At 72.3% G+C, this 56,462-nt stretch carries 50 protein-coding genes (2 of these 50 only partly in view); 12 read left to right on the top strand and 38 right to left on the bottom strand.

Features of this window, described 5'->3' with window-relative positions:
- Nucleotides 1-220: the start of a sigma-70 family RNA polymerase sigma factor gene (locus IEY30_RS12715; RefSeq protein ID WP_052358440.1), read on the bottom strand. Its footprint begins 350 nt before the window's first position; only the first 220 of its 570 coding nucleotides appear in the window; the start codon lies at nt 218-220; its stop codon lies off the left edge, out of view.
- A gap of 371 nt (nt 221-591) precedes the next feature.
- On the opposite strand from IEY30_RS12715, the gene IEY30_RS12710 reads away from it, so the two are divergent.
- On the top strand, nt 592-879 hold the full coding sequence (locus tag IEY30_RS12710; protein WP_030196692.1) for a WhiB family transcriptional regulator: 288 nt from the start codon (nt 592-594) through the stop codon (nt 877-879).
- 190 nt (nt 880-1,069) lie between these two features.
- On the opposite strand, the gene groL is transcribed toward IEY30_RS12710, so the two are convergent.
- Together groL and groES are read right to left on the bottom strand one after the other, a co-directional pair.
- The gene (gene groL / locus IEY30_RS12705) at nt 1,070-2,683 is read right to left on the bottom strand and encodes a chaperonin GroEL (protein WP_030196690.1); all 1,614 of its coding nucleotides are present in this window, start codon (nt 2,681-2,683) and stop codon (nt 1,070-1,072) included.
- Between the two features lie 127 nt (nt 2,684-2,810).
- Nucleotides 2,811-3,107, bottom strand: a complete 297-nt coding sequence (gene groES, locus IEY30_RS12700; protein WP_030196684.1) for a co-chaperone GroES — start codon at nt 3,105-3,107, stop codon at nt 2,811-2,813.
- Between the two features lie 205 nt (nt 3,108-3,312).
- On the opposite strand from groES, the gene IEY30_RS12695 reads away from it, so the two are divergent.
- Nucleotides 3,313-4,554, top strand: coding sequence for a class I SAM-dependent methyltransferase (locus IEY30_RS12695; protein ID WP_030196678.1), 1,242 nt, complete (start codon nt 3,313-3,315; stop codon nt 4,552-4,554).
- A gap of 186 nt (nt 4,555-4,740) precedes the next feature.
- Here the strand turns inward: IEY30_RS12695 and IEY30_RS12690 are convergent, their stop codons facing one another.
- From IEY30_RS12690 to IEY30_RS12680, 3 genes are all read right to left on the bottom strand, one after another.
- Nucleotides 4,741-5,238 carry an SRPBCC family protein gene (locus tag IEY30_RS12690; RefSeq protein WP_052358439.1) on the bottom strand — a complete coding sequence of 166 codons (498 nt, stop codon included), beginning with the start codon at nt 5,236-5,238 and terminating at the stop codon, nt 4,741-4,743.
- Nucleotides 5,239-5,329: 91 nt separating this feature from the next.
- The gene (locus IEY30_RS12685) at nt 5,330-6,163 is read right to left on the bottom strand and encodes a PfkB family carbohydrate kinase (RefSeq protein WP_030196671.1); all 834 of its coding nucleotides are present in this window, start codon (nt 6,161-6,163) and stop codon (nt 5,330-5,332) included.
- Nucleotides 6,163-7,152 (bottom strand): nucleoside hydrolase, encoded by a 990-nt coding sequence (locus IEY30_RS12680; RefSeq protein ID WP_030196670.1) that lies wholly within the window; start codon nt 7,150-7,152, stop codon nt 6,163-6,165. Before IEY30_RS12680 ends, IEY30_RS12685 begins: the two co-directional genes overlap by 1 nt.
- Before the next feature lie 85 nt (nt 7,153-7,237).
- On the opposite strand from IEY30_RS12680, the gene IEY30_RS12675 reads away from it, so the two are divergent.
- Nucleotides 7,238-8,554 carry a glycoside hydrolase family 3 N-terminal domain-containing protein gene (locus IEY30_RS12675; protein WP_030196669.1) on the top strand — a complete coding sequence of 439 codons (1,317 nt, stop codon included), beginning with the start codon at nt 7,238-7,240 and terminating at the stop codon, nt 8,552-8,554.
- A gap of 302 nt (nt 8,555-8,856) precedes the next feature.
- Here the strand turns inward: IEY30_RS12675 and tsaD are convergent, their stop codons facing one another.
- The 9 genes from tsaD to glmS form a co-directional block, all read right to left on the bottom strand.
- A complete protein-coding gene (tsaD, locus tag IEY30_RS12670) occupies nt 8,857-9,903 on the bottom strand; it encodes a tRNA (adenosine(37)-N6)-threonylcarbamoyltransferase complex transferase subunit TsaD (protein ID WP_030196666.1) in 1,047 nt (348 codons plus the stop codon).
- Nucleotides 9,900-10,397: a ribosomal protein S18-alanine N-acetyltransferase gene (gene rimI / locus IEY30_RS12665; protein WP_030196664.1), complete on the bottom strand. Its 498-nt coding sequence runs from the start codon at nt 10,395-10,397 to the stop codon at nt 9,900-9,902. The genes tsaD and rimI overlap by 4 nt, the downstream gene beginning before the upstream one ends.
- The gene (tsaB, locus tag IEY30_RS12660; protein WP_030196657.1) at nt 10,394-11,107 is read right to left on the bottom strand and encodes a tRNA (adenosine(37)-N6)-threonylcarbamoyltransferase complex dimerization subunit type 1 TsaB; all 714 of its coding nucleotides are present in this window, start codon (nt 11,105-11,107) and stop codon (nt 10,394-10,396) included. Before tsaB ends, rimI begins: the two co-directional genes overlap by 4 nt.
- 136 nt (nt 11,108-11,243) lie before the next feature.
- Nucleotides 11,244-11,708, bottom strand: coding sequence for a tRNA (adenosine(37)-N6)-threonylcarbamoyltransferase complex ATPase subunit type 1 TsaE (gene tsaE / locus IEY30_RS12655; protein WP_030196655.1), 465 nt, complete (start codon nt 11,706-11,708; stop codon nt 11,244-11,246).
- A 3-nt stretch (nt 11,709-11,711) separates the two neighbouring features.
- Complete coding sequence (locus IEY30_RS12650) at nt 11,712-12,962, bottom strand: alpha/beta fold hydrolase (RefSeq protein ID WP_043416509.1); 1,251 nt, start codon at nt 12,960-12,962, stop codon at nt 11,712-11,714.
- Nucleotides 12,959-14,182, bottom strand: coding sequence for an alanine racemase (gene alr, locus IEY30_RS12645; protein ID WP_030196649.1), 1,224 nt, complete (start codon nt 14,180-14,182; stop codon nt 12,959-12,961). The genes IEY30_RS12650 and alr overlap by 4 nt, the downstream gene beginning before the upstream one ends.
- Before the next feature lie 71 nt (nt 14,183-14,253).
- On the bottom strand, nt 14,254-15,831 hold the full coding sequence (locus IEY30_RS12640; RefSeq protein WP_030196647.1) for a bifunctional ADP-dependent NAD(P)H-hydrate dehydratase/NAD(P)H-hydrate epimerase: 1,578 nt from the start codon (nt 15,829-15,831) through the stop codon (nt 14,254-14,256).
- The gene (locus IEY30_RS12635; RefSeq protein WP_030196644.1) at nt 15,831-16,181 is read right to left on the bottom strand and encodes a holo-ACP synthase; all 351 of its coding nucleotides are present in this window, start codon (nt 16,179-16,181) and stop codon (nt 15,831-15,833) included. The genes IEY30_RS12640 and IEY30_RS12635 overlap by 1 nt, the downstream gene beginning before the upstream one ends.
- 1 nt (nt 16,182) lies before the next feature.
- On the bottom strand, nt 16,183-18,042 hold the full coding sequence (glmS, locus tag IEY30_RS12630) for a glutamine--fructose-6-phosphate transaminase (isomerizing) (RefSeq protein ID WP_030196641.1): 1,860 nt from the start codon (nt 18,040-18,042) through the stop codon (nt 16,183-16,185).
- Nucleotides 18,043-18,105: 63 nt separating this feature from the next.
- On the opposite strand from glmS, the gene coaA reads away from it, so the two are divergent.
- The gene (coaA, locus tag IEY30_RS12625) at nt 18,106-19,116 is read left to right on the top strand and encodes a type I pantothenate kinase (protein ID WP_081920415.1); all 1,011 of its coding nucleotides are present in this window, start codon (nt 18,106-18,108) and stop codon (nt 19,114-19,116) included.
- 180 nt (nt 19,117-19,296) lie between these two features.
- Here coaA and IEY30_RS12620 read toward each other — a convergent pair whose 3' ends face one another.
- The 7 genes from IEY30_RS12620 to IEY30_RS12590 form a co-directional block, all read right to left on the bottom strand.
- Entirely contained in the window at nt 19,297-20,343 is a 1,047-nt protein-coding gene (locus IEY30_RS12620; RefSeq protein WP_030196632.1) for an aggregation-promoting factor C-terminal-like domain-containing protein, read from the bottom strand.
- 289 nt (nt 20,344-20,632) lie between these two features.
- The gene (gene phoH2, locus IEY30_RS12615) at nt 20,633-21,871 is read right to left on the bottom strand and encodes an RNA 5'-3' helicase PhoH2 (protein WP_229674993.1); all 1,239 of its coding nucleotides are present in this window, start codon (nt 21,869-21,871) and stop codon (nt 20,633-20,635) included.
- Between the two features lie 472 nt (nt 21,872-22,343).
- On the bottom strand, nt 22,344-22,784 hold the full coding sequence (locus IEY30_RS12610; protein ID WP_156035198.1) for a hypothetical protein: 441 nt from the start codon (nt 22,782-22,784) through the stop codon (nt 22,344-22,346).
- 75 nt (nt 22,785-22,859) lie between these two features.
- A complete protein-coding gene (locus IEY30_RS12605) occupies nt 22,860-23,198 on the bottom strand; it encodes a hypothetical protein (RefSeq protein WP_030196613.1) in 339 nt (112 codons plus the stop codon).
- A complete protein-coding gene (locus IEY30_RS12600; RefSeq protein ID WP_156035196.1) occupies nt 23,195-23,866 on the bottom strand; it encodes a hypothetical protein in 672 nt (223 codons plus the stop codon). Before IEY30_RS12600 ends, IEY30_RS12605 begins: the two co-directional genes overlap by 4 nt.
- 172 nt (nt 23,867-24,038) lie before the next feature.
- On the bottom strand, nt 24,039-25,007 hold the full coding sequence (locus tag IEY30_RS12595) for a WXG100 family type VII secretion target (protein ID WP_030196604.1): 969 nt from the start codon (nt 25,005-25,007) through the stop codon (nt 24,039-24,041).
- Between the two features lie 234 nt (nt 25,008-25,241).
- Nucleotides 25,242-26,033 carry an isoprenyl transferase gene (locus IEY30_RS12590; RefSeq protein ID WP_052358438.1) on the bottom strand — a complete coding sequence of 264 codons (792 nt, stop codon included), beginning with the start codon at nt 26,031-26,033 and terminating at the stop codon, nt 25,242-25,244.
- Nucleotides 26,034-26,200: 167 nt separating this feature from the next.
- On the opposite strand from IEY30_RS12590, the gene trhA reads away from it, so the two are divergent.
- Nucleotides 26,201-26,911, top strand: a complete 711-nt coding sequence (gene trhA / locus IEY30_RS12585) for a PAQR family membrane homeostasis protein TrhA (protein WP_030196597.1) — start codon at nt 26,201-26,203, stop codon at nt 26,909-26,911.
- Between the two features lie 84 nt (nt 26,912-26,995).
- On the opposite strand, the gene IEY30_RS12580 is transcribed toward trhA, so the two are convergent.
- Nucleotides 26,996-27,304, bottom strand: a complete 309-nt coding sequence (locus IEY30_RS12580) for a hypothetical protein (RefSeq protein WP_043416505.1) — start codon at nt 27,302-27,304, stop codon at nt 26,996-26,998.
- Nucleotides 27,301-28,353, bottom strand: coding sequence for a mycothiol conjugate amidase Mca (mca, locus tag IEY30_RS12575; RefSeq protein ID WP_188960137.1), 1,053 nt, complete (start codon nt 28,351-28,353; stop codon nt 27,301-27,303). The genes IEY30_RS12580 and mca overlap by 4 nt, the downstream gene beginning before the upstream one ends.
- A gap of 192 nt (nt 28,354-28,545) precedes the next feature.
- Between mca and IEY30_RS12570 the strand changes: the two genes are divergently transcribed.
- A complete protein-coding gene (locus IEY30_RS12570; protein ID WP_030196591.1) occupies nt 28,546-28,917 on the top strand; it encodes a DUF4307 domain-containing protein in 372 nt (123 codons plus the stop codon).
- Nucleotides 28,918-29,113: 196 nt separating this feature from the next.
- Nucleotides 29,114-29,599, top strand: a complete 486-nt coding sequence (greA, locus tag IEY30_RS12565) for a transcription elongation factor GreA (RefSeq protein WP_030196589.1) — start codon at nt 29,114-29,116, stop codon at nt 29,597-29,599.
- Between the two features lie 177 nt (nt 29,600-29,776).
- On the opposite strand, the gene IEY30_RS12560 is transcribed toward greA, so the two are convergent.
- From IEY30_RS12560 to IEY30_RS12550, 3 genes are all read right to left on the bottom strand, one after another.
- On the bottom strand, nt 29,777-30,622 hold the full coding sequence (locus IEY30_RS12560) for a hypothetical protein (RefSeq protein ID WP_156035194.1): 846 nt from the start codon (nt 30,620-30,622) through the stop codon (nt 29,777-29,779).
- A 333-nt stretch (nt 30,623-30,955) separates the two neighbouring features.
- Nucleotides 30,956-32,302, bottom strand: a complete 1,347-nt coding sequence (locus IEY30_RS12555) for a glutamate mutase L (protein ID WP_030196583.1) — start codon at nt 32,300-32,302, stop codon at nt 30,956-30,958.
- A gap of 20 nt (nt 32,303-32,322) precedes the next feature.
- Nucleotides 32,323-33,501 carry a cystathionine gamma-synthase gene (locus IEY30_RS12550; RefSeq protein WP_030196579.1) on the bottom strand — a complete coding sequence of 393 codons (1,179 nt, stop codon included), beginning with the start codon at nt 33,499-33,501 and terminating at the stop codon, nt 32,323-32,325.
- A gap of 80 nt (nt 33,502-33,581) precedes the next feature.
- Between IEY30_RS12550 and IEY30_RS12545 the strand changes: the two genes are divergently transcribed.
- Nucleotides 33,582-34,322, top strand: a complete 741-nt coding sequence (locus IEY30_RS12545; RefSeq protein WP_052358436.1) for an SGNH/GDSL hydrolase family protein — start codon at nt 33,582-33,584, stop codon at nt 34,320-34,322.
- Nucleotides 34,323-34,364: 42 nt separating this feature from the next.
- On the opposite strand, the gene IEY30_RS12540 is transcribed toward IEY30_RS12545, so the two are convergent.
- The 9 genes from IEY30_RS12540 to IEY30_RS12500 all read right to left on the bottom strand — a co-directional run bounded on the left by IEY30_RS12540 (nt 34,365) and on the right by IEY30_RS12500 (nt 42,396).
- The gene (locus tag IEY30_RS12540) at nt 34,365-35,156 is read right to left on the bottom strand and encodes an amino acid ABC transporter ATP-binding protein (protein WP_030196570.1); all 792 of its coding nucleotides are present in this window, start codon (nt 35,154-35,156) and stop codon (nt 34,365-34,367) included.
- Complete coding sequence (locus IEY30_RS12535; RefSeq protein ID WP_030196566.1) at nt 35,153-35,821, bottom strand: amino acid ABC transporter permease; 669 nt, start codon at nt 35,819-35,821, stop codon at nt 35,153-35,155. The genes IEY30_RS12540 and IEY30_RS12535 overlap by 4 nt, the downstream gene beginning before the upstream one ends.
- Nucleotides 35,818-36,633: an amino acid ABC transporter substrate-binding protein gene (locus IEY30_RS12530; RefSeq protein ID WP_030196563.1), complete on the bottom strand. Its 816-nt coding sequence runs from the start codon at nt 36,631-36,633 to the stop codon at nt 35,818-35,820. Before IEY30_RS12530 ends, IEY30_RS12535 begins: the two co-directional genes overlap by 4 nt.
- A 184-nt stretch (nt 36,634-36,817) precedes the next feature.
- The gene (locus tag IEY30_RS12525; protein WP_030196560.1) at nt 36,818-37,324 is read right to left on the bottom strand and encodes a DUF4825 domain-containing protein; all 507 of its coding nucleotides are present in this window, start codon (nt 37,322-37,324) and stop codon (nt 36,818-36,820) included.
- A 109-nt stretch (nt 37,325-37,433) separates the two neighbouring features.
- Complete coding sequence (locus IEY30_RS12520; RefSeq protein ID WP_030196556.1) at nt 37,434-38,054, bottom strand: response regulator; 621 nt, start codon at nt 38,052-38,054, stop codon at nt 37,434-37,436.
- A complete protein-coding gene (locus IEY30_RS12515; RefSeq protein WP_081920413.1) occupies nt 38,051-39,607 on the bottom strand; it encodes a sensor histidine kinase in 1,557 nt (518 codons plus the stop codon). The genes IEY30_RS12520 and IEY30_RS12515 overlap by 4 nt, the downstream gene beginning before the upstream one ends.
- 44 nt (nt 39,608-39,651) lie before the next feature.
- Nucleotides 39,652-40,170: a hypothetical protein gene (locus tag IEY30_RS12510; protein WP_030196549.1), complete on the bottom strand. Its 519-nt coding sequence runs from the start codon at nt 40,168-40,170 to the stop codon at nt 39,652-39,654.
- A 199-nt stretch (nt 40,171-40,369) separates the two neighbouring features.
- Complete coding sequence (locus IEY30_RS12505; protein ID WP_081920412.1) at nt 40,370-41,377, bottom strand: GNAT family N-acetyltransferase; 1,008 nt, start codon at nt 41,375-41,377, stop codon at nt 40,370-40,372.
- A complete protein-coding gene (locus IEY30_RS12500) occupies nt 41,374-42,396 on the bottom strand; it encodes a GNAT family N-acetyltransferase (protein WP_052358435.1) in 1,023 nt (340 codons plus the stop codon). Before IEY30_RS12500 ends, IEY30_RS12505 begins: the two co-directional genes overlap by 4 nt.
- Before the next feature lie 182 nt (nt 42,397-42,578).
- On the opposite strand from IEY30_RS12500, the gene msrA reads away from it, so the two are divergent.
- The gene (gene msrA / locus IEY30_RS12495; protein ID WP_043416642.1) at nt 42,579-43,253 is read left to right on the top strand and encodes a peptide-methionine (S)-S-oxide reductase MsrA; all 675 of its coding nucleotides are present in this window, start codon (nt 42,579-42,581) and stop codon (nt 43,251-43,253) included.
- Nucleotides 43,254-43,392: 139 nt separating this feature from the next.
- Nucleotides 43,393-43,797: a hypothetical protein gene (locus IEY30_RS12490; protein ID WP_030196529.1), complete on the top strand. Its 405-nt coding sequence runs from the start codon at nt 43,393-43,395 to the stop codon at nt 43,795-43,797.
- A 101-nt stretch (nt 43,798-43,898) separates the two neighbouring features.
- On the opposite strand, the gene IEY30_RS12485 is transcribed toward IEY30_RS12490, so the two are convergent.
- Complete coding sequence (locus tag IEY30_RS12485) at nt 43,899-54,470, bottom strand: calcium-binding protein (protein WP_229674973.1); 10,572 nt, start codon at nt 54,468-54,470, stop codon at nt 43,899-43,901.
- Between the two features lie 220 nt (nt 54,471-54,690).
- On the opposite strand from IEY30_RS12485, the gene IEY30_RS12480 reads away from it, so the two are divergent.
- Both IEY30_RS12480 and IEY30_RS12475 read left to right on the top strand, forming a co-directional pair.
- Nucleotides 54,691-55,155: an SRPBCC family protein gene (locus tag IEY30_RS12480; protein WP_030196521.1), complete on the top strand. Its 465-nt coding sequence runs from the start codon at nt 54,691-54,693 to the stop codon at nt 55,153-55,155.
- Nucleotides 55,152-55,610 carry a GNAT family N-acetyltransferase gene (locus IEY30_RS12475; protein ID WP_030196517.1) on the top strand — a complete coding sequence of 153 codons (459 nt, stop codon included), beginning with the start codon at nt 55,152-55,154 and terminating at the stop codon, nt 55,608-55,610. Before IEY30_RS12480 ends, IEY30_RS12475 begins: the two co-directional genes overlap by 4 nt.
- A gap of 45 nt (nt 55,611-55,655) precedes the next feature.
- Here IEY30_RS12475 and IEY30_RS12470 read toward each other — a convergent pair whose 3' ends face one another.
- A protein-coding gene (locus IEY30_RS12470) for a M13 family metallopeptidase (RefSeq protein WP_030196515.1) crosses the window boundary here: on the bottom strand, nt 55,656-56,462 show its 3' portion. The gene runs 1,158 nt beyond the window's last position; the window shows 807 of its 1,965 coding nt (coding positions 1,159-1,965); its start codon lies beyond the right edge, outside the window — the gene reads right to left on this strand; the stop codon is at nt 55,656-55,658.

Raw genomic sequence — 56,462 nt, 5'->3', positions numbered from 1 at the left:
CGAAGGGCAGGCCGCGCTCCTCGTAGGTCGGCAGAGCCGTCACGACAGCCATGCACACCTCCTGAGCGACGTCCTGGGCAGTGTCCTCGGCTCCGAAGCGGCCGAGGCGGACGCGGGAGTACCGCAGAGCCATGTCCCTGACACGGGCGAGGAGCACGTCGCGCGCGTTGGAGTCACGCGCGGCGAGCGCCGCAAGCTCACGAAGCGATGGAGCGTCCATCCGCTCCATCGCGCCAACACCACCCGGCGTTACGCCGGTGTGTGTGGACCACCCAAGACCCATGAGAGTCGTCGTCCCCCCGAACTGTCGAATGTGCTGGCGACGCCGTCGTCTGCGCCCCGGTCAACCCTCGCCGGAGCGCACCCATGCTAGTGCGACGTCTACCTCGGGGACGAGTGCGATGGTCCGAATGTCCCTTCGGGAACGAGCATGCCATCCGGATGGCAATTCTTGAACAAGTCCTTAAGATTCCGCTCTTTATCCGTGATCGCGCGCCCGGTTAGCGTCAATTCCGCGGTCCCGCACTCATGTCGTGCACCGAGGGGCCGGTACGACACGGCGGCAACCCCGCCCCACCGAGAGACGAGTTCATGGCCGAGATCACCCGCCTGCCCGGACCGGTTGCCGACCTGTGGGACTGGCAGCTGGACGGGGCCTGCCGAGGCGTCAGCCCCGAGGTCTTCTTCCACCCCGAGGGCGAGCGTGGACCTCGCCGCCGCAACCGTGACGCGCAGGCCAAGGCCGTCTGCGCCGCCTGCCCGGTGCTGACCCAGTGCCGCTCCCACGCCCTCGAGGTCCGTGAGCCCTACGGCGTCTGGGGCGGCTTGACCGAGGCCGAGCGCGAGGTTCTCTACGACGGCATCCAGCAGGCGTCCTGACCCCCTGACGTCCGCCGGCACACGTCGCCGGCGGCACGAGCCACTCGGCCCACCCGCGAGACACGACGGGGTCGCGGAGGCCGAGCGCAGCAAGGGCCGCTCCCCACCGGGGAGCGGCCCTTGCTGCTGTTGCCGTGGCCGACGCGGCGCCCGTCAGGACGCCGTGCCGTATGCCGCGTGGCGGCGTCGGTCAGTGACCGTGGCCGTGACCGTGGCCGCCGGCCTCCGGCTCGTCCTCGGGCTTGTCGACGACGAGCGTGTCGGTCGTGAGGATCATCGACGCGATGGACTCGGCGTTGCGCAGCGCGGAACGGGTGACCTTGACCGGGTCGATGACGCCGGCGGCGATGAGGTCGCCGTACTCGCCCGTGGCCGCGTTGAGGCCCTGGCCGAGGGGCAGCTCGGCCACCCTGGAGGTGACGACGTAGCCCTGCAGACCGGCGTTCTCGGCGATCCAGCGCAGCGGCTCGGCGACGGCCTTGCGCACGATGGCAGCGCCCGTGGCCTCGTCACCGGTGAGCTCGAGGGTGTCGATCGCGGAGGCGGCGTGGATGAGGGCGGTGCCGCCACCGGCGACGATGCCCTCCTCGATCGCGGCGCGCGTCGCGGAGATCGCGTCCTCGATGCGGTGCTTCTTCTCCTTGAGCTCGACCTCGGTGTGCGCGCCGACCTTGATGACGCAGACGCCACCGGCGAGCTTGGCGAGGCGCTCCTGGAGCTTCTCGCGGTCCCAGTCGGAGTCGGTGCGCTCGATCTCGGCCTTGATCTGGTGGACGCGGCCGGAGACCTCGCCCTCCTCGCCGTTGCCGTCGATGATCGTCGTGTTGTCCTTGGTGAGGACGACGCGGCGGGCCTGTCCGAGGACGGTCAGGTCGGCCTGGTCGAGGCTGAGCCCGACCTCGGGCGCGATGACCTGGCCACCGGTGAGGATGGCGATGTCCTGGAGCATGGCCTTGCGGCGGTCGCCGAAGCCGGGGGCCTTGACGGCCGCGACGTTGAACGTGCCGCGGATCTTGTTGACGACGAGAGTCGAGAGGGCCTCGCCGTCGACGTCCTCGGCGATGATGAGCAGCGGCTTGCCGGACTGCACGACCTTCTCGAGGACCGGGAGCACCTCGGCGACCGAGGAGATCTTGCCCTGGTTGATGAGGATGTAGGCGTCCTCGAGGACGGTCTCCATGCGCTCGGTGTCGGTGACGAAGTAGGCCGAGAGGTAGCCCTTGTCGAACTGCATGCCCTCGGTGAACTCGAGCTCGGTCGCCGTCGTCGAGGACTCCTCGACGGTGATGACGCCGTCCTTGCCGACCTTGTCGAACGCCTCGCCGATGAGGCCACCGAGGGTGGCGTCCTGGGCGGAGAGGGTGGCGACGGAGGCGATCTCGTCCTTGCCGTCGACCTCGCGGGCGTTGGCGAGGAGCTGGTCGTTGACCGCGGTGACGGCCTTGTCCATGCCGCGCTTGAGCGCGGCCGGGGCGGCGCCGGCGGCGACGTTGCGCAGGCCCTCCTTGACCATGGCCTGGGCGAGCACGGTCGCGGTCGTCGTGCCGTCACCGGCGACGTCGTTGGTCTTGGTCGCGACCTCCTTGGCGAGCTGGGCGCCGAGGTTCTCGTACGGGTCCTCGAGCTCGATCTCACGGGCGATGGTCACGCCGTCGTTCGTGATCGTGGGGGCGCCCCACTTCTTGTCGATGACGACGTTGCGGCCCTTGGGGCCGAGCGTCACCTTGACGGCGTTGGCGAGCGCGTTGACGCCGCGCTCGAGCGACTTGCGGGCGGAGTCGTCAAACTCCAGCTGCTTGGCCATGGTGTTCCTTTGGCTCGGATTGCGTAGCGGTGCTTAGGGATTCCGGGCAGACCCGGGTCAAACGAGACGCACCCCGGCGAGACCCCGATGGGGCTCACCGGGGTGCGGTCACGGCATACGGCTTGGGTCAGCCGACGATGGCGAGGACGTCGCGCGCGGAGAGGATGAGGTACTCCTCGCCGCCGTACTTGACCTCGGTGCCGCCGTACTTGCTGTAGATGACCTTGTCGCCGACCTTGACGTCGAGCGGGACGCGCTCGGTGCCGGTGTCGTTGAAGCGGCCGGGGCCGACAGCGAGGACCTCGCCCTCCTGCGGCTTCTCCTTGGCCGTGTCCGGGATGACGAGGCCGGACGCAGTGGTCTGCTCGGCCTCGAGGGACTTGACGACGATGCGGTCTTCGAGCGGCTTGATGGAAACCGACACGGTGGTGACCTTCCCTTCGGGACAGTCGGAAACTGACTACGGACTGTGGGCTCTTCGAGGCTGGCCGCCGTCGCGGGGGTCGACCTCCCTCGATGAGGGCGCTGGCACTTTCAGGTCGAGAGTGCCAACAAGAAGAAATCTAGGTATGCCGTTAGCACTCGGTCAAGTCGAGTGCCAACACTCGTCGGCTGCGAGGATGGCTTCCATGGACGCTGCCATGGTCGATCGCCTCTCCGCAGGTGAGGGCTGGGCGCTGCTCCAGTCGCTGCCGCCCTACGACGAGGGCGAGTCGCTGCACCTGCAGGGACGCCTGCGCGAGGCGGGCTTCGCGCCCGACCTCGTCGCCGCGGCCATGACCCAGTCGCGGCTGCGCGCCAGGGGCGCCGACAAGTTCGGGGACTTCGCCGCCGGGATGCTCTTCACCCCCGACGGGCTCGAGCAGGCGAGCCGGCTCGCGATCGCCGCCCGCCACGCGCACCGGTATGCCGCGGCCGGCGTCCGCGACGTCTACGACCTCGGCTGCGGGCTGGGCGCCGACGCGATGGCCTTCGCGGGCCTCGACCTCACGGTCCACGCCGTCGACGCCGACGACACGACGGCCCGCGTCGCCGCCGTGAACCTGCGCCACTGGCCGTCCGCCCGGGTGACGCACGGGCTCGCCGAGGACGTACGCCTGCCGCATGGTGAGGGCCGTCGCCACCTCGGCCTGTGGCTCGACCCGGCCCGCCGCGTCACGGGGGTCGCCGACATCACCGGCCGCACCAAGCGCGTCTTCTCGCTCGACGCGATCTCGCCGTCCTGGTCGCAGGTGCTCGCCTTCGCCGAGCAGGTCCCGGCGACCGGGGCCAAGCTCTCCCCCGCCTTCCCGCACGGCTCGGTCCCCCGCGGCGCCGAGGCGCAGTGGACCTCGTGGCACGGCGAGGTGCTCGAGTGCGCCGTGTGGTGGGGACCGCTCGTGGCGACCGTCGGCCGCACCGCCGCCGTGTGCACCGAGAGCTCGACGTCCGTCGTCACCGAGGCCGACGCCGCGGACGGCAGCGGACAGCCGGGACTGACGTCGGTGGCCGAGCTCGGCGAGTGGCTCTACGAGCCGGACCGCGCCGTCATCCGGGCCGGGCTGACCGGCGCGCTCGTCGCCGCCGTCGACGGCGCCGAGCTGGCGGCCGGGGTCGGCTACGTCACGAGCGCGCGGTCCCGGGAGCTGCCGTGGGCGCGGCGTTTCCGCGTGGACGAGGCCATGCCGCTGTCGACCAAGCGCCTCGCCCGCTGGCTGCGCGACCACGGCCACGACCGCGTGACGATCAAGAAGCGCGGCGTCACCCTCGACGCCGACCTGCTGCGTCGCCAGCTGAAGATGACCGGACGCGGCAAGGGCGGCTCCGAGGCGACGCTCGTGCTGACCCGGATCGGCGGCAGCCAGGTCGCCCTCGTCGTCACTCCCGCCTGACTCGGTCACTGCTCGCTCCTGTGACCGCGGTGACCGCCGCGCCCGCCGCCGCTCGCGGCGTGGAGCGTCGGCGGGCGGTAACCGGGCGACGTGACCTTCCAGCGCACGCTGCCCGCCGCCGATGCCGCTCCCGGCGCCGGACGCCACGGCCCTCGGGCCCAGTGGCCGGCCAGGTACCGCGCCGGCTCAGCGGGCTGCGGCGTACAGCGCGTGCAGAGCACTCCAGGTGTCGCCCCAGTCGGGCAGGGCGTTGCCGGCAACGTCGGCCTCGAGGCGGCGGACGTAGGTGTCCCAGCCGGCGGCATACCCGGCGACCTGCGCGGACGTCAGCCGCTCGTGGCGCAGGAGGAGCCGCGCGCCCTCGCCGTCGGCCGCCACCTCGGCGGTGACGACGGACGCGACCCCACCGACGGGCCACTCCCACACCAGTCGCGTCGGCGCCTTGCAGGTGAGGACGCGGCACTGCGGGGTGTCGGCGTCGTCGAAGTGGATGGTGAAGCGACCGCCGGGCCGCAGGTCCCCCGACACGGGAGCGAACCAGCGGGCCAGCCGGTCGGGGTCGGTGCATGCCTGCCACAGGTCCTCGGGCGTCGTGGCGTAGTGCCGGTCGAAGACCACCGCCACGGTCTCGTCACCGTCACTGCCGCGCTCGATCCGGCCCAGCACCTGCATCAGCTCGCCCATCCCCTGCTCCTGTCCTCGACCCGCGGGTGCCGGGTGCGTCCGCTCAGGGTAACCCTACGGTTACGTAACACACAAGGTACACAACGCGGCCTCAGAGGGCGGCGTCCGGCTGGGCCCCGACCCAGCGCACGGCGGCCGCGCCCGCCTCGTTGGCTGCCTCGAGCGCTCGCTGCGCGTCAGCGCCGTCGGCGAGCGCCGCCGCGAGCGCGCCGCAGAAGGCGTCACCCGCACCGACCGTGTCGCCGATCTCGCCTGCAGGCACCTGTATGCCGTCGACCCCGTCGGTCCCCCACCGCGCCCCGGCTGCCCCGAAGGTGACGAGCAGCGAGCCGGGCAGCAGATCCGAGTCCGCGAGCTGGCGCATCTCGTACTCGTTGACCACGACCGGGTCGGCGAGCGCGATGACGTCGGGCGGCAGGCCGGCATACGGGGCGAGGTTGATGACGACGCGGGCACCGGCCGCACGGGCCGCGCGCGCCGCGTCGGCGACCGTGCCGAGGTCGACCTCGAGCGAGCAGAGCAGGACGTCGCCGGGCCCGAGGCGACCGGCCTCTTGGGTCAGCGACGGGTCCGCCTCCGCGTTGGCGCCGGCGACGACGATGATCGAGTTCTCGCCGGCCTCGTCGACGGTGATGAGGGCCGTGCCGGTCGGTGCGGTGTGGCTTGTCGACACCGCAGACGGGTCGACGCCGAGCGCTCCGAGCCGCTCCATGTAGGCGGCACCCGCCTCGTCGTCCCCCACCCGGGCGAGCATCTGCACGTGGCTCGCGCCGGCGCGGGCCGCGGCCGCGGCCTGGTTGCCGCCCTTGCCCCCGGCGTAGCGTCCGCCGGCCCGGCCGAGGACGGTCTCCCCCGGGACGGGGTGCCGCTCGACGAGCGTCACGACGTCGACGTTGAGCGAGCCGAGCACGGCCACGCGACCCATCAGCGCTCCCCGCGTCCGAGCAAGGTGTCGCGCCAGAGACGGGAGTAGCGCTCACCGTCCACCCCGAGCGCGACGTCGACACGGACCGGCGCCTCCCCGTGCGGGTCGTGCGCGATGGCCCCGCTCCAGTCGCGCCGGTCGACGATGGTCCGGCCGCGCGACCAGGAGCCGGCGAGCTCGATGCGTAGCGGCAGCGTCTCGGTGCGCAGTGCGGCGCGGTCGATGACGGCGCAGACCGCGCCGGCGTCGCCGATCGTGGCGTGCTCGCCGCCGAGACGCTCACGCTGGAAGTCCATGAGGCGCCCGCCGAGCTCGGCGGGTCCACGACCACCCACGGCCACGAGCTCGGCTGCGGCGGCCCGGTCGACGACCGGCTCGTAGAAGACGTCGAGCCCGTACATCGTGACCGGGATCCCGAGGTCGGCGGCGGCATCGAGCGTGATGGCTGCCGCCTCCGGGTCGTGGAAGACGTTGAACTCGGCCGAGGCCGTCGCGTTGCCCACGTTGGCGGCGCCGCCCATGAAGACGATCTCCGAGATGCCTCGCGCCGCGTCGGGGTGGGTGCGCAGCAGCAGCGCGATGTTGGTCAGGGGTGCGAGCGGCACGAGGGTCACCGGCCGGCCCGCCTCGGCGGCCTCGCGACAGACGTCGCGGAGCAGCTCGACCGCGTGTCGGGGGTCGACGGTCGCCGTGGTGGCCGCGCCCCATCCGAGGTCGGCCATGCCGTCGTCGCCGTGCACGTGTCGGGCATCGACAGGAGTCTCGAGCAGGGGGCGTTCGGCGCCGCGCGCGACGGGCACGTCGGTGCGGCCAGCCGTTTCGAGGACGAGGAGGGTGTTGCGCACGACGTCGTCGACGGGCGCGTTGCCCCCGACACAGGAGACGGCACGCAGGTCGAGTGAGGGGTGCAGGGCGGCGAGGAGCAGCGCGCACGCGTCGTCGACACCGGTGTCGACGTCGAGCACGACGGGAGTGGGTTCAGTCGTCACAGCGGCAACGTACCGGCTCGCCCCGCGCGCACCGGCTCGCACCACGGCGCAGGGCGCTCGGACCCGTCGGGGATAGGCTCGAACGATGCGCCAGAGCCCGACCCGACGCCGCCGCCCGTCCACGCCGAGCTGGACGGTGCTCGCGGCTGCCGTGACGGCACTCGCCGCGTGCTCGACGACCCCACCGGCCGCCGGGCCCTCGGCCCCCGGGACCACGGCGCAACCCCCGACAGCCACCTCCACCGTCCCCACCACCGGGGCGAGCACCTCGACGAGCACCTCGACGAGCAGCGGCACCCCTTCGACCCCGAGCTCGGCCACCACGACGAAGCCGCCGACGACACCCTCCTCGTGCGCGCCGGACCTCGTCGCGCGCATGGACGCCGGCGAGCGCGCCGGGCAGCTGCTCATGGTCGGGCTCGACAACGGCGCGAGCCGTACCAGCCTCGACGCCCTCGTGGCGCGACGCCACCTCGGCGGCGTCATCCTGCTCGGCGGCTGGACCGGCGGCTCCGACAGCGTCCGCCGGACGACGCGGCACCTGTCCTCCCTCGCGTCGGCCGAGGACACCGCGGGCCTCGGGCTGCTCGTCGCCGCCGACCAGGAGGGTGGGGCCGTGCAGCAGCTGCGCGGCGACGGCTTCAGCCGTATGCCGTCGGCCCGCGTCCAGGACCAGAGCTCGCCGGGTGCGCTGACCGCCGACGCGACACGGTGGGCCAACCAGCTGCGCACGGCGGGCATCAACGTCAACCTCGCGCCGGTCGCCGACACCGTCCCGACCTCGATCGGTCGCGCCAACGGACCGATCGGCCAGTACGACCGCCAGTTCTCCAGCGACCCCGAGCGCGTCTCCCGGATGGTGGGCGCCTTCCTCGCCGGCATGCGCGCCGGCGGGGTGGCCGCCACGGTCAAGCACTTCCCCGGCATCGGCCGGATCACCGGCAACACGGACGTCACTGCGCGCGGCATCACCGACCGCACGACGACCGTCGACGACCCGTACCTCGAGCCGTTCCGCACCGGCATCCAGGACGGGGTGGAGCTCGTCATGGTGGGCTCGGCGATCTACAGCCGCATCGACCCGGGCACCAACGCGGTCTTCTCCAAGCCCATCGTCACCGACCTGCTCCGCGACCGGCTCTCCTACGACGGCGTCGTCATCACCGACGACGTGGGCGCGGCCAAGGCCGTGGCCGCCGTGCCCGTCGGCGAGCGCGCCACCCGCTTCATCCAGGCCGGCGGCGACATCACCCTGACCGCCCGCCCGAGCACCGTCCCCGCCATGCACGACGCCATCACCAGCAAGATGAAGTCGAACCCCGCCTTCGCCCAGCAGGTGGAGACCGCCGCCATCCGAGTCGTCGACCTCAAGCTACGCATGGGCCTCGCCCACTGCCGCTGACCACCGGCAGGGTTGCACTCGGCAACCGGACACATGACAGTCACCAGCCCCCACCGACGCCCCGACCTCCCAGGCGCCACCAGACGATCGCGGGGGCCTGCTCATACGTCGTGGCCGGGACTCACCCAGCCAGGACGAGAGCCGCGCGTGGGGTCGAGAACGAGGGTGACCGGCCGTCCGCGCGGCATCGGCAGCCGGCCGCCGGCATACGGACGTGGGCGTGGGCAGGGACGGCCGGCTGAGGCTCCACGCCGCGCGGGCGGCCGGTCGCCCGAAGGGCGCCCAGCCAAGCAGGTGTGGAACTAAGCCTGAACGAGAGTGACCGGCATCGACGAGTCCGTGGGAAGTCCGAGGTCGCTCGGCTCGCGCCCCTTGGCCACCATCTGCGCCCCGAGCGCCGCCACCATGGCCCCGTTGTCGGTGCACAGGCCCGGCCGGGGCACGCGGAGGTTCACGCCGGCCTTGTCGCACCGCTCCTGGGCGAGCGCGCGCAGGCGGGAGTTGGCCGCGACGCCGCCGCCGATGAGCAGGTGCTCGACGTCGTGCTCCTTGCAGGCGAGCAGGGCCTTGCGGGTCAGCACGTCGACGACGGCCTCCTGGAAGCTCGCCGCGACGTCGGCGACGGGCACGGTCTCGCCGGCGCGCTGACGGGTCTCGACCCACCGGGCGACGGCGGTCTTGAGGCCGGAGAAGGAGAAGTCGAAGCGGTGCCGCTCCATGTCGCGGCCGGTCGTGAGGCCGCGGGGGAAGTCGATGGCGATCCGGTTGCCCTCTCGCGCAGCGCGATCCACGTGCGGGCCACCGGGGAACGGCAGTCCGAGGACGCGCGCGACCTTGTCGAAGGCCTCGCCGGCGGCGTCGTCCATCGTCGAGCCGAGCGAGCGCACGTCGTTGGTGACGTCGGGCACGAGCAGGAGCGAGGAGTGACCGCCCGAGACGAGCATCGCCATCGTCGGCTCGGGCAGCGGGCCGTGCTCGACGATGTCGACGGCGACGTGCGAGGCGAGGTGGTTGACGCCGTAGATCGGCTTGCCGAGGGCGAGCGCGAGCGCCTTCGCCGAGGCGACGCCGACGAGGAGCGCGCCGGCCAGGCCGGGGCCGGACGTCACGGAGATGGCGTCGAGGTCGCGCAGCTGCACGCCGGCCTCCCGGCAGGCGCGCTCGATGGTGGGGACCATCGCCTCGAGGTGGGCGCGGCTCGCGACCTCGGGCACGACGCCGCCGAAGCGTGCGTGCTCCTCGACGCTGCTCGCGACCGTGTCGACGAGGAGCGTCTGCCCGCGGACGATGCCGACCCCGGTCTCGTCGCAGGACGTCTCGATGCCGAGGACGAGGGGCTCGTCGCTCATGCGTCTCCCTTCGTGACGAGCAGGCGCATCACGAGCGCGTCCACGTCGCCGGGTTGGTAGTAGCGCCGGCGGACCGAGATGACCTCGAAGCCGGCGCGGTCGTAGAGGCGCCGGGCGGCGTCGTTGTCGGCCCGCACCTCGAGGAGCACCGCCTCGACACCTCGCGCGGCGGCGCGGCGCACGAGCTCGGTGAGGAGCACGCGACCGGTGCCGCGTCCCTGGTGCCCGGGTGCGGTGGCGATGGTCATGACGTCGGCCACGTCGCCCGCGACGTCGAGACCGGCATACCCGGCGATGGTCCCGTCGGGCGTCGTCGCGACGACGTAGTCGCGGCGCGGTCGCCCGGCGAGCTCGGTCCACCACGTCGCCTCGGACCACGCGTCGTCGGCGAAGAGCTGCTGCTCGAGCTCGGCGAGGTGCGCGAGGTCGGTCCACTGGAGGTCGCGCAGCACGACCTCTCCGGGAGCGGCGGCCTCTGGCTGTGCCACGGTCATCCGAGCGTCGACTTCTTCGACGGCGGGGCGGGCGCCGCATCCGGCCGTCGGAGGTAGAGCGGCTCGAGCCCGTCGAAGCCGTGGCCGGGGTCGACCAGCTGCAGCTCGTCCGCAGGACCGGCCGGCGACTCCCGCAGCCGACGTGCCGCGAGGTCGGCGAGGACTCCCCCGCTGACGTCGCGCGGGCCGACCGCGTCGGGCAGTACGTCGGCGTAGAGCGTCGGACCGCGCCCCGCCGTGGGCAGCCCGCGCACCTCGTCAGGCAGGTCGGCGGCACGCGACACGACGGGCTCGCCGACGCGGCAGGCGCGCTCGTCCCCCAGGCTGTAGGTCGCGGCATACACCTCCTTGCGGCGGGCGTCGGTGGCGACGAGCAGGTCGCCGCGGCGCCCCTCCAGCCAGGCCTCGTGGGCGAGGGCGTCGAGGCTCGCCAGGCCGCGCACCGGCAGGCCGAGCGCGAAGGCGAAGGTGCGGCCGGTGACGATGCCGACGCGCAGGCCGGTGAAGGGTCCGGGACCGATGCCGACGACGACGTCCGTGACGTCGCCGGGCTCGGCTCCGGCCGAGGCCAGGGCCGCGCGGATGTTCGGCGCGAGGTGCTCGGCGTGCGCGCGGGCGTCGAGGGTCGTGGCCTCCGCGACGACCGAGGCGCCGTCGTGCAGGCCGACGGTGATGGCGGTCGTGGAGGTGTCGATCGCGAGCAGGAGCACGACGGTCAGGCTATCCGAGCACGAGCGGGGTCCCCGAACCCGAGGTCGTATGCCGCGTGCCCCGCCGCGAGCCGAAGCGACGTCCGCGCGTGGCCGGGTGCGTGGCCACACGGGTGGCCGAGCGTGCCGGGTGGCGTCAGCTCTCGGGCGCGACGGCGTCGAGGACGGCGTCCCAGCGCTCCCCGACCCCGACGAGGTGGGCCGTGCGGACGTCCTCGCCGGTGATGGTGAGCTCGAGGCGCTCGTCGCTCAGCTGCTCGGCGAGCCCGGCGCCCCACTCGACGACGGTCACGCTGGCGTCGAGGTCGGCGTCGAGGTCGAGGTCGTCGAGCTCGAGCGCGGAGCCGAGCCGGTAGGCGTCGACGTGGACGAGCGCCGGGCCGCCGACGAGCGACGGGTGCACGCGCGCGATGACGAACGTCGGCGAGGTGATCGGGCCGCGCACCCCGAGCCCCTCGGCGATGCCCTGGGTCAGCGTCGTCTTGCCGGCGCCGAGGTCGCCGGTGAGGACGAGCACGTCGCCGCCGCGGAGCAGGGCGCCGAGCCGGCGGCCGAAGTCCTGGGTGTCCTCGGTGGTCGCCCACCGCAGCTGCCGCTCCACGGGTCAGGCTCCCTTGGGCCGGCTGCGCTTGCCGCGGCGCGCCCGGGCGAGCTCGGCGGCCTTCGTCTGCAGGCGGCGCTGGCGGCGGTTCTTGGCGACGTCGGTGACGATGCGGCGCACGCGCGGCTGGTTGTCGACCTCGATCTGCTCGGCCCGGGCGCGGGCCGCCTGGTCGACGAGCTGGACGAGGTGGGCGTTGAGCAGGTCGGGGTGCTCGAGCATGATGACGTGCCCGGCGTCGTTGACGACGATGTGCTCGGCGCCCGGGATGCCCTCGACGATGAGCTCGCTGTGCGACGGCGGCGTCAGGATGTCGTCGCGACCGTTGAAGACGAGCACGACGGCGTGGCGGAACTCGAGCAGGGCAGGCCGCTTGTCGAAGCCGTCGAACGTCTGCAGGTAGTCGTTGACGACGTCGAGCGGCGTGCTGAGCAGGATGTCGGCGGTGTAGCGGACGACGGAGCGCGGCACCGGCGAGGCGAACGAGTTCTGCTCCACCATGAAGTGCTCGAGGTCCCGCGCCACCCGTCGGACCCGGGTGAACAGCTCGGGCCGGTGGGCCAGAGAGCCGAGCACCCCCGGGCCGAGTCGCTCGAGCATGAGGCGACCGAGGGTCGCCACCCGGCCACCGTTGGCCAGCATGAGGCCCCCCGCGCTCGTCGCGACGAAGGCGGCGCCGACGACGCGGGCGACGACGAACGCCGGGTCGTGCTCGCCGAGGGCGAGCATCGTCATGCCGCCCATGGAGTGCCCGACGAGCACGATGTCACCCTCGGGCACGACCTGGTCGATGACGGTGTGCAGGTCGTGGCCCAGACGGTCGATCGTGTAGCTGTCCTTCTCGCCGCGGCCCGAGCGACCGTGGCCGCGCTGGTCCCAGCTGACGACGCGGTAGCCGGCGTCCTTGAGGGCCCGCCGCTGGTAGACCCAGCAGCGCAGGCTGAGGCAGTAGCCGTGCGTCAGCACGACGGTGGGCAGCTCCTCCGGACGATCGTGCTGGGTCGCGCCGTCGGCGGCCTCGCGCGCGGCCGCCTGGGCAGGCCGGTCGACCTCGACGTGGAGCAGGACGCCGTCGTCGGTGACGACGACACGCTCCTCGTCGGGCGTGATGTCGAGCAGCTCGGGGGTCTCGAGGGCCTCCATGGCAGCCCGGTGCTTGCCGGCCCGGTCCGCGGCGATGCCCGCGGCGACACCGGCGGCCACGCCGAGGGTCGCTGCGGCGATGCCGATGACGGGGTTGCGACGCGGGCTCATGCGTCCTCCCCCGGCCCGCCCACGTAGAGCCGGGGCACGCGGGCGCCGAGCCTCGTGACGATCTCGTAGCTGATGGTGTCGGTGGCGTCGGCCCAGTCCTGCGCCGTGGGCTCGCCGGGCGCCCCGCCGAAGAGCGTGACGACGTCGCCTGCGCGCGCCTGCGAGCCGGGCCCGAGGTCGACGACGAACTGGTCCATGCAGACCCGTCCGGCGATCGTGGTGCGGCGGCCCTCGACGAGGAGCGGTCCGACGTTGGTCGCGTTGCGCGGCACGCCGTCGGCATATCCCGCCGGCACGAGCCCGACGACGGTGTCGACGTCGGGGACATAGGCATGGCCGTAGCTGATGCCCTGACCGGCCGGGAGCGCCTTGACGAGGGCGAGGCGGGCCCGGAGCGTCATGACGGGCCGCAGCCCGAAGTCGTCCTCGACCTGCGGCACCGGGGTCAGGCCGTACATCGCGATGCCGGGGCGCACGAGGTCGGCGTGCGCCGAGGGGTGGACGAGGGTGGCGGCGGAGTTGGCGAGGTGGCGCACCTCGGGCCGGATGCCGGCCTGCTCGGCCTCGGCGACGGCCTCGAAGAAGCGCTCCTGCTGGGCCAGCACGGTGGGGTGCTCGGGAGAGTCGGCGTGCGCGAAGTGGGTCCAGAGGCCCACCACGGTGACCGAACCGCCCTCCTCGAGCCGCCGGGCGTGCTGCACGAGCGTGGTCCAGTCGGCGCCGTAGGCACCCCCACGGCCCAGGCCCGTGTCGGCCTTGAGGTGCACTCTCGCCGTGCGCCCCAGCGAGGACGCCGCCGCGGCGATCTCGTCGAGCACCCAGGGCGCCGACGCGGAGAGGTCGATGTCGCGCTCGACGGCGCCGGCGAAGTCGGCGCCGGGGACGCTGAGCCAGGTCAGCAGCCGTGTCGTCAGGCCCGCGTCGCGCAGCGCGAAGGCCTCGCCGAACTGGGCGACGCCGACCCAGGTGGCTCCGCCGCGCACCGCGGCGCGCGCGACCTGCAGCAGCCCGTGGCCGTAGGCGTCGGCCTTGACCACGGCCATGAGCTCCGACGACGGGGCGAGGGCGCGCAGGGTACGCACGTTGGACTCCAGCGCGGCGAGGTCGATCTCGGCCCACACGGTCAGGCCGTGGGTCTGCGGCGCGGCGCTGCCCGCGGCAGCGTCACCGGACGGGTCCGTCACGGTCCGGTCGGCGTCAGAGGCGTCGATCTCGCTCATGCGTGCAGTCTCGCAGTTCGTCAGGGCTGTCCGGGAACGGGGCGTGGCGGCGGGCTTCGCCGCGGGCCGGGTCAGCTCGGGGCGGACCGTCCGCGGGCCAGCAGGTCCCGCACCGTGGGGCGTATGCCGTGTGCCACCGCGAGTGCCCGCAGCGGACCGCCGCCGGACACCCGGTCGGCCGTGACGCCGTGGACCATGGCTCCGAGGGACGCGGCGTCATGAGGCGTCAGGCCGGCCGCGAGCAGGGCTCCGATGACGCCGGAGAGCACGTCGCCGGCCCCGGCCGTGGCGAGCCACGGCGGCGCGTCGGCCTGCGAGCGCACGGGCTCACCATCGGTGACGACGAGCGTCGTCGCGCCCTTGAGGAGCACCGTGGCGCCGGTCAGGGCGACGAGGCGCCGGGCGTGCCCGAGCCGGTCGGCCTTGACGTCGTCGGCGGTGACTTCGGCGGGACGGTTGACGGAGCTTCGGGCGTCATCTGTGCTCGGGCCGGGCTCGGGAGCAGCCGAAGTTGCGTCATCGGTCCCCTGCGCAGCGGCTTCGAGGCGGGTCAGCAGGCGCGCGAGCTCACCGGCGTGCGGCGTCAGGACGGTCGGCACGTCGCGCCGGCCCTCGACGAGCGCCAGTCCCCCGGCGTCGACGACGACGGGCAGGTCGCTCGCCAGGGCTGCGCGCGCCGCGTCGAGCTGGGTGCGGGCGTCGGAGTCGTCGGCGTCCGTGTCGAGACCGGGCCCGACGACCCAGGCCTGGACGCGGCCGTCACCGACGACCGCCTCGGGGACGGCCTGGTGCACGAGCCCGACCGGGGTCGGCGTGCCGACGTAGCGGAGCATCCCGACCCCGGCCTCGGCGGCCGAGGTGGTGGTGAGCACTGCGGCGCCGGGATAGGCCTCGCTGCCGGCCACGACGCCGAGGACGCCGCGGGAGTACTTGTCGTCGCCGCTGCCGGGCACGGGCCAGAGGCCTGCGACGTCGTCCCACGTCAGGCGCTCGACAGCTGGGGGCACGTCGTCCACGTCGATGCCGATGTCGACGACGGTCAGGCGGCCGGTGGCGGCCTCGCCCGCCGGGAGCAGGTGCACGGGCTTCGGCGTGCCGAACGTGACGGTCTCGTTGGCCCAGACGGCGTCGTCCTCGCCCTCCTCGCCGGCCGGGTCGAGCCCGCTGGCAAGGTCGACCGCGATGACCCACGCGTCGTCGTCGACGGCGTCGACGAGTCGCGCGGCATCCGGACGCAGCCCGGGACGACCACCGATTCCGACGATGCCGTCGAGCACGACGTCGGCCTCCGCCACGACCTCGGCGGCGGCCGCAGCGGCGCCGGCGGCCTCGTGGACCATGACCCCGGCAGCCTCGGCGGCAGCCAGGCCGGCGGCGTGCACGCCCTCCCGACCCGACGCGGGGACCAGCACCACGGCGCAGGCGAAACCCGACTCGGCGAGGTGGGCGACGGCATACAACGTGTCACCGCCGTTGTCGCCGGCGCCGATGAGACCGACGACGGTGGTGCCGTCGGTGTCGGCGAGGCGCGCGGCGGCCACCTCGGCGAGGCCGAGCGCGGCCCGCGACATGAGCTCACCCTCGGGCAGCTGCGCCATGGCGGCTGCTTCAGCGGCCCGGACGGACTCGACGGAGTGTGCGCGGATCATCAGCCCTCCGCGATGACGACGGCCGACGCGACACCCGCGTCGTGCGACAGGGACAGGTGGAAGGAGTCGACGCCGAGGTCGTTGGCCCGGGCCAGCACCGTGCCGCCGATCTCGAGCGATGGGCGCCCGTCGTCGTTGGTCACGACCTGGGCGTCGGTCCAGTGCAGCCCGACCGGGGCGCCGAGCGACTTGGCGAGCGCCTCCTTGGCGGCGAACCGCGCCGCGAGGGAGGCGATGCCGAGGTGGCGCTCGTCGGCGGTGAAGAGACGCTCGCGCAGCGCCGGGGTGCGCTCGAGGGTCGCCTCGAAACGCTCGATGTCCACGACGTCGATCCCGACCCCGACGATCACGTCACTCGACCGTGACCGACTTGGCGAGGTTGCGCGGCTGGTCGACGTCGAGGCCCTTGGCCGTCGAGAGCCACAGGGCGAACACCTGCAGCGGCACGACCGTGAGCAGCGGCGCGAGCAGCGGCGAGGTCGCGGGCACCCGGATGACCTCGTCGGCGAACGGCACCACGGCCTCGTCGCCCTCCTCGGCGATGACGAGGGTGCGGGCGCCGCGGGCGCGGATCTCCTGGATGTTGCTGACGACCTTGCCGTGCAGGCCGTGCTCGCTCATCGGCGACGGCACGACGACGAAGACCGGCTGGCCCGGCTCGATGAGCGCGATCGGGCCGTGCTTGAGCTCGCCGGCGGCGAAGCCCTCGGCGTGGATGTAGGCGAGCTCCTTGAGCTTGAGCGCGCCCTCCATGGCGATCGGGTAGCCGACGTGGCGACCGAGGAAGAGGACCGAGCGGGTGTCGGCCATGAACTTCGCGATCTCCTTGACCCGGCCCATCTGGCCGAGGAGGGTCTCGATCTTGGCCGGGACGCCGCCCAGCTCCTTCATGACCGACTGGGCGTCGTCGGCGTAGGAGCCGCCGCGCAGCTGCGCGAGGTAGAGCCCGAGCACGTAGCAGGCGGTGATCTGGGCGAGGAACGCCTTGGTCGAGGCGACGGCGATCTCGGGGCCTGCGTGCGTGTAGAGCACGGCGTCGGACTCGCGCGGGATCGTCGAGCCGTGCGTGTTGCACACCGACACCGTGATGGCCCCGAGCTCGCGGGCGTGCTTGACGGCCATCAGGGTGTCCATCGTCTCGCCGGACTGGCTGATCGAGACGACGAGCGTGCGCTCGTTGACGATCGGGTCGCAGTAGCGGAACTCGTGCGCGAGCGCGACCTCGACGGGGATGCGCGTCCAGTGCTCGATGGCGTACTTCGCGACCATGCCGGCGTAGGCGGCCGTGCCGCAGGCGACGATGGTGATGCGGTCGACGGCATTGAGCTGCTCCTCGGAGATGCTCATCTCGTCGAGGACGAGCCGGCCCTCGGCGTCGGTGCGCCCGAGGAGCGTGTCGGCCACGGCGTGCGGCTGGTCGTGGATCTCCTTCTCCATGAACGTCGCGTAGCCGCCCTTCTCGGCGGCTGCGGCGTCCCAGGTGACCTCGTAGGCCTTGCCCTCGGCGGGCGTGCCGTCGAAGTTGATGACGGAGGCGCCGTCAGGCGTGATCGTGACGATCTGGTCCTGGGCGAGCTCGAGCGCGTGGCGGGTGTGTCCGATGAAGGCCGCGACGTCGGAGCCGAGGTAGTTGGCGTCGTCACCGAGGCCGACGACGAGCGGGCTGTTGCGTCGGGCGCCGACGACGACGCCGGGCTGGTCGGCGTGGATCGCGAGGAGCGTGAAGGCACCCTCGAGGTCGGCGACGACGGCCCGCATTGCGGCCGTCAGGTCGTGCTTGCGGTCGTAGGCCGCCGCGACGAGGTGCGCGACGACCTCGGTGTCGGTCTCGCTCGTGAACTCGACGCCGTCGGCGAGCAGGCCCTGCTTCAGGGCGTGGAAGTTCTCGATGATCCCGTTGTGGATGAGGGCGAGCTTGCCGTCCTTGCCGCCGCGGTGCGGGTGGGCGTTCTGGTCGGTCGGTCCTCCGTGGGTGGCCCAACGGGTGTGGCCGATGCCGGTCGTCGACGACGGCAGCGGGTCGGACTCGAGCTCGGCCACGAGGTTGGCGAGCTTGCCCGACTTCTTGCGGGTCTCGACGTGGTCCCCGTCGAGCAGGGCCACTCCGGCCGAGTCGTAGCCGCGGTACTCCAGGCGCGCCAGGCCCTCCATGACGACGTCGAGCGCCGTCCCGTCATCGGTCCGCCCGACGTACCCCACGATTCCACACATGAGGACCAGCCTAGGGGAACGCCTGAGGGCCCGACGCCACCCCCGGCCGTGGTGTCCGCAAGAATGTCCAGCGTGTCGCAGGCATCCAGCGAGATCGACGAGAACGGCTCCGACGGGAGCAGTGCCACCAACGGCACGGTGATCCCGTCGCCCTACGTCGAGTTCGACCGGGCCGCGTGGTCCCGGTTGCGCGAGAACCACCCGCTCAACCTCGACGACGCCGACCTCGCGCGCCTGCGCGGGCTCGGCGACCGGGTCGACCTCACCGAGGTCGAGGAGGTCTACCTCCCGCTGTCGCGCCTGCTCAACTTCTACGTCGGGGCCACGCGGCAGCTGCACCAGGTGACGAGCGACTTCCTCGGCGAGCGTCCCGCCAAGACGCCCTTCGTCATCGGCGTGGCGGGGTCGGTGGCCGTCGGCAAGTCGACGACCGCCCGCATCCTGCGCGAGATGCTGGCGCGCTGGCCCGACACCCCGCGGGTCGCGCTCGTGACGACCGACGGCTTCCTCTTCCCCAACGCCGAGCTCGAGAGCCGGGGACTGTTGCAGCGCAAGGGCTTCCCCGAGTCCTACGACCGGCGCGCGTTGCTGCGCTTCGTCGCCGAGATCAAGTCGGGGCGCGAGGAGGTCACGGCCCCCGTTTACTCCCACCTGACGTACGACATCGTCCCCGGCGAGCGCATCGTCGTGCGGCAGCCCGACGTGCTCATCGTCGAGGGCCTCAACGTGCTGCAGGCTCCCCAGGTGCACCCCGTGCGCGGCACGGGGCTCGCCGTCAGCGACTTCTTCGACTTCTCCGTCTACGTCGACGCATGGGTCGACGACGTGCGCAAGTGGTACGTCGAGCGCTTCCTGCGCCTGCGCGAGACCGCCTTCTCCGACCCGGACTCGTACTTCCACCGCTACGCCGTGCTCTCCGACGAGGAGGCGGTCGCGACCGCCAACCGGATCTGGCGCGAGATCAACGGCCCGAACCTCGTCGAGAACATCCTGCCGACGCGCTCGCGCGCGAGCCTCGTGCTGTCCAAGGGCGACAACCACGAGGTGCGCCGGGTGCGCCTGCGCAAGATCTGAACGAAGAATCCGGCCGCCAGGCCGCATTCTTCTTTCACAACCCCGTACGAGGGGGTCATAGCCTTTCGTGGGCCAGCCCGACGCATACGAAACGGCGGGCTGCGAGCCCGACAAACCGAGCGGGTGGTTTCGGGGGAACTCGGGGGCGCAGGCCGTCCACGGCCGTGAGCCCCCGAGGGTCTAGTACCAGTGCGGCGAGCGCGCCTGCCACGTCGACCAGGCGTTGCACGGGTTGCCGTAGGACATCTCGATGTACCAGAGCCCCCACTTGATCTGGGTCAGCGGGTTGGTGCGGTAGTCGGCACCGAACTGCGACATCTTGCTCGCCGGCAGGGACTGCGGGATGCCGTAGGCGCCCGAGCTCGCGTTCTCGGCGAACCATCGCCAGTCGCTCTCACCGGTCCACAGGTTGACGAGGCAGTTGTACTGCGCGTCGCTCGTCCAGCCGTGGTCGGCCATGAGGACGCGGGCGGCCGACTTGGGGTCGTCCTTGGCGTTGTCGATGGCGCGCTGGCGCTCCTTGGCGAGGGCTGCCTTGGCGGCGGCCTTGCGAGCCAGCTCGGCCTGCTTGGCGGCCTCCTGCTTCTTCTTCGCCTCGAGCTCCTTGGCCGTGCGCAGCCCGGTGGCGGCAATGGCGGTGCGGCGCTCGTTGCGCGAGACGGAGGCGGCGGCGCGGTAGGTCGTGTCGACCGTCGAGGCGCGGGCCAGCTCGTCGGTCTGGGCGACGACACCGCTGCCGACGACGAACGCGGCCGCGTCGGCGCCGATGAGGTTGGTGGCCTTGGCGTAGGCGAAGCCCGACGCGCCGAGACCCAGGGCGAGGGCGCCGGCGAGGATCGGCCGACCGACGTGTCGCTTGCGGGAGGTCTGCTTGGTGTGGCGGCTGCTGCGGCTGGGGTGCGCCGGCGCGGAGGCGGGCGTCCGGTCTGCGGAGTGCGTCCGATCGGTGCGCGGCGCCGGCTCAGCGGGCGTGGCGGCCTCAGCGGGCTCGGCGCGGTGGGCGGCCGATGGGACGACCGGTATGGCGCGGGTCGGGTCGAACGCACGCCGCGCGCCCGGGGTGACCGGACGGGCCTGCGGACGCGTCGCCGGACGGGGGCTGCGAGGGACTGCGGGGACCTCCTCGCGCCGGGCCGAGCCGGACCGCGCCGGAGAGGTGGCGGGGTTCGGGCGCGGAGCGGTCGAGGGGGCCGGAGCGTTGCGGTGCCGGCCTTCATACCGTGCCATGAACAGACGTCACGCCTTCCTGGGGTCGGGAGCTGCCCGGCGCAGAGTGTACGGGCGACCGCCCGTCGACGGCTGCGCCCGACGTGAGAACACGGTCCCGGCCGATCGCGCTCACACCCCACGGTGAGCGTTATCGTTCCGAGACCTTTCAACCTGACACAGTGCCAGCCGATCGGATCAGGAGCAAATCGGTGTCCACCGCCCAGACGCATCTCGGACGACCGGGCACGTGGCCCAGCGCACAGCGTCCCCGAGAACCGTGCTCGGGGACGCCGGTGCGCTGTGTGACTCAGGTCACATCGATCCCTTCGAGCATGTCGGTGACCAGGGCCGCGATGGGGCTGCGCTCGCTCCGGGTCAGCGTCACGTGCGCGAAGAGGGGGTGGCCCTTGAGCTTCTCGATGACCGCCGCGACGCCGTCGTGCCGGCCGACGCGGAGGTTGTCACGCTGCGCGACGTCGTGGGTGAGCACGACCTTGCTGTTCTGTCCGATACGGCTCAGCACCGTGAGGAGCACGTTGCGCTCGAGGGACTGGGCCTCGTCGACGATGACGAACGCGTCGTGCAGGGACCGGCCGCGGATGTGCGTCAGGGGAAGGACCTCGAGGAGGCCGCGGTCCATGATCTCCTCGACGACCTCGGTCGAGACGAGCGCGCTCAGGGTGTCGAAGACCGCCTGGCCCCACGGATTCATCTTCTCCGCCTCGGTGCCGGGCAGGTAGCCGAGCTCCTGGCCGCCGACGGCGAAGAGCGGCCGGAAGACGAGCACCTTGCGCTGGATCCGGCGCTCCATGACGGACTCGAGGCCCGCGCACAGGGCCAACGCGGACTTGCCCGTGCCGGCCCGGCCACCGAGGCTGAGGATGCCGACGTCGGGGTCGAGCAGCAGGTCGAGGGCGATGCGCTGCTCGGCGCTGCGACCGTGCAGGCCGAACGCGTCGCGGTCGCCGCGGACGAGCCGGATCTGCTTGTCGGCCCCGACCCGCCCCAGACCGCTTCCCCGCGGCGAGAGCAGGACGAGACCGGTGTGGCACGGCAGCTCGGCGGCGCCGGCGTGCTCGATGCGTCCGCGGTCGTAGAGCTGGTCGAGCTCCTCGCTGCTGACCTCGAGCTCCTGCATGCCGGTCCAGCCGGAGTCGATGCCCTGCTCGTGGCGGTACTCCTCCGCCTCGAGACCGCACGCCGAGGCCTTGACGCGCATCGGCAGGTCCTTGCTGACGATCGTCACGTCGGCGCCCTCGTTGGCGAGGTTGCGGGCCACGGCGAGGATCCGGGTGTCGTTGTCACCGAGCCGGAAGCCGGCCGGCAGCGAGGACGGGTCGGTGTGGTTGAGCTCGACGCGCAGGGTGCCGCCGTCGGTGCCGACGGCCACGGGCTTGTCGAGCCGACCCTCGCTGACGCGCAGGTCGTCGAGCAGGCGCAGGGCCTGGCGGGCGAAGTAGCCGAGCTCCGGGTGGTGACGCTTGCCCTCGAGCTCGGTGACGACGACGACCGGAAGGACGACCTCGTGCTCGGCGAACCGCAGCATGGCTCGCGGGTCGGACAGCAGCACCGACGTGTCGAGGACGTACGTCTTGTGCTCGGGCTCGCGCTGACGAGCCGTCGTGCGTGTGGTGGCGCGTGTGGAGGCCGCGGCCGGCTTGGTGGTGCTGGCAGTCGTGCTGGCGGGGTCCGACGTGACCTGACGGGTCGTACGTGCCATGTGCCACTCCCTACGCGGCGCGCTCAGCGCGCCTCATCGCTCCCGAGATGCCGGGCGGCCACCAGAGGGTGGCGTCGTGCCCGGCCCTCCGTCCTGAGCGATCGCTCCATGGGTAGGCCTCCTGGCAACGTCCGACGGGTGTCGGCCGTTGGATCGACGGTACGACTCGGGGGTGACAGCGGCGGGGATTGAACGCCGTCGTGTCGTCGTGTCGTCCGAGTGTTCACACGGGCGTAACGCTCCGGTCGCCGCACGGCCCCGGGCCGGCGCCGGGCCAGCCCTATCAGTGCCGTCGGGCTCAGCGCCGTCGCGACCCCGCCGCGAGCGCAGCCACGCCGACCAGCGCGGGGAAGGCGCCGAGCAGCACGATGACGACCATGGCGCCGGCATCCGTCGGGGTCTCCCCCGTGACCGCGCGCCGCAGCGCCAGCACCATGACGAGCGTGACGGCGGCGCAGACGACCACGAGCACCCAGCGCCCGACCTGCGCCGCCCGCGAGTCGTTGCCGAACGCGTCGCCGACGTTGCCACCGGCGGCCGTCGCGGCCTCGAGCGGGTCCACGCCGGGGTGACGCCGCCGCCACGCCCGCCGCGCCACGCCCATGCGGACGACCACGGCCCCGATGACGACGAACGCGAAGCCGGCCACCGACCGGGCCACCCTCGCGTCCGGACCGCCGAACACGGCATACGCCAGCGAGAACAGGCCGACGCCGCCGAGCACGGCGCCCAGCACCACGGTCGTGCGGACCCCCCACCGGGCCGAACGGCCGGGTGGGGTCTTCGAGCCAGGCGTACGGCGGCAGGTCGCTGCTCACGCCCAGGGCGAGCGACCCATGACGCGGACGTACTCGCGCTTCCAGCGCCAGCGGACGGCCGCGATGGCCATCCCGACGACGCCCAGCCCCGCGAAGATGGCGAGGATGAGGTAGGCCACGCCCATGGCTCCCTCGGCGCCCTGGTCGGCGCCCTTCTTGACCATGAAGAAGAAGACGACGCCGAGGACGGCGAAGGCGAGGAAGAAGACGAACATGAGCACCGGTTCGCGGATCTTCAGCGTCAGCAGCCCGCGCTGCTGGCTGACGTAGGAGAAGGGCTCCTTGGGCGGCGTGGCGCCGGCCGGTCCGGTGGCGCGGGGAGTCGGGGTGCTCATGCGCTGACCACCTCGGTGTAGAGAGCCGAGACCGCGGCCTGCAGGCCCTCGGCGTCGACGATCCCGCCGGTGCCGGTGCCGGGGCCGGCCACGTCGGCCAGGGCCTCGAAGCCCGAACCCGACCGCCGCACAGCGAGGTTGGAGCTGCCCTCGAGCGTCTGCACCTCGAGGAAGACGCCGGACTCGGGGTTGGCGGCGAACCGCTCCTTCACGAGCCCGGTCACGAGGGCGCCGGTCTCGCCGTTGCGCTCGCCGAGGCGGATGAACCACGAGGCGAGCTGGCGCGGCTGCATGAGCGCGATGACGGTGTCGGACTCGACGAGGATCGCGAAGTCCATCTGGCTGGCGTTCTCACCGACGAGCCCGACGCGGGTCCAGCGGGTGGCCGCGCCCACGGCGTACTCGACGAGGGCGGCGTTGGACCGGGTCTGCGCCTCGCCGTCGTCGGTCACGGTGAGCCAGCCGCGGGACGCGAGGCTGGAGGCCCCGGCGAGCAGCGCGGCGTCGTCGGCCGACCGCGGGTCGAGCATGAGCAGGCGGCGCGAGCGCTCGCCGGCGGGCGTCTCGTGGCGGGCCATCAGGTAGGCGAGCTCGGCGGCCCCCAGCCCGAAGACGTCGTCGGGCAGCTCGAAGCCCTCGAGCGGGGTGCCCTTCATCGGGTCAGCCATGGTTCTCCTCGGTCGTTCACGGTCGGTCGTTCACGGTCGGTCGTTCGCGGTCGGCGGTGTTGCGGTTGGGCGGTTCACGGTCTCAGGTCCTGGTTCCAACGATGCCGGGCGGCGCGGGATCTCGCCTCCCGGGCAGCCGGCGCCCGTCAGGATCCTGGGTCGACGGTCCGGGTCAGAAGGGCCACGCGGCGTCGGCGACGTCGCCCAGGGTGTCAGCGGCGCCGGAGGCGAAGTCACCGACCGCGTCGACCGCGTCGGACGTGAAGTCACCGACGGCGTCGGCGGCGTCCGAGGTGAAGTCGGTGATCGTGTCCCAGTTGTCGTAGACGAGCTGCCCCACGGCCATGCCGCCGGCGGCGATGCCGCACACGACGTCGACCGGAGGCGGCGTCAGCAGGGCCGCGGCTCCCAGGCCGGTCATCACCGAGTCGTAGCCGGCCCGCCCGTAGTTGCCCTCCGAGATGTCGTTGGCGACCGTGAAGCCACCGAACGCGACGCCGATCGGGCCGAGCGCCTTGCCCACGGTGCCCAGGCTGCGGGCCAGCGCCCCACCCTCCGCCAGGGACGGCAGGAAGCGGGACAGCGAGCCCCAGTTCTTCGGCGCCAGCGCCTCGCCGAACTCGGCCAGCCGGCCGGTCTTCCACGCGTTCTTGAGGTTGGCGAACACCCCGGTCGCGCTGTCCCAGCTGCCGAGGTTGGACAGGAAGTTCCTGATCTTCATGCTCGTGCCGAGCAAGCCCACGGCGGTGCCGAGCCCCTTGATCGGGCTCCAGATCGACTTGAGGAGGTCGTAGCCGGGGATGCCGTTGCCCCCACCGGGACCACCGTTGCCGCCGGCTCCCCCGGGGCCACCGCTGCCGCCGGCGCCCTGACCGCTCGTCGTGTCCTGGGCGCCCGCATTGCGGCGCAGCGCCTCGGCCAGCTTGCCGAGGTCGGTCCCGAACTGCGTCAGCTGGGCCTCCACCGGGGGCCAGCGGTTCATCAGGTGGTCGAGGTCGGCGCCGCCCCACTGGCCCTTCAGGGCGTGGACCGCACGGCTCGCGTCACTCTTGACGGTCTCGCACTCGCGCGCGTGGCCCGTGATCCGCTCCGCCGAGGCCCGCAGGGCCACCGGATCGGCACCCTTCTTGTAGATCGCCATCTGTCGTACTCCCCTGATGTCGTCGCCGCTGTCGAAAGTCCGGCCCGGTCGATGCTGGTTCCGTGCTGGTCGGGTCCTGGTCGGTGCTGGTCGGGCCGGTGCGGGCCCGGGCGTCTCGGCCCACCCGCAACCTACGCAACCGGGCCAAGCCGGACAATGGGGAGCACTCCCCTGTGTCCGCTCGGCCCGCTCGGGCCGCTCAGCCCGCTGGGTTCACTCAGCCCTCGTCCACGGTCACCCGCCGAACCGACGGTGCCGGCCGGCATACGCCCTCAGCGCGCGTAGGAAGTCGACGTGACGGAAGTCCGGCCAGTACGCCTCGCAGAAGTAGAACTCCGACGTCGCGCTCTGCCAGAGCAGGAAGCCGCCGAGCCGCTGCTCGCCCGACGTGCGGATGACGAGGTCGGGGTCGGGCTGGCCCTTGGTGTAGAGGTGCTCGGCGATGTCCTCGACGGTGAGCTCGGCGGCGATCTGCTCGATGGTCTCGCCTTCCGCGGCGCGGGCGAGCAGCAGGTCACGCACGGCGTCGGCGATCTCGCGCCGTCCGCCGTAGCCGACGGCGACGTTGACCGTCATGCCGTCGACGTCCTTGGTGCGCTCCGCGGAGGCGCTCAGGCTCGCGGCCGTCTCGGGCGGCAGCAGGTCGAGCGCGCCGACGATCTTCAGCTGCCAGTTGCCGGACTCGGCGAGGTCGGCGACCGCGGTCTCGATGATCTTCAGGAGCGGGGCGAGCTCCTCCTCGGCGCGGCGCAGGTTGTCGGTGGAGAGCAGCCAGAGCGTGACGTACTCGACGCCCGCGTCACGGCACCACTCGAGCAGCTCCTCGATCTTGTCGGCGCCGGCCTGGTGGCCACTCGCCGTGCCCGCCCCGCGGGCGCGCGCCCAGCGGCGGTTGCCGTCGAGCATAACGGCCACGTGGCGCGGAAGCGCCTCCTTGGGGAGGTCCTTGAGGACTCGACGCTCGTACGCGCCGTAGACCACATCGCGCCACCCCACGGGGCCTCCTCGTCGACTCGCTCGTGTCATCGCCGGTCAGGTCTGGGCAGCCCGGGAGAGCCGCGGTCCCACCGTACCCCCCGCCCCTCGCGCGTCCGCGGAGGTCGGCCGGAGGTCGGCCCGAGGTCGGCCGCAGGTCGACCCGACGGCTACCTACGCTTCCGTAACCTACGGTCGCGTAGGTTACACTCGCCGACATGAGCACCACTCCCGAGCCAGCCCCGCAGGCCACGTCGAGCGCTCCGGTCTCCGACCTCGTCGCGGTCGTCAAGCCCCGCCTCCGCGGCTGGCTGCACCTCGCGATGTTCCCCGTCGCCGTCATCGGCGGCCTGGTCCTCGTGCTCCTGTCCGACCCTGGAGCCGTCCGCACCGCGTCGATCGTCTTCACGATCAGCGCGGCCCTGCTCTTCGGCGTCTCGGCGGTCTACCACCGCGGCACGTGGGGCCCGAGGATGTCGGTCCTGCTCAAGCGCTTCGACCACTCGAACATCTACCTCATCATCGCCGGCACCTACACGCCGTTCGCGGTGACGCTGCTGCCCACAGACCAGGCGCGGGTGCTCCTCTCGGTCATCTGGGGCGCTGCCGTTGCGGGCGTGCTGTTCCGGGTCTTCTGGGTCAGCGCGCCGCGCTGGCTCTACACGGCGCTCTACCTCGCGCTCGGCTGGGCCGCGGTCTTCTACGTCGTGCCGTTCTGGCGGCAGGGCGGTCCGCTCATCGGCTCGCTCATCGGGCTCGGCGGCCTGCTCTACACCGCCGGCGGCATCGTCTACGGCACGAAGCGGCCCAACCCGTGGCCGCGCTGGTTCGGCTTCCACGAGGTCTTCCACGCCTTCACGCTCGGCGGCTTCCTGACGCACTTCACCGCGGTGATGCTCGCCGTGATCGGCTACCAGGCCGCCACCTGAGCATCCGCGTGACATGACGACGCCCCGGCAGGCTCTGCCGGGGCGTTCGTCGTCCGTCGATGGCGTATGCCGTGTGCCCGGGTCTCAGGGGCGCGTGGCCTCGCCGCGGGCGTCGGGGTCGTCGCCGCGCTCGGCCGGGCTGTCGGGCTCGCCCGGGGTGGTCGGCGCGGTGCTCTGGTCGGCCGGCGTGGCCGCGTCGGCACCGACGCGCCTCGAGCCGTCGACCTCGGCGTTCGCCGCGAACTCCTCGGCGCGGTCGCGGTCGCGGTAGGCCATCCGGCGCAGGCGGCTGTTCATGTTGCGCACGAGGAACCACAGCGCGAGCGCCAGCACGAAGAAGGCGATGAAGCCCCAGATGCCGGGACCGACCGGGAGGTTGCCGCCGCCGCTCATCGGGTGCCTGCCGTCGTCGAGTCGCGCTCGCTGTCGTCCTCGTCGGCGTGCGTCTCGGAGCTGTCGCCGCGGGCGCGACCGTGCTCCTTCTCGCCCTCCTCGAGCTCGGGCTCGGGCTCCTCGGTGATGCGGCCGTCGTGGACGAGCGTGAGGTCGGTGCGGGTCGCGAGCGCGTCGGCCTCTGCGGGGGTGCCGAGGCCGGCGAAGAGGTCGTCCTCGCCGTCCGCGATGGGCACGTACGACAGTGCCGCCTCGAACTCCTCGACGCCCCAGACGCGCCGCTGGATCTCGAGCGGCACCTGGAACCAGAAGCCGTCCGGGTCGACCTGCGTGGCGTGCGCCAGGAGCGCGCGGTCACGCGTCTCGAAGTGCTCACCGCACGCGATCGTCGTGGTCGGGCGCCCCGAACGGCGCGGCTTCCAGTTGGCCAGCCACTCGGCATACGGGCTCTCGAGTCCCTCGGCGAGCATGGCGTCGTGGATCGCCTCGAGGCGAACCTTCGACCATCCGCCGTTGTAGTAGATCTTGAGCGGCTGCCACGGCTCGCCGGCGTGCGGGTAGCGCGTCGGGTCGCCGGCCGCCTCGAAGGCCGCCATCGACACCGTGTGGCACATGATGTGGTCGGGGTGCGGGTAGCCACCCTTCTCGTCGTACGTCGTCATGACGTGCGGGCGCCACGTGCGGATGACCCGCACGAGCGCCTCGGTGGTGACGTCGATGTCCTCGAGCGCGAAGCAGCCGTCGGGCAGCGGCGGCAGAGGGTCGCCCTCGGGCAGGCCGGAGTCGACGAAGCCGAGCCACGTGTGCTCGCACCCGAGCACGTCCTGCGCGGCCTTCATCTCGTCACGGCGCACCTGCGCGATGTCGCGCAGGATGTGCGGGTCACCCTTGAGCTTCTCGTTGAGGATGTCCCCGCGCTCGCCGCCCGTGCAGGAGACGACCATGACGGACGCGCCGTCGGCGACGTACTTGGCCGTCGTCGCGGCCCCCTTGCTCGACTCGTCGTCGGGGTGCGCGTGCACCGCCATCAAACGCATGCCCTCGGCCACGTGGCTCCCTGTTCGTCTGCAGTGTCGGTGGGGGGGGTGCGGGTGGCTCGTCGTGCTGATCGTGCTCGTCGTGCCTCCCGGCGCCCGGGTCGGTGCGGCTCCCGCTGCGTCATGGGAGACACTGGACCCGCTCTCCATCCTCTCACTCCCCCGCGCCCCACCATGCACGGGCTCGAACCGCCAGGACCTCGTATGCCGTCCCGCCAGACCCTGCCCCGCCCCGCCCCCGGCCAGCTGAAGTGGTGGGTTGTCGGCACGGTCGGCATCCTCGCGGGCGTCGGCCTCGCCATCTGGTTCGGGCTGTCGTCGACGCTGGGCCAGCCGAGCTGGCAGACGCTCGGCTACAAGGTGGTCAGCGACCAGCAGGTGCGTGTCGACTTCGAGGTCACCCGACCGGGCGGCCGGGCCATGACGTGCACGATCGAGGCCCTGGCGCGCGACTTCGCCCCCGTCGGCACGAGCACCGTCCAGGTGGCGGCGAGCGCCGAGGAGACCACGACCGAGTCGGCGATGCTGCGCACGACGTCGCGGGCCGTGACAGGGCAGGTCAAGACCTGCTCCTGAGCGGCGGGAAACGCGGCCGAATGCGGCGTGAACTGCATCTTTGCTGCTCATTTTGTTATCCTGAATGCTTCATCCAGGGTCCGGACCCGTCGCCGACCGGCACATGCGTTGTCGACAACCCCGTTCGGGCCCTTTCTTTTGTGCAGGCGCCCACGCGAGCACCGCGTGGGCGCTGTTCATCCAAGGAGTGACAACCGTGACCGAGACTGCCGCTGGCTTCCTGACCCAGGAGGCCCATGACCGCCTCAAGGCGGAGCTGGACCAGCTCACGGGCGAAGGTCGCCTCGAGATCGCGCGCAAGATCGAGGAGGCCCGCGAGGAGGGCGACCTCAAGGAGAACGGCGGCTACCACGCCGCCCGCGAGGAGCAGGGCAAGATGGAGGCCCGCATCCGCCAGCTCACCGAGCTGCTCCAGAACGCGACGATCGGCGAGACGCCCCCCGACGACGGTGTCGTCGAGCCCGGCATGCTCGTGACGGTCGAGATCTTCGGCGACGAGGAGACCTTCCTGCTCGGCAACCGCGAGATCGCCGACGGCTCCGACCTGCAGGTCTTCTCGGAGAAGTCGGCCATGGGCGCTGCCATCAACGGCAAGAGCGTCGGCGACAGCACGAGCTACGAGGCCCCGAACGGCAAGACCATCGGGGTCAAGATCCTGGCCGCGAAGCCCTACACCGGCTGACGGCCACACCCGTCTGACCCGAACGGGCCGGTTCCCCAAAAGGGGACCGGCCCGTTCGCCATCTCCCCAAAACCCTCAACCGTCGAGTGGCCAATGTTTGCGGGTTCCCCAGCGTCGAGTGGCCAATGTTTGCGGGTCCCCCACCGTCGAGTGGCCAAGGTTGCAGGTGCGCACACGCTAGGACCGTCGACGACGAGGCCTAGCGAACTGCGCGGGCGCGAAGAACTGCGGTGCAGCGGACATGACATCGAGCAGATGAGGGTTGACCCCGAGAAAACCTGCGAGCTCTCGCAGCTTCGCAGCACGGGCGTCGTGCTCGAAGACGTCGGTCGAGACGATCTCGACGACGGCCCAGTCGCCTCGCTCGACCCGGTCGCGTCGAAGGCCGTCGTGGACGCGATCCCGCAGTCGGGTGTGGAACTCGACGCCGAGGAACTCGCCGACGACACGCTGCTCCTCCCAGACCAGGTCGCCGAAACCGAGCCAGTCGCCCGAACGGCTCACAACAGGCGCATTGAGCTTCGGCTCGGGCAGCCCGGCCCTCATGACCATGAGACGACTGCGGGTTTCCATGGGTGACCATGAGCCCATCCGGACACGCGGGAGCGCAAACGTCAGGGTCACCTTCCCGCGGGGCCTGACTCTGGACTCGATGGCCCTCTTGAGCGGAGCGAGCTCGCCGAGCAGATTTGCCGCCGAATCGCCCGCCACGATCAGGTCGTCCAGCCCAACGGGCAGCCCAGCGCCGACGTACTCCCCCAGGTCCGCCCAGGTGTCGGCGGGCCCCACGACGGGCAGCCCGTGCACCTCGACCACACGGCGCGACTCCAACCCGCGGTGACCCCGCACCTCGCCGCGTCGAATGCGGTTGGCGGCGGTGCACGTGACGATATGGATGTCCGGGTCCTCCTCCAACGCATACGGCAAGGGGATGCCGAGGAGCCGAGCGGCCGTGGCGTGGGCGAAAGCGAACTCCTGCGGCGCCACGGCGGCGAATGCAGCTGCCCGCTCCCGCAGGTTCATCGGGATCTCGGCGGTCCTGACACCAGGCGTGGGTGTCCAGAGGTCACCCGCCCTGAGACGAGAGGGCGTCACTCCTCTCGCGAGGGCGTCCTGCGTGCGGAACGGCCGCAGGAGCAGGTCGGGCGGGAGTGCCTGGGATTCCATGGGCCGACGCTTCCGCCTGCAAGCACGGTGCGCCATGCGCTTGACGAGCCTGTGGGTCACGCCGTGCCCCGGCATAGGGATGTGGACAACGCCCAGACAGGTCGCGGACGTTGGCCTCTCGACGAGCAAAGACCCACGAACTTTGGCCTTTCGACGGGTGAGGACCCGCGAACTTTGGCCTTTCGACGGTTAGAGGAGGTGAGTGGCGATCGTCTCGGCGAGGTGCCGGTGCCCGGGGTCGGTGGCCAGGAGGCCGATGGCGAAGAGGAGGTATGCCGTGTCGACCGTCGCGCGGGCCGCGCGCGGCACCTTCCAGCCGCCCGCGTGGTCGGCGAGGACGGCCCCCAGCACGTGGTCCCGACCGAGGGCGTCGCTGTGCCGCAGCACTCCCCCGGAGCCGACGAGGGCCACGACGTTGGCGAGCGGCCGCGCCGACTCGGTGGGCTGCGCCGGGCGGGCGTGACGCCGCACCGCGACGAGCGCCGCGAGCCGGGCCAGCTCGAGGTCGTGCGACCGCTCGAGCTCGTCGACGGGCAGCGAGCCGGGCCGCTCGTGGACGCGCGCGGCATACGCCCTCAGCGCGTCGGGGTCGGGCACCGAGGCGAGCAGGTGCTCGGACTCCGCCGCCTCGAGGACGTGCTCGGCGTTCCACCGCATGCCGAGGTCGCCCTCGACGGTGCGGGCGTGCCAGAGGGGCGCGACGACGTCCTTGCGCAGGACGGCGTCCTCGCCCTCGGGCGTCAGGCACGAGTAGACGTCGGTCGTCGCGCCGCCGACGTCGACGACCACGACGTCACCGTCGGTCACCGAGGCGAGCACCTCGACACCGCCCAGGACGACGTCGGGGGTGGCCGCCTCGACCATCGCGGCGAACGCCGGGTCGCGCGACAGCCCCTTGCCGCCGATGACGTGCCGGAGGAACGCCTCGCGGATCGCGGCCCGCGCCGACTCCGGCGCGATGACGCCGATCTGCGGCAGCACGTTGTCGGCGAGGACGGTCGGCCGGCCGGTCGTCGCGAGCAGCGCCGCCGCCTCGTCGCGGGCGTCGACGTTGCCGGCGACGACGATCGGCACGGCGTGCGCACCGTGACCCCCGATGGCGCCCTTGGCCAACCGGGCGGCGTTGTGCAGCAGCACGTTGCGGTTGCCGCCGTCGGTGCCCCCCACGAGCAGGACCAGGTCGGGGCGCGCGGCGCGGACGGCCGCGACGTCGGCGGTCGTCAGCTCCCCCGCCGCCACGTGGACGACCTTGGCCCCCGCCGAGAGGCCCACGCGGTGCCCGGCCTGGGCCGTGACGGTGCGCTCGTAGCCGACGACCGCGAGCCGCAACCCGCCACCCGCGCTCGAGCAGGCCCGCACGACGGCGTCGTCCGGGACCTCGAGCGCGGACCGCAACGTCCGGTAGCCGTCGAGGATGTCGCCGCGCCCCTGGGTGCCCGTCGTCGGCGTCGACGCCGTGCCGAGCACGGCGCCGTCGTCGCCGATGAGGGCGCCCTTGGTGAAGGTCGACCCGAAGTCGACGGCGAGGATCGTCATGGGCAGCCGGAAGGAGGACCTCAGCCGTGGATGTCGAGCGCCTCGCGCAGGTCGGCGATGAGGTCGTCGACGTCCTCGATGCCGACCGAGAGCCGGATGAGGTCGCTGGGCACCTCGAGCTCGGTGCCCGCGACGCTGGCGTGCGTCATGCGGCCCGGGTGCTCGATGAGCGACTCGACGCCGCCGAGGGACTCGCCGAGGGTCCAGAGGCTGACGGCCGCGCACGTCTTGACGGCGGCGTCCTCGCCGCGTCGCATGCGGAAGCTGACCATGCCGCCGAAGCGCTTCATCTGGCGCGCGGCGACGTCGTGGTTGGCGTGCCCGGGCAGCCCCGGGTAGAGCACCTGCGAGACGCCGTCGTGGCCCTCGAGGAACTCGACGACCTTCTCGGCGTTGTCGCAGTGCCGCTCCATGCGGATGGCGAGCGTCTTGAGCCCGCGCAGCGTCAGCCACGAGTCGAACGGCCCGGCGACGCCGCCGATGCTGTTCTGGTGGAAGGCGATCCGCTCCTCGGCGTCCTCGTAGCCCGGGACCGTGATGGTCTTGGCCGTCACGACGGCGCCACCCACGACGTCGCTGTGACCGCCGGAGTACTTGGTCGTCGAGTGCGTGACGATGTCGGCGCCGAGCGCGAGCGGGCTCTGCAGGTAGGCGGTGGCGAAGGTGTTGTCGACGACGAGCACCGCACCGGCCTCGTGCGCGACCGCTGCGATGGCCTCGATGTCGGCGATGCCGAGCAGCGGGTTGGTCGGCGTCTCGACCCAGACCATCTTCGTCTGCCCCGGGCGGATCGCGGCGCGGACGGCCTCGACGTCGCCCATGTCGGCGATGGAGTGCTCGACGCCCTGGGGCTTGGCGACCTTGTTGAAGTAGCGGTACGTGCCGCCGTAGGCGTCGTTGGGCACGACGACGTGGTCGCCGGGGACGAGCAGCGCCCGGGCCACGGTGTCCTGGCCGGCGAGCCCCGAGGCGAAGGCGAAGCCGCGGCTGCCGCCCTCGAGCGCCGCGATGCACTCCTCGAGCGCCGTGCGGGTCGGGTTGGCCGACCGGCTGTACTCGTAGCCGTTGCGGAAGCCGCCGATGCCGTCCTGCTTGTAGGTCGACACCTGGTAGATCGGGGGCACCACCGCACCGGTGAGCTCGTCGGCCTCCTGGCCGGCGTGGATGGCGCGTGTGGAGAAGCCGTGCTCGTCAGACATGGGTCCGAGCCTATGCCCTGGATGGGGACCGCCCCCAACGACCCGAGCCGCGCCCGACGCTCGTCTGAGATGCTGCCGACGTGGCCCTCGACTTCGACTACAGCAACCGCAGCGTGCGGCCGCGCGGCCCCGTGCTCTCGGCGCTGTCGGCCACGTTCCCCGGCATCCGCGCGGTCCAGGATCAGGTGCTTCCGTATGCCGTGTGGTGGGAGTCCCACAACCGCGTGGCCGCTGCGGGTGGCGGGCCCCTGTGGGTGGCGCTCGGCGACTCGATGACGCAGGGCATCGGCGCGAGCGCGCCCGACTGCGGCTGGGTCGGGCAGCTGAGCGGGCGCCTCGCAGCGCGCGGGTGGGACCACCGCCTGGTCAACCTCGGGGTCAACGGCGCCCGGGTCGAGGACGTGCTCGACCGACAACTGCCGGCGCTCGAGTCGCTCACGGCCGGCGCCGCTCCCGCTGCGCTCGTCACGGTGGTCATCGGCTCGAACGACGTCGTCGTGCGCCGGCACCGGCGGGGTCTCGTCGAGCGGTTCGACGAGCTGCTCGACCGGCTGCCGCACGGCGCCCTGGTCTCCAACCTGCCCAACCCGCACCGCGAGGCACGCGCCGTCGACGCGATGCTCCGCGAGCGGGCCGACGCAGGCAGGCTCGTCCTCGTCGACATGCGGCGTGACGGTCCGCGCTCGTGGCGCGGGCGCCTGGCCTCGGACAAGTTCCACCCCAACGACCGCGGCTACGCCGAGATGGCGGGGGTCGTGGAGCGCGCCGTCGACGCGGCCGGCCTGGTCGGCCCGGTCGGCCCGGTCGGCCCGGTCGGCTGAGCCGGCCACACGGCATACGCCCTCGGTGCGCGTCAGCGCGGCTCAGTCGAGCGGGTCGAGGATGCGATGGAGGAACTGGCGGGCGCGCTCGGTCCTCGGCCGGGTCAGCACCTCGTCGGGCGTGCCACGCTCGACGATGACGCCGCCGTCCATGAAGAGCACCTGGTCGGCGACCTGCTGGGCGAAGCGGATCTCGTGCGTGACCACGACCATCGTCCACCCCTGTGCTGCAAGGTCTTTCATGACGAGGAGCACCTCGCCGACGAGCTCGGGGTCGAGCGCCGACGTCGGCTCGTCGAAGAGCATCAGCTTGGGGCGGATCGCGAGCGCGCGGGCGATGCCGACGCGCTGCTGCTGACCGCCCGAGAGCTGGTAGGGGTAGGCGTCGGCCTTCTCCTCGAGCCCGACGAGCCGGAGCAGCTCCTTCGCCTCGGCGACGGCCTCGGCCCGGTCGCGGCGCTGGGCGAGCACCGGTCCGGCCGTGACGTTCTCGAGGACCGTCAGGTGCGGGAAGAGGTGGTGCGACTGGAAGACCATGCCGCTCTGGGCGCGCAGGTCGGCGACCTGCCGCTTCGTGACCGGGCGCCGGGCGAAGTCGACCTCGACGTCCCCGATGCGCACGACGCCGGCGTCCGCGACGTCCAGGGCGTTGAGCGACCGCAGCACCGTCGTCTTGCCCGAGCCGGACGGCCCGATGAGGACGGTGACGCTCCCGGGCATGACCTCGAAGTCGATGGACCGGAGGACCTCGTGGTCACCGAAGGACTTCGCGAGGCCGGACACCGACACCAGCGGACCGGTCTGCGGGGCAGGGGTTTTCGGGGTCTCGCTCATGCTGCGACGTACCTGTTCTGTCGTTCCTCGAGGCGGGACTGCCCGAAGGAGAGCGCGAGGCAGACGACCCAGTAGTAGACGGCGGCGACGCCGTAGAGCGCGAAGAACTGGTACGTCGGTGCCGCGGCCTCCTGGGCCACGCGGAGCAGCTCGGTGACCTGGATGGTCGAGGCGAGCGAGGTGTCCTTGACGAGGGAGATGAGGGTGTTGGACAGCGGCGGGATCGCGGTCCGCGCGGCCTGCGGCAGGACGACCCTGCGCAGCGTCGTGACGTAGCCCATGCCGACCGTCGAGGCGGCCTCCCACTGCCCCTTGGGCACCGACAGGATTGCCGACCGGATCACCTCGGCCGCATAGCCGCCGACGTTGAGCGTGAAGGCGAGGATCGCCGCCGGGAAGGGGTCGAAGCGCACCCCGAGGGCGGGGAGGCCGTAGTAGATGATGAAGAGCTGGAGCAGCAGGGGCGTGCCGCGGATGACCGAGATGTAGAGCCGCGCCAGGGCCGAGACCACGCGTACCGACGACAGCCGCATCAGGGCGACGCCGAGCGCGAGGACCAGCCCGAGCACGAAGCTGATCAGCGTCAGCGGGATCGTCGACGTCACCGTGGCCCGCAGCAGCGGGCCCAGCGAGTCGAGGATCAGCGCGATCGTCTGGTCGTTCACGAGGCGGAGGCGGCAGCCGGCTGCTTCGAGACGTCGGCCGAGAAGTACTTCTGCGAGATCTTCGCCAGCGTGCCGTCCGCCTTGAGGTCAGCGAGCGCCTTGTCGATGGCGGCGACGAGGTCGGAGTCCTTGCGGGTCGCGACGACCTGCTCGGAGACGTCACCGGTCTTGGCGGCGATCTTGACGCCCTGGTCACCGGTGGACTTGAGGTAGTCGAGCACGGCGAGGCTGTCGTTGACGGTCGCGTCGACGCGCGACTGCTTGAGCAGCGTGATGGCCTGCGTGAAGCCCTCGACCGACTCGACCTCGGCGCCGGCATCCTTGGCGACCTTGGTCCAGTTGCTCGTCAGGCTCTGCGCGGACTTCTTGCCCTTGAGGGCGGCGAGCGAGGTGATCGACGAGTCGTCGGCGCGGGTCGCGACGACGCCCTCGGACCACGTGTAGGTGCTGCTCAGGCCGTAGAGCCCAGCGCGCTCGGGGTTCTTCGTCACCTGGTTGACGACGACGTCGAAGCGGTCGGCGGCGAGCCCGGCGAAGATCGAGTCCCACGGCGTCTCGACGTACTCGACCTTGACGCCGAGCTTGTCGGCGACGGCCTTGGCGACCTCGACGTCGTAGCCCGTCAGGGCGTTGGTCTTGGGGTCGTGGAACGAGAAGGGCGAGTAGGTGCCCTCGGTGCCGACCTTGAGCACGCCGGCGTCCTTGACCGCCTGGAGCTCGGACCCACCCCTCGCGCCGGTGCTGCTGCACGCCGCGAGCACGGCGGTCAGGAGGGTGGTGAGCAGGACGGTGAGGACAGACCTCGAACGCATGGTGGGCACTTCCTGGTGGATCGGTCGGGGATGGTGACGACCGTCAACCTATAAGCCCACCTTGGGATGGGCATAATCCGGCGAGGTCGTCCATCGCGTGCCAACCACCGCCGTGCCGCCCGCATTCCCGTCCTGGCGTGTCGGGCTCGGCGACAGGCCCCGCGCCGGGGTGAGGGCGAGCCCGTCAGTCCCGGAGCGAGCGCACGTACTCGTCCAGGGCAGCCCGGTCGGTGCCGAGCGTCTTGACGTCGTGGCCGAGCGCCGTGCTCGCCTCCCCGGCCGTCATCGAGTACGTCTGGCCGGCCGCGGTGACGTGGACCGCGTCGAGATTGGTGACGGTGCCGAGCAGCAGGGTCGCCGGGGCGCTGAAGTCGGTCGTCTCGAACGGCTTGGCCGGGTCGGTCAGGGCGATCGTCACGGCATACGGCTTCCTCGTCGTCCACAGCGAGAGCGTGTAGCTGCCCGCCGGACCGAAGCCCGCGTCGCCCACGAGCGCGATGACCTTGGAGTTGTCGCCGACGTATGCCGTCCGGTGGGCCCACAGGGCCTGCGCCCGGGCGTCCGCCCCGACCGTCGCGGACGACCCTGCGTTCGAGGCGCCCGGGTCGGGGGTGGTGCAGCCGGCGAGCGCGACGGCGCTGAGAAGGAGGGCACCGAGGGTGCTGCGGACGGGGCGGGCCAGGTGGGCCACGGGCGGTCTCCCTTCGACGGCGCCGGGACCGGCGCGTTGCGGTGTACGGACGGGCGGCGCGCTCTTCCGGTTCCGGCCGACGCCCGTCGGCCGCGCGCGGCGCGCTGCCTCAGTCGATCCCGTGGTCGCGCGCCCACAGCGCGGCCGAGGTGCGGTCGCCGACCCCGAGCTGGCGGAAGACGTTGCCGAGGTGCACCTTGACGGTGCGCTCGCTGATGCCGAGGGCACGCGCGATCTGCTTGTTCGCCTGACCGCGCGCGACGTGGGCGAGCACCTCGCGCTCACGGTCGCTGAGCGCCGGGCCGGACGGGCGCCGTTCGGCCGACGGCAGCAGGGCCCGCGCGACGCGGGGGTCGAGCGGCGCGTGCCCGGCCGCTGCGGCACGGACGGCGTCGAGGACGTCACCGGGCTCGCTGTCCTTGAGCAGGTAGCCGATCGCGCCGGCCTCGACGGCGTCGCGCACCCGATCGGCCTCGGCGAAGGACGTGAGCACCACGACCGGTGGCGTGGCGCCGGTGGCCCGGAGCCGTCGGATCGCCTCGATGCCGTCGACGCCGGGCATCGAGAGGTCCATGAGGACGACGTCGGGAGCGACCTCACCGACGACCGCCACGGCCTCTGCGCCGTCGCCCGCCTCTCCGACGACGCGGAGGTCGCTGCTCGCGTCGATGATGGTGCGCAGCCCGGCACGCACGAGCCGGTGGTCGTCCACGACGACGACGGTCGTCATCGGTCCCCCTCCACGGGTAGTGCCAGCTGCCACTGCGTGCCGCGCCCCGGCGCCGACCGGACCCGCAGGACGGCCCCGACGTCGGTCGCGAGGTCCGCCAGCACGCGTACGCCGAAGTGTCCCTCGACCTGCGGCAGGCGCGCAGGGTCCAGGCCCACGCCGTCGTCCGTGACGGTCAGCACGACGGGGCGGCTCGGGTCGACGGGCTCGTCGGCCGGGTCCACGACACCCGTGGCGCCAGCGGCGCCCGTGACGTGAGCGGCGCCGCCAGCGACGGCAGCGTCGGCGGCGTCACTGGCGTCAGTGGCCGAGAGCCGGATGACGACGTGCCGCGCCTCCGCGTGGCGCACGACGTTGCGCAGGCACTCGCGGGTCACTCGGTGCGCCACCTGCTGGGCGGCCTCCCCGAGCCGCCCGGCCTGGGCCTCGTCGACGTCGACCACCACGTCGATGCCGCGGCCCGCGAGGGGCCGGGCGAGATCGGCGACGGCCGCGGCGAGCCCGGCGTCGGCGAGCCGCTCCGGGTAGAGGTCGACGAGGAGCGAGCGCAGGCTCGCGACGCTGGCGCGCACGGTCGAGGCCGCCTCCGTGATCGTCGCGGCGAGACGTGGGCGCCCGTCCGACCGGGCCGACTCGGCGGCGCCGCTGACGGCGAGGGAGCTCGCGACGAGGTCCTGGACCGGCCCGTCGTGCAGGTCCGCGGCGATCCGCCGCCGCTCGCGGGCCGACGCCTCGACGGAGGCCCGCAGCACCGACTCGCGCTGCGCCTGGGCGGCGCCGAGCCGGTCGAGCAGGCGCCAGATGATCGGGGCCATGAGGACGAGCAGGAGCAGCAGACTGCTCGCGAGCACCCCGGCGAGGCCGCGCCAGAGGTCGAAGGCCCGCGCGCTCACGGGCTCGTAGTCGCCGTAGACCTCGAAGAGCAGCTCGGCCCCCGACGGGGTCCATACGGGACGGTAGACCTCGAGCAGCTTGCCGCCGTAGCGCTCGAACTCGTTCTCCGAGCGGTTGAGGTCGGACACCTCTGCGCGGGTCTGGGGCTGGGCGAGCGTCGCCCGCTGGTCGTCCCCGAGCGCGAACCGCTGGCCGACGAGCCGGGTCTCGTCGGCGTAGACGATGCGACCGTCGGGCGCCCACAGCTTGACCCGGACGATGCCGTTGGGCAGCACCCGCTCGCGCACCACCTGGTCGAGCGCGTCGTAGGCCGCGGCATCGCCGGTGAGCAGGGCGTCCTGCAGGACGGGCTGGACCACTGCGAGCGCGAGCAGGTTCGTCGTGTGGGCGGCGTCGTTGACGGCCTCGCGCTCGGCGAGGCGGCTCGCCGCGAACGACGCGCCCACGACGACGGCGACGAACACGGCCAGCGCCGCGATCGCCAGCTGCACGACCATGCGCCGCCGGCTGGGCAGCGGTCGGACGGGCGCCGGCGTGACGCCGTCGGCGAGCGTCCACCACGGGGGGAGGTCAGGGTGGTCGTGGTGGTCACGCCCGCCGACGGCGCGCGGCGTCTCCGGGGACTGGGGCTCCCCGGAGCGCGCCGCCGCCACAGGCATCGGGACCGTGTCCGTGGTGCCTGTGCGGTCGGGGCGCCGGCTGGTCAGTGGTCGTCACCACCCGAGTCGTCGGAGCCGTGGCCACCCGACGAGTGCGAGCCCGAACGGTGCGAGCCGGAGTCGTCGGAGCCTGAGTGCCTCGACGCCGAGTCGTCGCCCCCCGAGCGCGACGACCCGGAGCCGGACGATCCCGAGCCCGACGAGCCCGACGAGCCCGACGAGCCCGACGACGACCCCGAGGCCACCCGGCCACCGTGGTCGTCACCGGCCTCGGTCCGCGAGTCGCGCGGTCGGTCGCCGCCGTGGTCGTCACCGGCCTCGGTGCGCGAGGCGCGGGGACGGTCACCGCCGTGGTCGTCACCGACCTCGGTGGTGCGGCTGGGCATGGGCGTGGCCACCGGCGTGCCCGTGTGGGGGTTGTCGTCACCGGACTCGGGGACGACCTGGGCGGAGGCCGGCACGCGGGCCGGGACGCTCTGGGCGAAGGAGCTGTTGCCGACGAGGCCGAGGGTGGCCGGCACGAGGGCGGCGACCGCTGCGGCGGCGATGGTGAGGCGTCTCATGAGGGTGGGACCTTTCACGGTGAGGTGGGCGGGTCAGCGGGTGCTGTGGGTCCACCGTGCGGCCTCGGGACGGGCAGGCACCATCGGGCTTTGGTCCTAGTACCTGTCCCCCATGACGTCCCGGCGGCGCCGACGGTTCACCGCGACGCCACCCCCGCCAGCCCACTCAGAGCCCAATCAGAGCCCACTCAGAGCCCACTCAGAGCTCCTTGGCCCACTCGCGCGTCCACCCGGTGACGACGAAGCCGATGCGCTCGTTGATGGCGACCATGTGGGTGTTCGTGTCGGCGTTCCACGTGCGGACGGTCCTGACGTCGGGGCGCTCTCGCTGCAGGGCGCGCAGGTTCGCGAGCTTGACCGCGAGGCCGAGCGCGTGGCCCCGGTGCTCGCGCAGCACGAGCGTGTCGGACTGGATGGCGAGGTCGGGCTGGCCGGGCCGGACGAGCAGGTCGGTGAAGGCGACGAGCCGCCCCGTCGGGACGTGCCGGGCGACGGACTCGAGCGCCCAGATCGGGCTGGGCGTGTTCCACTGCTGCCTGACCCGCTCGGCGTCCCAGTCCTCCTCGTCGAGGTCGATGTCACCCGACGGTGCGTCGGTGCTCATGCGCCGGGCCAGCACCGCGCGGTCCTCCAGCCACTCCTCCGGGAGCGCGTCCACGGCGGTCTCGATGACGTATGCCGTGTCGTCGGGGCCCGGGTCGAGCGCGGTCAGTGCCGCGTCGTCGACAGGCAGCGCGAGGTCCTGGCGGAGGTCGAGCAGGGTCTGCCGGTAGCCGCTCGCCCTCGCGAATCCCGTTGCGGCATCGCCCTGCTCGACCGGTGCGCCGCTGTGCTCGTGGATGCGGGTGCACCCGTCGTCACGCAGCGACTGCTCGCACCGGGCGAGCAGCAGCGAGCCGATTCCCTGCCGCTGGTGGTCCGGGTGCACCGAGAGCCACACGCCCGCCGTGTCGACGTTCTCGCGGGTGCGCCGGATGGTCTGGGCGGCCGCGACGGGACCCTCGGCACCGTGAGCACCGGGCTGCAGGACGACGAAGGTGCGCCGCACCTCGTGCCGGCGCGGCGCGATGTCGAGGATCTCCTCGATGGACGTGCGCGAGGTGCCCTCGCCCCACACGGCGCGGTTCGCCGCGTGGTGCACCTCGAGCCATGCCTCACTCGCCGGGTCGCCGACGGCGAGCTCGATCTCCTTGACCTGCATGCTCATTCGCCTGCCTCCGTGACCTTCTGCCACTCCCGGCTGTAGCCGTCGACGGTGTAGCCGAGCTGCCGGTTCACTGCGAGCATGTGCTCGTTGGAGGCGGCGTTCCAGGTGCGCACCGCTGTGACCTCGGGCAGCTCGTCCATGAGCCGCAGGGCGTTCGCCGCCTTGAGGCGCAGCCCGAGGCCGTGTCCCCGGTGCTCCGTCAGCACGAGCGTGTCCTGCTGGTAGGCCAGCTCCGGCTCACCGGCCGACACCGACACGGTCGTGAAGCCGACGAGGCGGCCGGACGGCATGTGCCGGGCGACGGTCTCGATGACCCGACGGCCGGATGCCGCGGCTCGCGCGTTGCTCGCACGCAGCCGGTCCGCGTCCCAGTCCTCCTCGGTGACGTGGAGGTCGTCGGCCGGTGCGTCGGTGCTCATCCGCTGCTGCAGCACGGCCCGGTCGTCGAGCCAGGCCTCCGGCATCTCGTCGACGAAGCTCTCGAAGGCGTAGTCCTCGGCGCCCGGACCCTCGACCGCCCCACGCAGCGTCGCCCGGTCGGCCGGGAGTGCCTGCTCGCTGCGGAGCACCGTCTGGGCCACGACGAAGCCGTGCCTCGTCGCGAAGTCCTCCGCCACGTCGCGGCCCCCCTGCACCCACTCGGTCTCGGCCATGAGGGTCGAGCGCTCGTGCTCCGCAGCCAGACGCTCCGCCTCCGCGAGCAGACCGGACCCGACACCACGGCCGCGTGCCGACGGCAGCACCGAGAGCCAGAGCATCGCGGCGTGCTGGTTGTCCCGCAGCGGCAGGTGCACCTCGAGCGCCCCGACCACCTGGCCGTCGGACCACGCGGCCCGGGCCACTCGCTTCTTGTCGGCCCCGCGGACGAAGCCCTGGACCTCCTCGAGCGTCCACACGCTTCCTCGCTCGCCGAAGATGTCGCGCTGGGCCGCTGCGTGCACCCCGATCCAGTCCCGGGCCGCCGGCTCCCGGCTCGGGTCCAGCAGGTCGAGGGGCCTGATCTCGAAGTCGTCGTTCACGGGCCAGAGTCTGTCGGCCCGGCCACCGCGGAGGCGAGCGATTTGTCCGGGACCGCCGCCACACGGCATACGCCAGCGGTCAGGCATACGCGGGCGGGCGCGGACGTTACAGGGACGTAAGACGCTCCCGGCAGCAAGGATGTGACACTGGCATGGTGTTCGGATTCGGTAGGAAGTCCCAGATGCCCAGCCGCGACGAGGCCCTCCCCGGCCGCGCGGAACGACCGTTCGCCGTGAACCCCACCCACGTCGTGCTCGGCACCCCGATCGACGGCCCGTGGCCCGACGGCTCCGAGGTGCTCTACGTCGCGATGGGGTGCTTCTGGGGGGTCGAGCGGATCTTCTGGAAGCAGGACGGGGTCGTCTCGACCGCGGCGGGCTACATGGGCGGCTACACGCCCAACCCGACCTACGAGGAGACGTGCACCGGCCGCACCGGGCACGCCGAGACGGTCCGCGTCGTCTACGACCCCACCCGGACGAGCGCCGAGCTGCTGCTCAAGGCGTTCTGGGAGAACCACGACCCGACGACGGCGAACCGGCAGGGCAACGACATCGGCACCGCCTACCGCTCGGCGATCTACTGGACGACCGAGGGGCAGCGGCTCGCGGCCGAGGCCACCAAGGAGGCGTTCCAGAAGGTGCTGGACGACAACGGCTACGGACAGATCTCGACCGAGATCCGCTCCGCCGACGACGCCGGCCCGTTCCACCTCGCCGAGGACTACCACCAGGGCTACCTGCACAAGAACCCCGGCGGTTACTGCAACCACGGGCCCAACGGCATGACGTGCCCCGTCGGGATCGTGCGCCAGGACCAGCTGCCCGCGCAGCAGGACATCGCGCCGCCCGCCTGACCCCCGTCACCGCGACACGGACGCGCCCACCCCGACCGGGTGGGCGCGTCCGTGCGTCACGACGGGGAACCCGCCGCCGCGGCCTCGCGTCGACGGTCAGCCCACCTCCCCCCACGAACCCCGACCCAGGAGCCCCCGCATGAGCAACGAGCTGCAACGGCTGAAGCAGGACGAAGCCGTGACCGCCGCGCACGACGAGGCGGTGGCCCGCGGCGAGAAGCGGGTGCTGCGCAGGACCACGACCGGCGAGCTGCACAGCTACCCCGCGGACGAGATCGGCTTCACCCCCGGTCGCGGTCAGGCCCAGGTCAGGACGTGGTGGGGCATGGCCGTCCTCGCGGTCACGATGGCTCTGCTCTCCCTGCTGGCCGTGGTGGGGATGTTCGTCGTCCCCATGTCCCGGGGCGACGGTCCCCAGTGGGGTGGGCTGGTCCTCGTCGCGATGGGAGGACTGTTCACGTGGTATGCCGTGCGGCTCGCTCGCGACGAGTACCGCGCCAAGCAGGTCCGCCGGGAGAGAGGCTCCCCCGAGCCCGGCGCCTGAGACCCCGAGTCGCGAGACACGGACGCCCCCACCCGGCTCGGGTGGGGGCGTCCGTGCGTCCCGATGCGTCCCCGCTGTGTCCCCGCTGTGTCAGGGCGGTGTCAGGGCGTGCAGGCCGTCTCGTCGAAGTGGCCCGGCGTGCCCGGGTAGGCCTGCCCCGCCCCGTGCTCGTTCTGCCCCGGGTAGACCATGGCGAGCTCGCGGAAGGCCGAGGTCCCCGCGGTCGTCACGTCGGTGCCGGGACGGCCGGCGCTCGAGGACCAGGCCAGCTGCTGCAGCCAGCCCTGCATGGCCGGCGAGTGGCCGCGCACGTCGTTGAAGCCGCCGTAGGCCGCGTTGCAGTGCGTGAACAGGTTGTAGGCGCCGTTCCAGTCGATGAGCCGGTCGCCCGCGTTGGGCCCGTTGGCCGTGACGTCGCCCTGGAGCACGTCGCGGTCCCAGCCGCCGTAGATCCAGTCGGTGCCCTGGTGGTGGTTGTCGTTGGCCGGGTCGGCGTCTGCCAGGCCCGTCATCTCGAACCACAGGCACGGGTCGACGGTGGTCGTCGCCTTCTTCGCGCCGGACGTCAGCGGCCAGTCGCCCAGCGTGCAGCCGCTGCCCGGGGCGTAGGTGCCCCGCGGCCGCACGTCGAGCAGGTCCGAACCGAGCACGTCCTGCTTCGCCGCGTCCGACTCGCCCGCGCCGCCGAAGAGGTGGTCGACGAACCGGTCGTCGGTCCCCCGCGAGCTCGGCGTGAAGACACCGCCCACGAGGCAGTCGGGCGTCGCGGCGTCGAGGACGGCGTCGCAGCCCTGGCCGCCCCAGAGGACGTCCTCCCCGTCGCCGCCGAAGACGTCGTCGCCGCCGCTGTCGCCGCCCACGACGTCGTCGCCGTAGCCGGCGTGGATGGCGTCGTTGCCCGAGCCGCCACGGATGAGGTCGCGACCGCCCTCGTCCATGCCGTTGTGCAGCATGGCTGCTGCGGTCGAGGCGCCGACCCATTGGTCGCCGTCCACGTCGTGGAGCAGGTCGACCCGTCGGTCGTACGCTCCCCGTGCGAAGGCCGTGAACGTCTCCTTGGGCGGGCTGTTGAGCGTCACCGAGGCCTGGGCCGGGCTGTCCCCCGCGCTCAGGAGCTGGTTCACGACGCCGCCGCGGTCGCCGACGATCGCGTCGCGGCCGCTGTCGCCGCTGATGCGGTCGTCGCCGAGCTCGCCGTAGAGGTCGTCGTCGCCGTAGCCGCCGGAGATGACGTCGTTGCCGTCCTGGCCCCAGATGCCGTCGTTGCCGTCGTCACCCCAGATGACGTCGGCGCCGAAGGCACCGGCCACCTCGCACGTCGCCTGCGCCGTGGTGCAGAAGCGGGTGCTCGGCCCGGGCAGAGCCGGGTCGTGGGTGCGCGACGTCGTCGCGTCTGACGGCACGGCCCCGTCGGGGTAGCGGTCGGTGTAGACCCTCTCGGTCTGCGTGCCGCTGCCGCCCTGCAGGGTGCGCAGGAGCGACCCGTTGTCGCCGAGCACGACGTCGTCGCCGCCGTCGCCCTCGATGACGTCGGCGCCGTCGCGGAAGCCCGGAGCCGGGGTGCCGCCGATGATGTCGTCCTGTCCGGGCGTCGAGCTCGTGCCGCGCAGCAGCGCGGTCGGGCTCGCCGAGCCCGGCCAGGCGGCCGTGACGTCCGGGACCGTGGTGCCGTGGCCCGAGGCCTGTCCGAACGGCAGGTCACCGAAGAGCAGGTCGGCGCCGCCGTTGCCCTGCAGGTGGTCCGCGCCGGCGTCGCCGGTCACGGCGTCGTTGCCGTCCTGGCCCTCGAGCACGTCGACCCCGTCGCCGCCGGAGAGCCGGTCGAAGCCGTAGAGGCTCGCGGACGGGGTTGCCAGCAGGTCGGTCCCGCGGTCCCACGGCTCGATGACGCGGGGCGCCATGGCCGTGCCCGGCGTGCTGCCGAGACGGACGGTGACGGACGAGGGAGCCTGGCCTGCGACGGGCCTCAGGACCTGCCCGTTGTCGCCGAGCAGGACGTCGTCACCGGGGCCGCCGAAGACGGCGTCGTCGGTGTCGGGCTGGCCGGTGGTGGCCGCTCCGACGCTCGCACCGGTCACGCCCGAGGGGGTGGAGCTGCCGCCGACGAGGTCGTCGTCGCCGAGGTCGCCCTCGACCCAGTCGACGTCCGGGCCGCCCTCGACGTAGTCGTCGCCCGCGTCGCCCTTGAGGCGGTCGGTGCCGCTCTGGCCGAGCACGAGGTCCTGGTCGTCGCCGCCGAAGACCTGGTCCGCCCCCGAGTTGGCAGCGGTCGGGGTGGCACCCAGGTCGAGCAGGACGATGCGGTGCGTGGCCGCGAAGCCGCGCATGCGCGTGATGGGCGCCGAGTCCGCCGCGCTGACGCCTGACGTCACGACGGCGTTGTCGCCGGCGATGAGGTCGGGGCCGGCGTCGCCGTAGAGCACGTCACCGGCGTCCGGGCGGCCGATGCCCGGGCTCGCCTGCTGGAACGAGCCACCGACGACCTCGTCCTCGCCGCGGTCACCGTGGACGGTGTCCGAGCCGTTGTTGCCCTCGAGGTGGTCGGCGTCGTCCCCGCCGTTGACACGGTCGTCCCCGAGGCCGCCGTATGCCGTGTCGTCGCCCGCGCCGCCGAAGAGCTGGTCGCCGCGGCCCGCGGTGACAGGCGTCCCCGCGAGGTCGAACGGGATCGCTGCCGCGTCGGCGGACGTCGACGGGTCGTCGACGGTGCCGTTGTCGCCGATGAGGATGTCGTCGCCGGTGTCGCCGGAGAGCACGTCGCCGGCGTCGGCCGGGTCCGTGTCGGTGCGGCCCGAGGCGCGGGTGCCGCCGTAGACGAGGTCGTTCCCCTCGCCGCCGCTGGCCCAGTCCGCTCCGTCGTTGCCCTCGATGACGTCCGCGGCGTCCTGGCCGTAGAGGACGTCGGCACCGGTGTTGCCGAAGAGCCGGTCGAGACCGGCACCGCCGTAGCCACGGTCCTTGCCGGTGCCGCCCCAGGCCGAGTCGGCGCCGTCGCCGCCGAAGAGGACGTCGTCACCCTGCTGGCCGCAGACGAGGTCGTCGCCGCCACGGGCGTCCACGCGGTCGGCTGCGCCGCCTGCGGAGATCGTGTCGACGCCGGCACCACCGGTGATGAGGTCCGGACCGTCGTCGGTGCTCGGGTCGCTGCCGCCCGAGGTGCCCTCGGGCACCGGGTCGGAGGCGACGGGCGAGCCTGCGCGACAGGTCTCGTCGGCGGCGGCCGTCGCGGTCGCCGCGTCGCGCAGCGTGTCACCGAAGATCGTGGACGGGCCGTCCCCGCCGATGACGTGGTCGCTGCCGCGGCCGCCGACGAGCGTCTTGGGCGATGGGGCCGCGCCCGCGGGCAGCGGCAGGTGCTCGACGTCACGGGTGTGCCCGAAGGTCACGCCCTCGATCGTCCCCGTGGACCTCAGCCCACCGACCTTGCTCGGCTCGGCCACGACGTAGTCGTCGTCGGGACCGCCGTACACGGCGTCGGCACCGTAGCCGCCGACGAGGGCGTCCTCGCCGCCGCCGCCGAGGAGGCGCGCCTTCTCGGACGGAGCCGAGTGGCTCGTGACGACGTCCTGCTCGCGGCTGCCGTAGACGACGTCGTCGCCCGAGCCCGTCTCGATGATGTTGGGGATCGTCGGCTGACCCGACGGGGTCGTGAGCGTGTCGGCAGGACCGGCCGCGTCGACGCCGAAGGTCTGCTCGGTCGAGGCGAAGATCGTGTCTGGGCCGGCGCCACCGGTCAGGGAGTCGCTCCCCCGTCCGCCGATGATCGTGTTGCCCTTCGAGTGGATCGTCGTCCCCGTGGTGCCGGGTCGGTCGGCAGCGACGCCGACCTTGTCGTCGCCCGGGCCTGCGTTGACGCGGTTGCGGCCGAGGCCGACGCTGATGACGTCGAGGCCGCCCGTTGCCGGGTCGGTGGTGGTCGGGTCGACGTCGAGCGTGCTCCAGTCGACGACGTCGCCGAGGCTCACCGACGTGATCTTCGGTGAGGAGTTCGCGACGTCGACGTCGTTGAGCGCCGCGGTGACGGCCCTGGTCGCCGGGAGGCTGCCGTCGCTCGACAGGCGACCGTCACCCGACACGTAGTCGTCGCCCTGACCGGTCGTGATGGCGTCGTCGCCCTCACCGCCGGCCACCCGGGCGACCTTGCCCACGGCGTCAGCCGTCACGATGCGGTCGTCGCCGGCGCCGCCGTCGACCCAGGAGCTGCCCGTGCCGGTCTGGATCTGGTCCTTGCCGGGCGTGCCGAAGACCACGGCGTCCTTGTCGAACGTCGAGAGGTCGGCCGCGCTCGTCGTCGACGACGGGTCGGAGTCCTTCTTCCCGTCACCGACGAAGCTGACGACGAGCGGCGTCGACGAGCCGCGGCCGTCGACGACGACCCGCTTGAGGCCGGGGTCGAGGTACTCGCGTCGCTCGCCGAGCATCTGCACGGCGAAGCCGTCGAAGTCGGGGTTCGTGCCCGCGTCGTCACCCGGCTTCTGGGCGAAGCGCAGGGCGGTCACCTTGACGACGTCCGACTCGGTGTCAGCCGTGTTGCCCCAGGGGTTTCCGCGCGCTGCGTCGGTGCCGAAGTGGCCCGCGAAGACGACGAGGGTGTCGCCGGTCGTCCCCCCGAGTCGTGGTGGTGGTGGGGTGCAGTTCGGTTTCGCCGTGAAGTCGAGCAGCGTGATGTCCGCGAGGTTGATCGAGAAGGACACGCTGAACGGCGAGAAGCCGAGGGTGACGTAGAGGCGCAGGAAGAGGCTGAGCCGTCCGGTCGTCGTGAAGAGGCACAACGGGTTGTTGACCGCGGTCTGGAGGAACTCGCTGACGCGGAACTTCCCGTCGTTGTTCGGGTCGTTCCAGTGGAACCCGATCGTCAGGTGCAGACCACCCTCGATGCCGACCGTGATGATGACGGCGGTGACGGCTGCCCCTGCGGCGATCTCGCCGTCGAGCTGCACGACCGGCACGGGACGCCCCGCGGAGTCCGTCGTCTTGAAGTACAGGCCGTCGAGGAGCTTCACGGCGTCGACGGACGTGCCCTTCTGGGCTGCCTCCACGGCATACCTGATGCCGGCGGTGTCGAGACCCGCCATGAAGCGCAGGGTCACCGACGCGGAGCCGGACAGGGTCACCATGACGGGCGGCGGCGCGTACACCGGCCCGAAGGACTGACGCCACGTGAAGCCGAGCGTCAGCGGGCCACTGTCGAACTCGACGAGCGAGACGTCGCTGCCCATGAGCAGGCTGAAGACCGACGACGGGTTGTCGAGGATGGGGAACGTGAAGCCGGACTTGTTGGCCGAGCCCTCGTCACCGGCGGAGCCGAAGACCTTGCCCTTGCCACCCTTGGCGTTGAGCGCGTTCTTGACGGCGCTCTCGCTGGCCGGGGCGGCCGTGTCGATGAGCGAGCCGCCCGTGCCCGGCTCGAGGCTGCTCGTGGGCGAGACGTCCGTGTCGAGCGCCTTCGCCCCGCTCACGGTGAAGCTGCCGATCGGGATGAGGCACGACGGTCCGCCGCCCCCACAGTCGGGGAGGTTGTTGATCAGGGTCGTGAGCGCCGCGATCTTGTCGACGAAGTCGAGCTTCGGCCCGCCGGCCACCGTGTTGAACGTCTTGGCGAGCGTCATCAGGCTCACGTCGCCCCCGCCGGCCATCCGGCTGAGGTCGGACAGGACGGGGATCGGCGCGTAGAGCGTGTCGAGCACCGGCTGGAGCGGTCCCGTCACGGACTTGACCTTCTTGAGCACCGGGCCGAGCAGGTTCGACAGGAAGCCGCCGGCATCGATGGCGACGTCCTTGAACTCGATGGTGGGAGCGCCGAGGTGCTCGAGGTCCTTGTTGGTGAACTCCCACCCGAGGACGAAGTTCGCCTGCACGCCCGGCAGGACCGAGTCGGCAGACGCCTTGACGATCCAGTCCGCCTTGATCTTGGCGGTCAGGGAGATGCCGAAGAGCTCGGAGGCGTCACCGTCGCCGATGTCGGCGACGGTCAGCACGGAGGTGCTCGACTCCGACGCGTCCCTCGACGTGAGGTCGACGAGGAAAGCCCCGGCGAAGAGCGGCGCGCTGTTCTTCTTCTGCACGTCGATGTCGAGGAAGGCGAGCTGGGCCTTCATCGAGGTCGGCATGTCGAAGCGGGCGCCGAGACCGAACTCCGGTGCGGCGGCGCCGTCCTGCCAGGCGTCGTGGGTGTAGATGACGAAGCCCTTGTCGGAGCTGACGCCGGCCTTGAGGTGCAGCTGGAGGCCGAGGCCGTAGGTGATGGCGTCGTCCCCACCGGCCTTGAGGGCCAGGCCCGGGATGCCGATGTCGAGCGGCAGCTTCTTGTTGTCGCCGAGGCATCCCGATCCGGCGACGCAGCCGTCCTCGGGGGTGACCGTGCCGGCCTTGACGGTGAAGGCCAGGTTGATCCCCTTGGTGCTCGCCGTCGGGCAGTCCGACCGCTGGGGCTTGGCGGTCACGGGAGTGTAGGCCGTGGCCGCGGAGCTGCCGTCGTCGGTCCAGGTCTGCGTGCTGTCGGCGGTCTTGTCAACGACCTTGACGAGCTCGAAGGGCGCGCCGTCCTTGCTGCGCAGCACCTTGTACTTCTCGGCGCCGTCGCTCTTGGACCACGAGACCTTGATGGAGTTGCCGCTGCCGAGGGTGCTCCACGAGGTGGAGGTCTCGAGGCTCGGTGCCGACGGGAGGGTGTCACCGTCCGTGCCGGAGCCGTCGCCCTGGGTCGCGACGATCTCGTAGCGCCACTTCGTCGCGCCCGCCGTCGCCGGTGTCGCGAGGAGGGTCGGGGGGCCGGTCGGCTCGAGATCGAGCTTGCACTCGAAGTCGACCTTGAGCGTCGTCTGCTGCAGCCCGGCAGCGGTGATCGCCTCGGCGAGCTTGTCGTTGACGTAGGTGCGCGCCTCCGCCGGGCTGGCCGGGATGTTGCCGAGCCTGCTCTTGATCTGCGACCGGAGCGAGCCGATGGAGTCGGCGCCCTGCTGGAGGTCCTTGCCGACGAAGGGCAGCTTGCCGTCGAAGGTGGCCAGGCGCATCGCCTGCTCGATCTTCTCCAGGTAGCCGTCGAGGCCGGGGCCGATCTGCGTGAAGTCGGCGAACGCGCTGGCAAAGGCCGCGGACAGGTCGGGCACCTCGAACCGGGCCTTGGCCGCGTCGGGGGCCGGGAGGTTGCCCGAGAGGGTGGCGAGGTCGGCCGGGTCCGTGGAGTCCGGCAGCCGCAGTGCGATCGAGCCGAGGGAGGCCGGCGCGCTGCCCGGGACCATGGCGTAGAGCGGGACGGTGCCGCAGACCATGAGCTTGGTCGTGAGCCCCTCACCGCAGTCGACGGGAGTGTTGGACGCGTTGAGGCTGACGTCGAGGCCCGAGAGGAACGTCGAGAAGCTGACCGGGGTGTTCGGCGTGGCACTCGTGTCCGCGAGGTCGAGGCTGAGGTCGGCCTTGAGCGACACCTGCTTGGCGGCGTCGCCGCCGGGGTCACCCGCCGACACGGTGAGCGGGCCGATGGTGCCGGCCACGCGCCCGTTGAACTCGGCTGCGGCAGCCACGCTGACCTTGGAGTCGGCGAGGACCTTGAGGGTCGCTGCGTCGCCGGGGCCGGTGCCCGGCGCGAGCGGCACGACGAGGCCGACGTCGACACTCCCCTTGACGTGCACCGAGCCCTGCCCGGTCGCCGCGGCCGAGACGAGCGACTGGCTGCCACCGAGGTCGAGGCGCAGCGGCGCGTTGGTCCGGTAGTCGCGCTTCCAGTCGAGGTCGAGCACGACGCTGGGCGTTCCCGCATCGTCGAGGTAGCGGAAGTGCAGTGCCCCCGTGCCGAGGCGCTGGTCGAGGAAGGCGACGAGGTCCTGCATGTTCTGCGGCGGGTGCACCGACATGATGTCGATGGCGTCGTCGAGCGGCGACCGGAAGGTGTATGCCGTGTCGTCCGCAGGCGGGCTCGCCCACGTGTCGGTCAGGGTGACGGTGTCGCCGGAGACCGATGCGACGACGGCCACCTGGGTGCCGACGACGACCGTGCGCCCGACGAACGAGCTGTCGAACGTGCGGCCCACGTGCTGCAGGGTGTTCGAGCCGTAGTTGACGTCGCTCCCGACGCCCGAGGAGTCCCGCTGCATGAGGTCGCGCAGCGAGGTCCCGGTGCCCGGGATCTCCCGGCTGTAGACGCCCGTGGCGCCTCCGGGCTGGGCCTCGGCGAGCTGGGCTGCCAGGGTCTGCAAGGTCTTGAGGACGATGGCGAAGAGCTCGGCCTGCGAGCCCGGCTTGATGTCGAGCGCGAAGATCCGGGTGAGCCCGCTGAGGTCGAGCTGCGGCCCGTCGGCCCCGGAGAGCTGGGTGAGGTCGTTCCACGTCGCCGACACACCGACGTCGGTGCCGGCGGGCAGGAAGCCGTCGGCGTCCGGGATGGACGCCTCGAGGTCCGCGGTCGCGCGCACGTTGACGTCGACGTCGAGCAGGTCGCCGGCCTTGCTCGGCCCGGTCGGGCTTGACGTCACGAGCTGCGCGAAGAGCTGTCGCAGCCGGATGTCGTGCTGCGCGTCACCGGCCTGCTTGAGACCGATGGACAGCATGTGGCCCGCACCGGGCGCCGAGCAGTCGGCGGGGGCGGCGCTGTTGCACACGGCGAGGTGGCCCTTGAGGCGGACCTGGAAGAAGCCGGCGTTCGCGGTGAAGTCCACCGCGGTGTCGATCGGGAAGTCGGCCGTGAGCAGGGGGCTGCCCGTGCGCACGAGGACGCGGTCCGCGCCGAGCGGGAGCGAGGTCACGTTCGTCTTGAACGCGCCGGTGCTCTGGACGAACGGGCACGCCTCGGTGTTGCCCTCGAAGCCGATGCACGCGTCACCGGTCCTCGCGTCCTGCAGGTCCAGCACGAGCGTCAGGTCCGCTGCGAACGACGGCTTGACGGTGGCGAAGGTCTGGGCGGAGTTCGCCCGGAGGATGCCGCGTCGAGGACCGCCCGCGACCGGCTGGTCGGTCAGCCGGTCGCCGAACGTGACGGCACCGAGCTGCGCCTCAGGTCCGACGATGACGAACGGCGTGCTGGCAGAAGGCTGCCCACCGATCCACGGTCCGGACAGGGTGAGGGAGTTCTTCGTGTTCGACGCGATCTCCCCGGCGGACGTGCCGGCCATGACGCGCATGCCGGTCCATTGGTTCAGCTGCCACGGCTGGGACCCGTCGTCGAGCGTCAGGCCGGACGCGGCATACGTCGCCGAGGGGCGCGACGTGCGCGCGCTGCCGGCGTCCATGGCGACACCGGACGCGGGGGCGGCCCTGACCATCCTCATCCGGAAGGCGAGCTTGCTCGTCGTCGGGTCCCAGGCGAGGTCGTCGAGGCCGATGCCCGCCGCCTTGAGCCTGGCGATGAGGTCCTGGAGCGAGTCGAACGTCGGGTTGCCGACGGTCGTCGCGTCGAAGCCCGGCGGTGCCGGCTGGTCGGGGTCGGGCTGCTGGACGACGTTCGCCTTGAGGAAGTCGACGAGCACCTGGTTGGCCTTGACCGCGTCGGAGACCGTGCCGCGCAGGAAGGGCAGGTCGAGATTGCCGGTCGTCGGGAGGGGGCCGGCGCCGTCGGGGTCGAACTTGGCCTGCTGGATCCCCGTGAGGGCGACCGCCACCTGCGCGAGACCGTCGGCCAGGTCGCGCAGGCTCATGTTCTGGAACTTGCCGACGAGGCCGGCCAGCGTGGGCGCCGTGACGGTCGGCGCGCCCGTGGAGATGTTCGCCCACGCGACGGACACGTCCGCCGCGACGTTGGTCGGGAAGCTCACTCCCGCAAGGCCACTCGTGTCCGCTGCGATCGACAGGGTCCCGTTGACGGAGCCCGGGGTGCCGGGGTCGGAGGGGGAGCCGGACGGGTCGAGGCTCGCCGACACGAGTCCGGCGAGGGAGCCGTCGGCGGCGAGCTCGCCGTCACCCGCCCCGGCTGCGTCGAACGCGAGCACGCCGTCGTTGTTCGGGTCGGCGACGCGGGCGTAGGCGTGCGCGCGGACGGTGAAGTCGGTGCTGCTCAGGGTGACACCGAGGATGCCGACCGCGGCCTTGGCCGCAGCGGAGAGCTGTGCGGTGACGTCGACGTCGAGACGCGGCGCGTGTGCGACGTCGCTCGCGAGGTAGACGCGGTTGGTCGTCGGGCCCGTCCACACGACCCACAGCGAGAGGGTCGCCTCGACCGTGGCCGTGACGCCCTTGGGAGAGCTGAGCTCGACCTTGGGGCTCGCGGAGCTGACGACGAGCGCCTGCTGGGCCGCCGTGCGCGTCACCACGAGGTTGACGTGGACACGCTTGCCGTCGCCGAGGTCGTCGACCGACACGTCGAGAGTGCCGTTGCGGCCACCGGGCAGCGAGACCGACTCCCCCGACGTCGCGAGGTCGGCCCAGGTCGTCGTGCCCGCGAGGGCCGTCGCCACGCCCTTCTCGACGAGGTCGTCGGCGCCGGCCAGCCCGCCGGGGCTCGCCGACACGAAGGGGATCGGCTCGCCGAGTGCACCGACCCCGGCAAGGCCCGACGTCCAGGTGGCGAGGTTCGTCGAGCCGCCACTGCCACCCAGCAGGGCGACGACACGGTCAACCCCCGGATCGGGGTCGGCGGCGAACGCGGGCGACTGGCCGGCGAGTGCTCCCACGACGACGAGGAGCGAGGTGAGTCCTGCTCCGAGGGCACGACGAATCGACTTGCGCACCATGATTCTCCCCATGCGGAGGCGCGTCGTGTGCTCGGTCCCTGCGCGAGCCGTGTCCGCCACGCCCGTCCTTCGGCTCAAGGTAGTGAGGTCCACGTCACACGTCAGGCGAATCGTGGGAAATCCGGACGATCTGGTGATAGCGGGACGGGTGGGACTCGTGGGACACCTTCGGGTCGCAGCCGTTCCGTGGCGTCACGCTCCGGCGCGGACCCGGCGATGGCAGGATGCCGCCATGGCCGACAAGAGCTTCCACATCAGCCGTGAGACGACGATCTCCGCTCGCCCCGAGCGGATCCACGCGCTGCTCGACGACTTCCACGAGTGGCAGGCCTGGTCGCCGTGGGAGGGTCTCGACCCCGCCATGGAGCGCACCTACACCGGGTCGGCCACCGGGGTCGGCGCCATCTACGCCTGGCGCGGCAACAGCAAGGCCGGCGAGGGCCGCATGGAGATCCTCGAGTCGGAGCCGCTGCACGTGGCCGTCGACCTGCTCTTCGCCGCGCCGATGAAGGCCCACAACCGCGTCGACTTCACCCTGACGCCGGTCGGCGACGACACCCGCGTCGAGTGGGCCATGACCGGCCCCCAGAACGTCGTCATGCGCCTCATGAGCAAGGTCTGGTCGATGGAGAAGCTCGTCGGCCCCGACTTCGAGAAGGGCCTGGCACAGCTCAAGCGCACCGCCGAGCACGCATGAGCGAGTGGACGATCCGTCCCGCCACCCGCGAGGACGTGCCAGCGGTCGTCGCGATGCTCGCCGACGACCCCCTCGGCGCGGCACGCGAGGACCCGGCTGACACGGCGACGTACGACGCGGCATACGACCGCGTGGCCGCCGACCCGGCCCAGCACCTCGTCGTCGCCGAACGCGACGGGACCGTCGTCGGGACGCTCCAGCTCAGTGTCATCCCGGGACTGTCGCGACGCGGCGCGACCCGGACGATCATCGAGGGCGTCCGCGTGGCCCGGGACGAGCGCGGCTCGGGCCTCGGGACCGAGCTCGTCACGTGGGCCGTCGAGGAGTCGCGCCGACTCGGGGCCACCCTCGTGCAGCTGACGAGCGACGCGAGCCGCACCGATGCCCGTCGCTTCTACGAGCGGCTGGGGTTCGTCGCGTCGCACGTGGGTTTCAAGCTGCCGCTGGACGACTGACCCCGCGGACGCGTGTCCACGGGGCCAGTCGTACGTCGACGGTCGTCAGAAGATGCGGACCCGCTCGTCCTCGGCGAGCCACATGGCGTCGTCGGGCTTGACGCCGAACGCCTCGTGGAACTCGGAGAGGTTGCGCACGGCGTTGCCGCGCACGTCCTGCGGGGAGTGGGGGTCGATGGCGAGCAGGCGGATCGCCTCGGCCTCGCGCGCCTTGCCGCGCCACACCTGTGCCCAGCCGATGAAGAAGCGCTGCGGGCCCGTGAAGCCGTCGAGCTCGGGCATGCCGCCCTCCTCGGTGGCGATGCGGTACGCGGAGTAGCCGATCTGCAGGCCCCCGAGGTCGCCGATGTTCTCGCCGACGGTGAGGCCGCCGTTGACCTTGTGGTCCTCCGACAGCCCTGCCGGGGTGAAGGCGTTGAACTGCTCGATGAGCCGCTGCGCGAGGGCGTCGAACCGCTCGCGGTCTGCCTCGGTCCACCAGTCGCGCAGGGCGCCCGTGCCGTCGTAACGCGAGCCCTGGTCGTCGAAGCCGTGGCCCAGCTCGTGACCGATCACCGCGCCGATGCCGCCGTAGTTGACGGCATCGTCGGCCTCGAGGTCGAAGAACGGCGGCTGCAGGATCGCGGCCGGGAAGACGATCTCGTTCATCGACGGCATGTAGTAGGCGTTGACCGTCTGGGGCAGCATGAACCACTCGGTGCGGTCGATCGGGCGGCCCAGCTTCGCGAGGTTGCGGTCGACCTCGAAGGCGGTGCTGCGCCGGACGTTCCCGACGAGGTCGTCAGGGTGGATCACGATCGTGGAGTAGTCGCGCCACACGTCCGGGTAGCCGATCTTCGGCGTGAACGCGTC

Source organism: Terrabacter tumescens, from assembly GCF_014646815.1.
Classification (GTDB): Bacteria; Actinomycetota; Actinomycetes; order Actinomycetales; family Dermatophilaceae; genus Terrabacter; species Terrabacter tumescens.
Note: the sequence above shows the minus strand (reverse complement) of the source record. Positions and strands in the feature narration are given on the sequence as shown.

Coding starts and splice junctions, on each gene's coding strand:
- trhA (WP_030196597.1), top strand. CDS start 26,201: ATGAGCACCACTCCCGAGCCAGCCCCGCAGGCCACGTCGAGCGCTCCG.
- IEY30_RS12590 (WP_052358438.1), bottom strand. CDS start 26,033: ATGACACGAGCGAGTCGACGAGGAGGCCCCGTGGGGTGGCGCGATGTG.
- IEY30_RS12490 (WP_030196529.1), top strand. CDS start 43,393: ATGAGCAACGAGCTGCAACGGCTGAAGCAGGACGAAGCCGTGACCGCC.
- IEY30_RS12600 (WP_156035196.1), bottom strand. CDS start 23,866: ATGGCTGACCCGATGAAGGGCACCCCGCTCGAGGGCTTCGAGCTGCCC.
- phoH2 (WP_229674993.1), bottom strand. CDS start 21,871: ATGCTGCGGTTCGCCGAGCACGAGGTCGTCCTTCCGGTCGTCGTCGTC.
- IEY30_RS12480 (WP_030196521.1), top strand. CDS start 54,691: ATGGCCGACAAGAGCTTCCACATCAGCCGTGAGACGACGATCTCCGCT.
- IEY30_RS12505 (WP_081920412.1), bottom strand. CDS start 41,377: ATGAGCATGCAGGTCAAGGAGATCGAGCTCGCCGTCGGCGACCCGGCG.
- IEY30_RS12550 (WP_030196579.1), bottom strand. CDS start 33,501: ATGTCTGACGAGCACGGCTTCTCCACACGCGCCATCCACGCCGGCCAG.
- IEY30_RS12685 (WP_030196671.1), bottom strand. CDS start 6,163: ATGGGTCGCGTGGCCGTGCTCGGCTCGCTCAACGTCGACGTCGTGACG.
- IEY30_RS12690 (WP_052358439.1), bottom strand. CDS start 5,238: ATGGGCGAGCTGATGCAGGTGCTGGGCCGGATCGAGCGCGGCAGTGAC.
- IEY30_RS12520 (WP_030196556.1), bottom strand. CDS start 38,054: ATGACGACCGTCGTCGTCGTGGACGACCACCGGCTCGTGCGTGCCGGG.
- IEY30_RS12595 (WP_030196604.1), bottom strand. CDS start 25,007: ATGGCGATCTACAAGAAGGGTGCCGATCCGGTGGCCCTGCGGGCCTCG.
- IEY30_RS12560 (WP_156035194.1), bottom strand. CDS start 30,622: ATGAACCTGCGGGAGCGGGCAGCTGCATTCGCCGCCGTGGCGCCGCAG.
- IEY30_RS12710 (WP_030196692.1), top strand. CDS start 592: ATGGCCGAGATCACCCGCCTGCCCGGACCGGTTGCCGACCTGTGGGAC.
- IEY30_RS12695 (WP_030196678.1), top strand. CDS start 3,313: ATGGACGCTGCCATGGTCGATCGCCTCTCCGCAGGTGAGGGCTGGGCG.
- rimI (WP_030196664.1), bottom strand. CDS start 10,397: ATGACCGTGGCACAGCCAGAGGCCGCCGCTCCCGGAGAGGTCGTGCTG.
- coaA (WP_081920415.1), top strand. CDS start 18,106: ATGTCCAGCGTGTCGCAGGCATCCAGCGAGATCGACGAGAACGGCTCC.
- IEY30_RS12555 (WP_030196583.1), bottom strand. CDS start 32,302: ATGACGATCCTCGCCGTCGACTTCGGGTCGACCTTCACCAAGGGCGCC.
- glmS (WP_030196641.1), bottom strand. CDS start 18,042: ATGTGTGGAATCGTGGGGTACGTCGGGCGGACCGATGACGGGACGGCG.
- IEY30_RS12620 (WP_030196632.1), bottom strand. CDS start 20,343: ATGGCACGGTATGAAGGCCGGCACCGCAACGCTCCGGCCCCCTCGACC.
- IEY30_RS12510 (WP_030196549.1), bottom strand. CDS start 40,170: ATGAGACGCCTCACCATCGCCGCCGCAGCGGTCGCCGCCCTCGTGCCG.
- IEY30_RS12650 (WP_043416509.1), bottom strand. CDS start 12,962: ATGAGCCCGCGTCGCAACCCCGTCATCGGCATCGCCGCAGCGACCCTC.
- groL (WP_030196690.1), bottom strand. CDS start 2,683: ATGGCCAAGCAGCTGGAGTTTGACGACTCCGCCCGCAAGTCGCTCGAG.
- msrA (WP_043416642.1), top strand. CDS start 42,579: ATGCCCAGCCGCGACGAGGCCCTCCCCGGCCGCGCGGAACGACCGTTC.
- IEY30_RS12515 (WP_081920413.1), bottom strand. CDS start 39,607: ATGCCTGTGGCGGCGGCGCGCTCCGGGGAGCCCCAGTCCCCGGAGACG.
- IEY30_RS12530 (WP_030196563.1), bottom strand. CDS start 36,633: ATGCGTTCGAGGTCTGTCCTCACCGTCCTGCTCACCACCCTCCTGACC.
- alr (WP_030196649.1), bottom strand. CDS start 14,182: ATGAGCGAGATCGACGCCTCTGACGCCGACCGGACCGTGACGGACCCG.
- IEY30_RS12580 (WP_043416505.1), bottom strand. CDS start 27,304: ATGAGCGGCGGCGGCAACCTCCCGGTCGGTCCCGGCATCTGGGGCTTC.
- IEY30_RS12640 (WP_030196647.1), bottom strand. CDS start 15,831: ATGATCCGCGCACACTCCGTCGAGTCCGTCCGGGCCGCTGAAGCAGCC.
- IEY30_RS12570 (WP_030196591.1), top strand. CDS start 28,546: ATGCCGTCCCGCCAGACCCTGCCCCGCCCCGCCCCCGGCCAGCTGAAG.
- IEY30_RS12485 (WP_229674973.1), bottom strand. CDS start 54,470: ATGGGGAGAATCATGGTGCGCAAGTCGATTCGTCGTGCCCTCGGAGCA.
- IEY30_RS12675 (WP_030196669.1), top strand. CDS start 7,238: ATGCGCCAGAGCCCGACCCGACGCCGCCGCCCGTCCACGCCGAGCTGG.
- IEY30_RS12605 (WP_030196613.1), bottom strand. CDS start 23,198: ATGAGCACCCCGACTCCCCGCGCCACCGGACCGGCCGGCGCCACGCCG.
- IEY30_RS12475 (WP_030196517.1), top strand. CDS start 55,152: ATGAGCGAGTGGACGATCCGTCCCGCCACCCGCGAGGACGTGCCAGCG.
- tsaD (WP_030196666.1), bottom strand. CDS start 9,903: ATGAGCGACGAGCCCCTCGTCCTCGGCATCGAGACGTCCTGCGACGAG.
- IEY30_RS12540 (WP_030196570.1), bottom strand. CDS start 35,156: ATGAGCGAGACCCCGAAAACCCCTGCCCCGCAGACCGGTCCGCTGGTG.